Genomic DNA, 57480 nt, shown 5'->3' with positions numbered 1-57480 from the left:
AGAGCAGCCAAGTAACCTTGAACCCCTGTTACCTTGGAATATTAAGCAAGGCTAGGTGTCGTTAGCCATACGCTTACATTTCATCAGTTGAAATGGCAAGGTCGTTAATATCATTTACCGTATGAGAACGTAACGTAGGCTTTCCTTGTGAATCCGCTTTAGCATCATCAAGTGCTGTAGTTAATTCTGAAAATAAATCACGTTTGCTCATTACATCATCTCCTAAAAATTCTTTTTATTGCTTTTTTTTCTTCTGTAAATGGTGAACGCATACAACTCAAAGTGCTTTACTCATAAACAAGCTGTACGGATCTAGCTCATAATCACCAAATGGTTCGCACTCTTTAAAACCAAATTGAGCATAAAGCTTTTGTGCCGGTAAAAATGCCTCTGCGGTGCCGGTCTCTAAACTTAGTGTTTTATAACCACGCAGTGTGGATTGCTCAATAATATGGGTGAGCAACTTAGCAGCTATACCTTGGCGTAAATAGTTGCTTGAAGTGCGCATTGATTTAATTTCGCCATGCGTTGTATTTAGTGCTTTTAAAGCGCCAACACCCGCTAAATTATTATCAATCCATAAGCTATAAAAAGTTATGTCGGGCTGAGTGAGTTTACTTACATCAAGTGCATGCACGCTCTCGACGGGTGAGTGCTTTAGCATATCGTTATGATGCCCTTGTAGTAGCTTTATAACGTGTGGGTTTGAAAGCTCACCTATTCTAATATCCATTTATACCTCATTTAAATTTTAAGCTTTAGGGCTTTAATTAAAACCCTAAAGCAAGTAGCTGTATTTAGGCTGCTAGCTCCCACACTATAAACGCTACTGCAAAACCTACTAAATACACTAGTCCTAACCACGTTAAGCTACGTAATAACACGCTGTGTTTTATTGCTAAATCAAACTAGACATCCACCTTAATTAAACAAACAAAGCTATCTCAATTAAGATAGGTGTTGTCTTAATTTTTTTACCTCGCGAGTAGTAAAAAAAAACCAAAAAACGCGGCATAAAGCCGCGCCTACAAATATAACCCCAATCCTGTAGGCGCGAGTTTACCTCGCGAACATGCTTAATAAAACATACTTAACAACAAAATTTAGGGTGGGTGTTTTGTTGCTGTCTTTTTTATTTTTGTTTTATGAGCGACCTGATAAAAAGCGGATCGTTACCTAAATCAGAGGGCGAGTATTTTTTTGTTCGCACTACTGAATAACTTATTTACACGAGGTTTTCAATTGTGAGTAAGGGTAATATTTATCAAATTGAACTTTTGATTAAAACCGTTATAATTCACGCACTTTTGATTAAAGCTGTTGTAATTCATCCATTATGAAAAATATTTTTATTGTTATTTTACTCATTTTAGCTGGTTTTTTTGGCTACAACTATTTCACTTCCAACTCGACAAAAGTTGTATTAGATAGCGCATCCGAAACTTCAACACAAAAACTTGCTAACAATTGGGATGATATCACTCTTCCAGAAGAAATTGAAAATCATTCAAATATTGAAGCTTGTGATACAACAGAGGTAAACATTTGTTTTGGCTCAGGAAGTATATTTTACAAAGAAACCAAAGATGTGACTGTAGCAAGTTTAGTATCAACTGCAGAAACATCGCGTTACGGTGTCCAGGTTAAAAAAACAGGTGAGCTGTTTGTGTTTTCTATAGAGAATGACATTTCTGACGACGAACTGGATTTTGGTAATATTGCTTGTTACAAATATGAGGGTAGTGAAGAAGGCGTTACCGAAACGCGTGAATTAAAATTAGATATTTACGGTACAAAAGTAACAGGGACAAAGTTAGGTTACTCCCAATCAGTTGAATACAGCGTTGGGTATGAAGGTATTGTTGAAGGAGTACTAAACAGCCTTGGAGGAAATACTGTAAATGCTATCACTACACTTACTATTGCAGATGGAGGGGAAATCCGCCAAGAAGAAATATACATTTTAGGCGAAAACTCAATGACTGAAATGCGATATCGTTTAGTCGATGATTTTAAAAATAGTATTTTACGTATCGATAAGAGTATAAATAAATCCGCAGAAGGTCAGATTTTCCCTATTGAGTATAAATATAACAAAGTAGAGTGCCCGTTATAGGGCTTTGATCTTTAATTAGGCTGCCAACTTCCAAATTATAAAAGCTAAAGCAAAGCCTACTAAATACACTAGCCCTAACCACGTTAAACTACGTAGTAACACGCTATGTTTTATAGCAGGCTCCGATCGCACTAGGCTAAAGTTAAGCCATGCAAATACAGGCGTTGTAACAAATGAAAGCGTCATCGCAAAGGTAAGCATTGGGCCAAGGGCTGATTTAAAAAATAAAATAACCGCCATACCGGCAAGAGCTTGTAGTATTAGCCAAATATTTAAGCTGTGTTTTGATTGCTTAAAGCCAAGTAACTTATGAGATTCGTTGAGCGTGCGGGCATAGCCGTCAAGCACTGTGAGTGTGGTGCCAAACATACATAAAAACGCAATGGCTGATACAAGCGGCCTTGCCCACTCGCCTATTGTTAATGCGTACATATCAATAAGCTGCTTGGCAAACGCGACACCACCGAGTTCTATGCTACTAGTTTGCCCGTATTGCACTAATACGCCTAAGCTAAAAAATACCAAGGCTAAGCCGGCTGTAAGCCAGTAACCTACGTTAAAATCGAACAGACCTTGGCTTTTAGTGACGGTTTGCTGCGCTTGTTTTTCTTTTAGCCATAAAGAGCTTAATGCAGATATTTCGATAGGCGCGGGCATCCAGCCCATTAAAGCCACCATAAAGCTAAGCATGGCAAGTTCATACGGCGAAGGCCCTACATAGTCAGCAGGTGCCATTGGACCGTTACTAAATGCAATAGCAAGGGCAATTAATGTTGCAAGTGTAAGCAGCCCCATAATGCCTTTAGCAACGTTATCGAGCGCTTTAAAGTGCCCAAGTAGTAATATAACTAAACACACACCCAACAACATCCAGCAAAGTAAGGTTACTTCAATAACAATAGGTAGAGCGTAATGCAGTAAGCTTGCGGTAAGCAGTAATACGCCGGCGGTATTAACAACGGCGGCTACAATGTTTAAACCAATAAAGCTATAAAAGTAAAACGGACCTTTACTTTTATATCCCTCTACTAGGCTATTTTTAGTAGCGAGAGTGTATTCCATACCAAAGCGAAAAAACGGGTACTTTAAAACATTAACAACGAGGATAAGCCAAAATAATTGCCAGCCAAATATTGCCCCAGCTTGTGTAGAGGCAACTAAGTGAGAACCTCCAATAGCGGCTGTTGCCATGAGAATCCCAGGGCCAAGCGCGTTCAGGCTTGATTTCCATTTCGATACTGCTTGGTTCATTTACTGCTCAAAAATAGTGTGTGTGTGAGCCTCTAACTTACAGAAATTACAGGCAATAAAAAAGAGCCAGGCGGCTCTTTTTTACAATACTTTGTGACTAATTTTTATTTAAGATCCATCTCTTGGATGATCTCGTGTGCAATTTCAGGTGTCGTGCTTACAGGCTTTTCGTGTAGGTTAGCTTTTATTTGCCCTTTTCGATGTTTTAGTGCCGCATCGAGTTTTTTAGCTGCGCTTGCAATGGCTGGGTACATAACTTCGTTTTCCCCTTTTACCGATATGCGCGTGCCTTCGTAATTTGTGCTAATTTCAGCTTGGATCTTATGATGCTCTTTAGACAAAATAATATCGAGCGCAATAAGCGATGGGAAATGGCTCTCGATTTTTGAAAATTTTTCGTTGATGTGCTCTCTAATAGAGTCAGTAACTTCAACATGGTGACCAGAAAGATTAATTTTCATAGGGTATCCTTTTATTTGTTACCTACAATTAGTATTGGGGGCTATTTAGATTAACACAAGGAAAAAAGAGAGATATTTGAGGATTATTTACGACTTTTGGTGATTTAAATCATGTGTTGCGCAAAGTTTATGCAAAGCCCATAGTGCATGGGCTTTCAGACGTCTACTTAACTTAAGCTCTGATTGATTAATCTGTGTACGAACAACAGTAATCAGCAAAGTCAGATACTTTTACTTTAAAGCTTACGTTTGCATCTACATTAAACGATTCACCTGCGTTAAATGTTTTCCACTCACTCGCGTCTGGTAATAAAATATCCCATTGGCCAGCTAAAAGCTCCATGCATTCTTTTTGGTTTGTATCAAAAACAAACTCACCCGGTTGCATAAAGCCTAACGTTTTCGCTTCGCCATCACCTAAAATAACGGTACGGCTTGATACTTTTCCGTCAAAATATACATTGGCTTTTTTTACTACACTTACGTTATCGAACTTCGGCATTTTTAGCTCCTGCTATTAATTTAAGATTTTTATTTATAAATTTTATCGCACTACCTTGCCTGATAGGTAAATAGCTTGCAAGAGAAGCGTATTGAAAGTTACTCACTTAAAGTATTCAAAGCAGCCCTTTGGGTAGTATTAAATAAATTAGAAGCTGCCTTCCCACGTGAGCAAACTCTTCGCCTACCACTCAAAGCTAAACTCCCTGTAGACGCTCAGCATGCTGGCGTTTTAAAGCAACGCTTTTACAGTTATTCAAACAAAAAAGCCCGCGCTGTTTTTCACAGTGCGGGCTTTTCAATTACTTACTTTATTTAATCGAATACTATTAAAAAAGCTCGTTTGCTTTGCTTACAATGTTTGCCACTGTAAAACCAAAGTGCTCAAACAGCTCGCCTGCAGGTGCTGACTCACCAAAAGTAGTCATACCTACTACTGCGCCGTTTAGGCCAACGTACTTGTACCAGTAGTCAGCAATACCTGCTTCTACAGCTACGCGACGTGAAACAGATGCCGGTAATACGCTTTCTTTGTATGCTGCGCTTTGATCTTCAAAGGCATCTGTACATGGCATAGATACAACACGTACCTTTTTACCTTGGCTGCGTAGTTCGCTTGCTGAATCTTGTGCTAGTTGCACTTCAGAACCCGTCGCAATAAAGATAATCTCTGGATTGCCATCACAGCTAAGGATGTAACCACCCTTCTTAACATCTGCTAATTGCTGTGCGTCACGCGTTTGTTGTTCAAGACCTTGGCGAGTAAAGATTAACGATGTAGGGCCGTCTTTACGCTCAATAGCTTGTTGCCATGCAATTGCCGACTCAACTTGGTCACATGGACGCCAGTTGTATAAGTTAGGCGTTAAACGCATGCTTGCAATTTGCTCTACTGGTTGGTGAGTTGGACCATCTTCACCTAAACCAATTGAATCGTGCGTGTATACAAAAATGCTTGGTTGCTTCATTAATGCAGCCATACGTACAGCATTTTTTGCGTATTCAACAAACATTAAGAACGTTGCACCGTAAGGAATAAAGCCTTTATGAAGCGCAATACCATTCATAATTGCCGACATACCAAACTCACGTACACCGTAGTAAATGTAGTTACCACTTGCATCATCGCGTGTTAAACCTTTAGAGCCATCCCAAATTGTTAAGTTTGAGCCAGCTAAATCGGCTGAGCCACCCATAAATTCTGGTAATAACGGACCAAACGCATTTAATGCATTTTGTGACGCTTTACGAGACGCAGGGTTTGCAGGGTTTGCTTGTAATTGCTCAATGTACGCTTGAGATTTTTCAGCCCAATCGCCAGGAAGTTCGTTATTAATACGACGCTTATATTCAGCTGCAAGCTCTGGGTATGCTTTTGCGTATGCTGCAAATTTTTCGTCCCAGCTTGATTCAAGCTGCTGACCTTTTTCTTTGCTATCCCATTGTGCGTAAATATCATCAGGAATTTCGAACGCATCGCCAGTCCAACCTAAGAATTCGCGAGATGCTTTAATTTCGTCATCACCTAGTGGAGCACCATGACAATCGTGGCTACCTGATTTGTTAGGTGAACCATAACCAATAATTGTTTTACAACAAATTAGTGAAGGTTTATCGGTAACGCTTTTTGCTTCTGCAATTGCAGCACTTACAGCATCGCTGTCGTGGCCATCAACACCACTAATTACATGCCAACCGTATGCTTTAAAGCGAGCTGGTGTATCATCTGTAAACCAACCTTCTACTTCGCCATCGATTGAGATGCCGTTGTCATCCCAAAATGCAACAAGTTTACCAAGGCCTAATGTGCCTGCAAGTGAACCTGCTTCATGAGAAATACCTTCCATAAGGCAGCCATCGCCCATAAATGCATAGGTAAAGTGATCAACAATATCGTGACCTTCACGGTTAAACTGTGCAGCAAGTGCTTTTTCAGCAATTGCCATACCTACGGCATTTGTGATCCCTTGACCTAATGGACCCGTAGTAGTTTCGATTCCTGGTGCATAGCCATATTCAGGGTGACCTGGTGTTTTAGAATGCATTTGACGGAAGTTTTTAATTTCGTCCAGTGGTAAGTCGTAACCACTTAGGTGCAATAGAGAATAGATAAGCATTGAACCGTGGCCGTTTGAAAGAATAAATCTGTCACGGTCAGCCCACTCTGGATTCGTTGGGTTATGTTTTAGATAATCGCGCCATAATACTTCTGCGATATCAGCCATGCCCATAGGGGCTCCAGGGTGACCAGATTTGGCCTTTTGTACTGCGTCCATTGACAAGACGCGAATAGCATTTGCAAGTTCTTTGCGAGATGGCATGAATTCTCCTACCTTTATGTGTATTTGCGCGGGTATTTATGTGTTTGTTTATGCACCCAAGTAACTTGGGTTTGTTTATACCGACCATTCTTACTTATTGTGGGGGCGGTGTGCAATTAAAAACCCTATAAAAGTGAGGCATTATGAATATTTTTTAAGACCAAAAAGTTATTAGTAATTTTATTTAGACGTCTAGGCGTAAAAACACTATGCAAGGTGTTTTGTTTTCGATAAAATACGCCCCTTAATTTTTTAGCGCTAATACCGACGTTTGTGAAGCGCAATATTTGTGAGCAGAATTACAATGGCAAAACATTTATTTACTTCTGAATCAGTTTCTGAAGGTCATCCGGATAAAATCGCCGATCAAATCTCTGATGCGGTACTTGATGCTATCCTAGAGCAAGACTCTCATGCCCGTGTTGCATGCGAAACTTACGTAAAAACCGGTATGGTTATGGTTGGTGGTGAAATCACTACTAGCGCATGGGTTGATATCGAAGAAATTACACGTAAAACAATTCGTGACATTGGCTACACAAATTCAGACATGGGCTTTGATGCCGATTCATGTGCTATTTTAAACACTATTGGTAAACAGTCTCCAGACATTAACCAAGGTGTTGACCGTACTAGCCCAGAAGAACAAGGTGCTGGCGACCAAGGCTTAATGTTTGGTTACGCATGTAACGAAACAGAAGTATTAATGCCTGCTCCAATTACTTACTCACACCGTTTAGTTCAGCGCCAAGCTGAGGTTCGTAAAAGCGGCGAGCTTAACTGGTTACGTCCAGATGCAAAATCTCAAGTTACTTTTGCATACGAAAACGGCAAACCAGTAGGTATTGATGCTGTAGTACTTTCTACTCAGCACAGCGAAGATATTTCACAAAAAGATTTAGTAGAAGCGGTGATGGAAACAATCATCAAGCCGGTACTTCCTGCAGAGCTTATCACAAGTGCAACTAAGTTTTTCATTAACCCAACAGGTCGCTTTGTAATTGGCGGACCAATGGGCGATTGTGGTTTAACAGGTCGTAAAATCATTGTAGATACATACGGTGGTATGGCTCGTCACGGTGGTGGTGCTTTCTCTGGTAAAGATCCATCAAAAGTTGACCGTAGTGCTGCATACGCTGCACGTTACGTAGCTAAAAATGTAGTGGCTGCTGGCCTAGCTGATAAGTGTGAGCTACAAGTTTCTTACGCTATTGGTGTTGCAGAGCCTACTTCTATCAGCGTTGAAACGTTTGGTACAAGCAAGCTAGAAGAAAGCCGTTTAATTGAGCTTATTCGTGAACACTTTGACCTACGCCCTTACGGCTTAATTCAAATGCTTGATTTAGAGCGCCCTATCTACCTTCCTACAGCGGCTTACGGCCACTTTGGTCGTGAAGAGTTCCCATGGGAACGTACAGATAAAGCAGACGCACTTCGCGCAGCTGCTGGCCTTTGATTGGCTAAGTAAATATAAAAAAAGCGCCAATTGGCGCTTTTTTTATATGTAAACTAATTGAGTAAAAGCAGCTTTAAAAGCTACTTTTAAATCTATTAATCCATTCCTTTAGTAAGTAACTGCCACGCTGTAGCCATATACTTATTATAAGCTTGCTCTGTTGCTACATCAATTGGTTCAAAAGGCTGCGGCTTAAGCGGTACTAAGTTAATCCGATCCTCTGGTTCAACTTTTTGATACTCATACATTGACGAAAAATCACCACGCCAAAGCTGTTCTGGTTTACGCACAGTTTGAAAACCAAATACAGTACGATCTTTAAGTTGATTTAATAGCGACTGGCCCATGCTATAAAATGTCGTATTTTGCGGTGCTATTAAGTTTAATAATGTAGGTGCAATATCCATATGGCTCGCTAATTGACCGCTCGATACCCAGTTTGGATTTACACCTTTACCATAAATAACAAGCGGTACATGTGTTAGTTCATATAGATCAGGGCGATGATGTAAATAACGGCGACTATAGTGATCACCTGTAATTACAAATAATGCATCTGGGTAGCGCTGCTCCATTTTACGAACAAATTGACCAAGCATTTTATCGGCATACCATAAATGCCCTAATACGTAAGGGTCTAATAAGTCATCATCTAAAGCTTGAATTTCCTTTGGATAGTCAGCAACTGATTTTAAAGGATACCCATACTTATCTAAATCTAAGTTAAATGGCCCGTGGTAACTCCCACTCATGATTAAGTTAAAACTTTTTTCATCTGTTTTAGTATCGACTAAATCAAATAACTGACCATCATCAATTCCCCACACACCAGCACTTCCTTTACCTCCAGTGTCTGCAGCCGAAAATACTTTATCAGCTCCTTGTGAAAGCACATATTCGCCTATATTTTGCCATGACAGCAAGCCGCCATAATAAAATCGACTTTGATAACCTAGTTGCTCAAGTTGATTAAATATTGATAACTTACTCGCTGGTTTTTGTGGTCCAATACGGCTCATGTTAACGCCCGAAAACGCTATACCAGACATAAGGCTAGATAGCGAATTCATAGTACTGCTTGCTGCAGGTAATACATTATTTAAATATATACCTTTACTAGCTAAATTACGTAGTTCATTAGTTAAATTGAGCGATGTATATTTTTGCTGTAACGGCCAAGCATCATAACTTTCCATAACAATAAAAAACACTTGTGAAGGTGCCGCTAACATTGGCGCACTGGTTTTTTTCTCAAGCGTCGCTAAAGGGTTATCTATGTCAGATGCATTTTTTCGTAAGTAAGGATTGTGCCCATTTAAACCAAAACTTTGTAAATCATTATAATCTTTAATGGCATATATAAAGCTTCGAAACGGATTTATTACAAGATTATTTACAAAAGCATCTGTCGTTACTGCTGACCATTTTCGAGAAGCAGGACGAGTTTCAAATGATCCTCTTATTGCACAGACAAATAAAACAATAATCAATGCAACTAAAATTGTACGCTTTAATATATTAGTGGTGAAAAGATGATTGATAGCACTATAGCTTTTCCTATCAACTAGTTTATTTATTTTAAATGCTATCGCTAATAAAATAACTAAACTAAGTAGGCTACCCCACGGTTTATATTGCTCGATTACAGTTAATGCAATAGCTTGTTGATCGTCATTTAGCCCTTCAAACATAAAAAAGTTAAACTGGCTTCCATATTCAGCAATGTAAGTAATACTCGTTATACATAATATTATTGCTGTAATGAAAAATATTCGACTTGTATATATACGTACTTTTCTAACCCATTGTCCTAAACGCAGAGGCTGTAAAATACAGTTTAAAATAAAAACAATACTAAAGCAGACTCCCGTCGCGGCAGAATCAAATGCTAGACCCGCTTTTAATGTCGCGATTATTGAATCAATATCTAGTTCGGAAGTAATACGATCACTAAAATGAATTAAAAAGAAAATCCGAAAGCCCATAAAAAGTAGTACACCAGCAAACCAAAGAGTGGCGATACGTCCGCTTTCTTTTACAAATTCTAGCCAGCGACTAGATGGAAGTGTGTGTGTTTAGCAAAATCCTGTACCTAATATATTATACCCCTAGGAAAACAATTTTACTTGTTTAAGCTATTTCAACAAGAAAATAGCTGTAATCACTTGTAATTAAAGAGAAAATTTTACATATAAAATATTCCATTCACATTTAATTGCAAGTAATGGAATATTCTATTGAAATACTAATCAACTTTTTTGTAAGTAATCTTTTGGGAAATAGATACGTTTAACAATTTTATTTTACATAGAGATACATTTATAAAGGGGTTCGGTTTATACTCGCTTCATTATAAAGCTTTAGGGATAGTTAAATGGCCGATAACTTTCGCGTTATATTTGCAGGACTTGCCGATAGCGTTGACATAAAAACAGCATGTACAAATTTAGCTGCAAAATTAAAAACGTCAGACGAAAAAGTAGCTCTTTTTTTTAAAGGTAAGCCACTGTTTGCGCCATGTAATAAAGACAAAGCATTAAAACAAGCTAAGTTACTAGCAAGCTTAGGCATTAAAAGTAAGCTTCAAGCTGTTTCAAACATCATTCAAAATGGCTCAAACCCTGCTGCAAATAACAACCAACGTGATGAACGTATTTTTGATGCACTCGATTACATCACTAGCAGCTTAATTCGCCTTGAAGAAAAACTAGACGAGTTAGAGCAACGCCTTCCTGAAGCTCAATTAAAAACACCAGACGAAAATATTGACGAATGGCAAGATGACGACCTAATGCTAGATGATGATCTAGCAACACCTAAAAAACGTAGCAACTTACTTTTGTACTCACTAATTGCTACTGCCACAACGTTGCTAATAGTGTTGGCTATTTTTTTAGTTTTTCCTGATTTATTCTCTTTTTAGTAGCGGTTTAATAATTTAATGAGCAATAAGCGCGCACAAATAAGAACTGATATTCGTGAAATTCGTAATAACTTGTCAAATAATCAGCAAATAATTGCTGCTCAATCGCTAAAAATGAATTTTATTCAACATCTAAAAAGCGAAGAAACAACGAATTCAAAGCATATTGCCATTTATTTAAGTAATGATGGAGAGCTAGACACCTCTTTGTTAATTAAAGAATTATGGAGTTTAAACCATGCTATTTACCTACCTATAATACACCCATTTAATGGCGCTAATTTACTATTTCAGCGCTATGAGAAAAACTCACCCATGAGAGCAAATCGCTATGGTATCTTGGAGCCTAAGCTGAACTGCTCTCAAATATGCCCATTACCAGCGCTTGATTACCTCCTTATGCCATTAGTTGCATTTGACAAACAAGGTAATCGCCTAGGAATGGGAGGTGGGTTTTACGACAGAACATTGGCACGTTTACATGAACAAAATTGGCAAAAACCACAACTAATTGGCCTTGCACATGAATGCCAAAAAGTTGAAACTTTACCAATAGAATCGTGGGATGTACCACTTAAAACCATTATCACCCCAGATAAAACATACTGTTGGTAACATTTAAATTTAGTTACTAACCGCATATTTCTGACATATATGAGCACATAGCAATGACACAAGACGAATTAAAAAAAGCAGCTGCTTGGGCAGCACTCGAGTTTGTAAAAGAAAACACCATTGTAGGCGTAGGTACAGGCTCTACCGTTAACCATTTTATTGATGCTCTTGGCTCAGTAAAAGACACTATTGTAGGCGCGGTATCTAGCTCAGAAGCTTCAACTGCGCGCCTACAAGCGTTAGGTATTGAAGTATTTGAGCTTAATAATGTTGCTGCTTTAGATGTATACGTTGATGGCGCTGACGAAATAAACGCTCAGAACGAAATGATTAAAGGTGGCGGTGCAGCCCTTACTCGCGAAAAAATAGTAGCCGCTGTAGCTAAACAATTTGTGTGCATTGTAGATGACACCAAATTAGTAGATACATTAGGCGATTTTCCGCTTCCGGTAGAAGTTATTCCGATGGCGCGCAGCTACGTTGCACGAGAATTATTAAAGCTTGGTGGTGACCCTGTTTATCGCCAAGGTGTAGTTACCGATAACGGTAACGTTATATTAGATGTATTTAACTTAAAAATTACCAATGCTAAACAACTTGAAGCACAAATAAATTCAATTGTTGGCGTAGTTACCAACGGCCTATTTGCGATGCGTGGTGCTGATAAAGTGATTATCGGCACTAAAAATGGGCCACAAATTAAATAGGATGAGGTTATGAGTAAGGTATCGTTAGCAAAAGACAAAATTAAAATTCTCTTGCTTGAAGGTGTTCACCAAAGCGCTGTTGAGACGCTAAAACGTAACGGTTACAGCAATATCGACTACGTTAAAACATCCTTACCTGAGGACGAGTTAAAAGAACGCATTAAAGATGTTCACTTTGTAGGACTTCGTTCTCGTACTCATATTAACCAAGCCGTATTAGACTCAGCTGAAAAACTAGTTGCTGTGGGTTGTTTTTGTATTGGTACAAACCAAGTTGATTTAGATGCAGCACGCGAACGTGGTATTGCTGTATTTAACGCACCATTTTCTAATACTCGTTCAGTTGCTGAACTTGTACTTGGTGAAATCCTACTTTTATTACGCGGTATTCCAGAACGTAATGCAGCGGCTCATCGTGGTGGCTGGTTAAAAACAGCAAATGGTTCGTTTGAAGCACGTGGTAAAACTTTAGGTATTATTGGCTACGGTCACATTGGTACTCAGCTAGGTATTATGGCTGAAAACATCGGTATGAACGTTGAATATTACGATATCGAAGATAAGTTATCACTGGGTAATGCAAAGCAAGTGCATAACCTAACCCAGCTGTTACAACGCTCTGATATTATTAGCCTACACGTACCAGAAACACCGCAAACTAAAAATCTTATTGGCAGTGCTGAGCTTGCTGTTATGAAGCAGGGATCTATTTTGATCAATGCTTCACGCGGAACTGTTGTTGATATTGATGCACTTGCAGAAGCACTAACAGAGAAAAAACTAAGTGGTGCAGCAATCGATGTGTTCCCTACGGAGCCAAAATCTAACGATGAAGAATTTGTATCGCCACTGCGTCAATTCGACAATGTTATTTTAACGCCGCACATTGGTGGCTCAACACAAGAAGCACAAGAAAACATTGGTATTGAAGTAGCGGGTAAACTGGCTAAATATTCAGATAATGGCTCAACTATTACCGCGGTTAACTTCCCTGAAGTATCGCTGCCTGAGCTTGCTAATCGTAGCCGTTTATTACACGTACACCACAACCGCCCTGGTGTACTAACGCAAATTAACCAAGCGTTTGCACAGCACGGTATTAATATTGCTGCGCAATACCTACAAACAGACGCATCTATTGGTTATGTAGTTATTGATGTAGATACAGATCAATCTGAAGTAGCACTTAAAGAGCTAAGCGCTGTTGAGGGTACAATTAGAGCACGTATTTTACATTAATAAATACTTTTGATATTAAAAAGGGTCCTTATGGACCCTTTTTTGTGTTTAGATTACATATACTTTCTTAAGTATTTTTTGAATACCGGATCTGTTGCAGCCAACTCTTTTTGCTCAGCCAATATCTCTTTTAAAATAGCGCCTGAGGTAAGCGGGTTTGCAAGTACCACTCTAAATACAACTGTAGGTTGATTGTCGTATTTAGAAGGCGTTAAACGAGTACGTGATACAAATGAGCGACCAGACTCTCGCTGACGTTTTTGCATACTGGCAGTAAAACGATTCAGAGAGGCAAAAATATCTAACCGAGTTGCAGCATCTGCATCGGCTATTGCTTGTTTAATTTGCTTAGGTACATAACGATACGTTAATAAGCACAATTCAGGTTCTGAAATAAGCTCAAAGTCTTCATCAGCTTTAATTAAATCAGCAAAGTAATGTGCTTTTTTGATGCTTCGATCAATCAGCATTTCGTAACCTTTACGACCAATAACACGTAAGCAAGCATGTACTAACATTGCCATGCCAGGTCGGCTGCCTTCAAGTGTGTGGCTACCTAAGTCTTTTGAACCTTTACGTAATATGTACTCAGCGTGATGCTCTATTGCATCGGTTGCTGCAGGGTCTTTAAATAAAACTAAGCCCGCTCCCATTGGTACATACATTTGTTTATGTGCATCGATGGTAATTGAATCTGCTCGCTCAATCCCTTTTAGTAAAGGACGATGCGTGTTCGATAAAAGCGTTGCTCCGCCCCATGCCGCATCTACATGAAAATGACAGTTAATGTCTTGTGCTAAGTCGGCCATTTCATCAAGTGGGTCAATATTGCCGGTTTCGGTTGTACCCGCGACCCCAATAATTGCCATTACTTTAATACCTTGCGATTCAAGCTCACTCGCTTTTTCGCGCATTGCTTTTACATCTACTTTATTATTTTCGCAGGTTTTAATACCAATTAAGTTATCGCGACCAATGCCGAGTAAATCAACCGATTTACCTAATGAATAGTGTCCGCGTTCTGATATTAATACGGCTAAACCTTTATAGCCATAATGCAGCATACCGGCAATTAGACCTTGTGCACCAATCCCCCTAAAATCGCCATCGGGCTTTAATAAGCGGTTTCGCGCAATCCAAAGCGCAGTAATATTGGCAACCGTACCACCAGAGCAAAATGCACCTAATGAGGTTTTAGCACTGTGCATCCATTTAGAATAAAACGAATCTTCTTGCCCGTACGCTAAATGATGCATCATTCCAAGCACTTGACGCTCAAGAGGCGTAAATGCTTTAGATGTTTCTATTTTTACTAAATTTTGATTCAGTCCTACCATCAATTTTGACAGCGGTAGTAAAAAATGTGGCAAGGCAGAGGTCATGTGTCCAATAAAGCTAGGCGCAGCTGTATGCACAGAATGAGCAACAAGTTGCTCCATTATGTCTTGGGCATAAGCAGATACAAACGTTGGATCTTCTGGGATCACTGCCGATTGAAAATCTTTTTCGATCTCATGTAATGGTTTTTCAATTGCCGCTATATTTTCGTTTAAGAAACCTGCTAAATTACTCGAAATTTCAAGCTCGATTTTGCTTAAAGTTGAGTCTGGCGCTTCAGGTACAGTAAATATACGCTTAAGGCTTTCTTTAGAGGCGACGGCACAACGCTTTTGATCCATCTCAATACCTAGTGTGTGTAGCTAAAACACGTGCTTACTCATTAAAAACGCCTAATTAATAGGATATTTAGAGCAATCGTGTTTCTTTAAAAATTGCGCTAACTTTACTGCAATATAACTAAAATGTCTCGCTTAAACCTACAAAAGCAATCAAAGCGATGACAAAAAAATGATAATTTAATTAAAATTCGACTAAACATAATTATTTATTGGGCATTTACTTATTTTGGGTATAATAAATTTGATAACAAAAAAGGGACACATATGCCAGAAGGAAGAGTAAAGGTTAGTTGGATAGTGGCAGGCTTTAGCTTGTTTTTAATAAGCTTGCTTACCTACGTTTACTACACTTACCAAACCACGCGTGCCGAAATAATGCAGTCGGTTGATAATCGCTTACTTAACGCCGCCACCAGCGTTAAACATATTTTAGGTGAGGATTATTTAAGTGCTGTTAATCAAGGCGATAATATAAGCTTTTCTTACTATCAAAATAAAAGTAAGCAACTGTCTGAGTTTGCTCAAGCACTTGATATTGCCTACGTATATTCAATGATTTTAAAAGACGGTAAGGTTCTTTTTAGCTCATCAAGCTACACGCAAGACGATCAAAATAATGGCAAAGTAACACAATTTTTAGATCTCTATCCTGAAGCCACTGATGCCAACCTAAGTGCTTTTTATTCTACAGAGCCTGTATTTGAAATATCGAGCGATCAGTGGGGTCATTTTAAAACTATTTTTATTCCTTACGTTGACCCAAATAACGGCAATACCTATTTAACGGGCGCCGATATAACTATTTACAACTTAAACCAACAACTTAAAGAAAGCGTATCGAAGGCTGCTGCAATGGCTAGTTTCTTCTTTTTTATAGCGATACTGGTTGCCGCCATATACATTTATTTACTAAAGCGCTCTTTAGCAACTGACTCAAGTACTGGCTTTTCAAATCATATCGCGCTTGAATACTACATAAAAAAAAGTAATGACCATCACATGCAATTAGCCGTTATTTGGGTTAATGAAATAGAAGATATAAACAGCTTTTATGGTACTGAAGTGGGCGATAAAGTAATGAAAAACTTACTTACTCACTTTAAGCTTAGAAGCTCTGCACATTGCTATATATACAGACTAGCAACCAACAAAATAGTATTGCTCGCGCCTAAAGAAATGGGTAATGACGAATTTACTGACCTAGTAAAAACTTATAACTTTAATACGCCAGTGTTAACCGACCCTTTTATTTATATAACCCTTTGTGCAGGTATTGCCAGTGGTAATAAATCGCTATTACTCGAAAATGCGCATATAGCGGCCCTACAGGCTAAGCAAGGTAGACACAACGTCGTTAACTACTCAAAAGCACTACACGATGTAAAAACACAATATCAATATAATGTAGAAATGGCTAAAGAAGTACGCGAAGCGTTTGATAACAACCGTATTGTGCCTTACTTTCAACCTATTATTGATACTAATACTAATAAAGTTGTTCAGTACGAATGTTTAGCTCGAATGGTAACAGCGCAAGGGGAAGTGTTAAAACCTGATGCATTTCTAAATGTTGTTACCCGCTCAAGAATGGACGGCTTACTTACTCGTACTATATTTTCACAATGTGTTAGCCGCTTTAGAAAAACCGATATTTGCTGGAGCTTAAATATAACAGCACAAGATATGCTCGATCCTAATTTGAGCGAGTTTATTGCTGATGAACTAAAGCGTTACCCGCACCCAAGCAACATCACGTTAGAGCTTTTAGAAACCCAAGCTATTGCCAACTTTTCTGAAGTAAAAGCATTTATTGGTATGGTTAAAACAAAAGGCGTTAAGGTTATTATTGATGACTTTGGTAGTGGTTACTCAAATATATCAAATGTACTTAAGCTAGAAGTAGATGGTATTAAACTTGATGGCGCGCTAATAAAGCAAATAGTGAATGACAAAGACATTTACTTGTTTATTGAACACATAGCCAGTTTTGCTAATCAGCTTGGTTTGCAACTAATGGCCGAGTCGGTAGAAAACGCGACCATAGTAACCGCGCTTAAAAAAGCGAATGTGGTACTAATGCAAGGCAACTATTTTGCCCACCCAGTACCACATGTTAATACGGTTATAGAAGAAGAATTAGCACTTTGACTTACTTTAACTAGGTAGGTTAATAACGAGTCGGTGGCTTTGCTGGCCACTGGCCCAGTATTTACGCTCAAAAGGCGTTATTGCGTCGTCTGACTCATAAAGAGTTACATCGCAAGGGTTTCCAGTTAATTCAAGCGCCCTTGCGAACTCTTTCACGTAAATATCCCAATTGCTGCGCACTTCTAATTGCCCACCTAATTTAACGATAAACGGAAAAATAGCAGCTCCATGCCAGCGCCTACGAATATGCTTAGATTTAGGCCACGGGTTTGGATACAACAAATAATGGTGCGTAGGTTGCCAATTAGCAGCTACCGCTAAACGCCAAAAGTCATTTAAGTCTGCTTGCACTAAGATGTACTGACCACTGTCGGTTTGCTTATATTCAACATCGTGCTTATCTAATCGGTGCGACGATTTATCAATACCAATTATAAGTGCATCTGGGTGGCGCTTAGCTAAGTTAGCTGAGCTTTCACCTACGCCACAACACGAGTCTAAAATAAGCGGGCCACTAAAGGCTTGTACTTTAGCATTAACCTCGTCAAATGCGGCTTGGGTGTGTGCTGCAATTGGCTTTTTAAATTCAGCATCTAAGTGCTTATTTACTATTTCATCAAGCTTTTCGTGAATACCCGCTTGATTAGATACAATACTACGTGAATTTGCATCACTCATTAGTGTCTTAGCCCCACACCTTTTTTAATCAATGTAAGCGCTAATGTAAATAACGCTGTTATAAATACTAAAATAACCCCAAGAGCCACGCTTAAATCAACATCCGACACGCCTAAAAAGCCATAACGGAACGCGTTAACCATATAAATAATTGGGTTTACTTGTGATACATTTTGCCAAAATTCAGGCAATAGGGTAATCGAATAAAATACACCACCTAAATAAGTTAATGGCGTTAAAATGAAGGTGGGGATAATGCTTATATCGTCAAAGCTATTTGCATAAATCGCATTAATCAGACCACCTAAAGCAAATACAGCGGAAGTTAAAATAACTGTCGCCATTATTACAAAAATATTATGTATTTGAATATCTACAAACAACAACGATACACAAGTAACAATAAAGCCCACCATAATGCCACGTGTCATGCCGCCACCCATATAACCCAGTACAATTATGTAGTTAGGTACAGGTGCAACTAAAAGCTCTTCAATGCTTTTTTGAAACTTTGTTGAGTAAAAACTAGAGGCTACATTGGAGTAGGAGTTAGTAATAACCGACATCATTATAAGGCCAGGTACAATAAACTCCATATAACTAAAGCCACCCATATCGCCAATTCGTGAACCAATTAAGTTACCAAAAATAACAAAATATAAGCTCATCGTAATTGCTGGCGGTACTAAGGTTTGCACCCAAATACGTAAGAAACGAATGCACTCTTTGATCCATAAACTTTTTAAGGCTACGCCATATTTAAACATTTATTCGCCCCGCCCTTGCTCTAATAATCCTACAAATAATTCTTCTAGTCTGTTTGCTTTATTTCGCATACTCAACACTGTATTACCTTGAGTTGTTAATGCGCTAAATACCGCGTTTAAGCCCTGTGATTTAGCTACTTCGACTTCAATAGTATGATCGTCCGCCATGGTAAATTTGTAGCCATCAAGCGTTACAGGGTTTGCTGGCATTTTTAAATCTAAAATAAAGGTTTCTTTATCAAGCTTTGCAAGCAAAGCTTTAATCGTGGTGTTTTCAACAATTCGACCAGAATCAATAATAGCGATGTTTTTACACAGCAGCTCTGCTTCTTCAAGATAATGCGTGGTTAAAATAATGGTAACGCCTTGCTCATTTATTTGGCGTAAAAAATCCCACATTGAACGACGAAGCTCTATGTCTACACCTGCCGTTGGCTCATCAAGTATAAGCAATTTTGGTTCGTGCATAAGGGCACGCGCAATCATTAATCGGCGTTTCATACCGCCTGAAAGCGTACGCGCTTGTTTGTCTTTTTTCTCAAGTAAGCCAAGCTGCGCTAAGTATTTATCAGCACGTTTATGCGCTTCACCACGCGGTACACCATAATAACCAGCTTGATTAACAAGTATTTGGCTGAGCGTTTCAAACTGACTAAAGTTAAACTCTTGTGGCACTAGGCCTAAATGCGCTTTTGCAGCTTCTAAATCAGTATCAATATCGCAACCGAATACTTCTACTTTGCCTTTTGTTTTATTAACAAGCGACGAAATAACACCAATCGTGGTTGATTTACCGGCTCCGTTTGGGCCAAGCAAAGCGAAAAAGTCACCTTCATGAACTTGTAAATCAACGCCCTTAATAGCCTCAACACCATTTTTATAAACCTTGGTAAGGCCTTCTATATTTAAAGCAATATTTTGCTTATTCATTACTTACCCTCACCATAACCCCAACGTTTTGTTAGGTTATGTTCAATGTTTAAATGATCTAAAATTCTCGCCACCATAAAATCAACTAAGTCTTCAATACTTTGTGGCTTATGATAAAAACCAGGGGCTGCTGGCATAATTGTCACCCCTAAACGAGATAACTTAAGCATGTTTTCTAAATGAATTTCGTTAAACGGTGTTTCGCGCGGTACTAAAATTAACTGTCCGCGTTCTTTAATTACCACATCAGCAGCGCGCTCTAATAAGTTATCTGACGCCCCTACTGCAATTGCAGAAACCGACCCTGCACTGCATGGACACACCACCATTTTTTTAGGTGCCGCAGAGCCCGAAGCCACAGGGCTAAACCAGTTATCTTTACCGTATACTTTTAGCTGCTCAGGTTTGGCATTAAACAGCGTACTTAACTGCTCTGTGGCTTTGTCTTCATTGCCAGAGAGCTTAATGTTTGATTCTGTATCAAGCACCACTCGCGCTGCACTTGAGATTAGTACGTAAACTTGAAATTGCTGCTCTAGTAATACTTCAAGTAACCTTAAACCATAAGGTGCACCTGATGCACCGCTAAAAGCGAGCGTAATTCTATCTTTAAATTGCACACTATTCTCCGCTGTATTTATCAGCTAAACCATCAACAAGGTGTTGATGAAGGCCATTAAAACCGCCATTGCTCATAATTAAAATATGTTGATTAGGCTTAATATTTTCAAGCACTGTATCAATAATTGTTTGTGTGCTGCTAAAGCACTGCATGCCAGCTTTATCTGCTTGCTCTTTTAGCGACCAATTTAGATTCTCTGGTTCAAAAAGTAGTACGTCGTCAGCATCGCGCAGTGAATCTAATAATGTATATTGGTGCACACCCATTTTCATGGTGTTTGAGCGCGGCTCTAAAATAGCGATAATTTTTTCATCGCCTACTTTTGCGCGCAGTCCTGCAAGCGTAGTTTTAATTGCTGTTGGGTGATGCGCAAAATCGTCATACACCTTAATATTATTTATATCAGCCTTTAGCTCCATACGCCTTTTAGGGCTAATAAATTCTCCTAAGGCATCAATACTATGATCAACAGCTATACCCACATGACGCGCTGCTGCGATAGTCATAATTGCATTTTTAACGTTATGCTCGCCTATTGCTTGCCAGCAAACAGTGCCCTGCTTTTCGTTATTTAAAAGTACATTAAACTCACTACCATCGGCTTTTATTAATTCATAGCTCCAATCATCGCCTAGCGTTTCGCTTTCGCTCCAAAGCCCTTGTGCTATTACGTCATTAAGCGCTACGTCTTGCTTAGGCCAAATTACCTTGCCGCTTTGAGGTAATGTACGCATTAAGTGATGAAATTGTTTTTTTATTGCGTTCAAATCTTCGAAAATATCAGCGTGATCGAATTCAAGATTATTTAAAATAAGTGTACGTGGAAGGTAATGGACAAACTTACTGCGCTTATCAAAAAAAGCAGTGTCGTATTCATCGGCTTCAATAACAAAAAATGGCGTTTCACCCACTTTTGCCGATACACCAAAATTTTGGACTATGCCGCCAATTAAAAACCCTGGTTTTAAACCTGCATACTCTAAAACCCACGCAAGCATACTTGCTGTGGTTGTTTTTCCATGCGTACCCGCTACAGCAAGTACCCACGATTTTTGTAATAAATTATGTTTAAGCCATTCAGGGCCTGAGGTGTAAGGCAGACCTTTATCAAGCACATATTCAACACACGGGTTACCACGGCTCATTGCATTACCGACAACTACCATATCTGGTTTTGGCTCTAATTGAGATACGTCGTAGCCTTGAGTCAGTTCAATGCCAAGCTCTTCAAGTTGCGTACTCATTGGTGGGTAAACGTTTTGATCAGAACCCGTTACTTTATGACCTAATGATTTAGCAATGGCTGCAATACCACCCATAAACGTGCCACAAATGCCCAAAATATGTATATGCATATACTTTCCTTAAATCGTATGCTCACTTTACAGCTATGCAAAGTTTAATGGCGCTATAATGCCAAAATTCGTGCTTAGTTACTATGTACGTCTGCACAATTCACTCGTGCCAAAAACACGTTAATTAGTTTTTTAAACGCTAAAAATCAAAAAATAGGCACGTTCACCTACCCTGTATTGCTTTTAATCAATTATTATCAATGTTATAAACCAGCTTGCTGTATAACTTTAAAACTTAAAAAGGACTTAATATGAAAAAACTATTCTTTATAGCCTGTATTTTACTTAGTCAAAAAAGCTTTGCTTTGGAATTTGCTAAGTACCCAATAGAATTAAGTTCGGGCGAAGGCGTTAATGTTGTTATTGCCCCAACAACAGATAAAAAACAAGCTTTAGTAAAAGTAACAGGCATAAACCATGATATTGATGGGATTGTATTTTTAACCGATTTAAAACCTCATGGTAGTAATAAAGCTTACAAATATACTTACGATGGTACACAAAGAAGTTTAGTAAGTGTTGAGGAAGGCTACCGCTGTTGCTCTTACAATCTTTATATTCCAGACACTCGTGATGGAATTTACTTATCAAAAAAAGAAGAGTCAAACCCTGCCATTGTTGAAGACTTAAAAGCGCAATACGATCAACAATTAAATAAAGGTACTCAAGCTAAACTAGCGAAGTTTAATCGTGAAAAGCATTTAGGGTATCAACAAAAAAATATAGCTGCCGCTAATAGCGAAATAGATAAGCAATGCGGATTAAAAATAAATACCAATGTTGATTGGGAAAGCATTGATGATGAAAACCTAAAAGAATATCCAGTGGGTTCATTTTGTGCACAAGTTGCAAACGAAATGGCATACATGTGCGAAAAAGACCAAAGTTTTAAAAACGACATAGCTCAGTTCAATGCTATCGAATGTAAATTTACTAATGAGCTAAAACTACGTAAAAATGGTAATACACTTATATTTAAAACAGCGCCAAAAGCCGCTAACCAACGCCGATTTATTGAAGCTTATTTATTAAATTTATAAGCTGAGTTTAAAACCAAAAAAAGCACCTAAAGGTGCTTTTTTTGGTTTTACTAATTAAGTTTGTTTATAGCGTTAAAAATACAATCAAACCGACACCTAGTAATAAACGATATATTACAAATGGCAACATACCCATTCGCTCTATTACTTTTAAAAACATAAATATACATGCATAAGCCGATAAGAACGATAGCACCACACCAAGCAATAATGTATTCCAATCAACTACATGGTCACCCAGTGCAAGCTCTGCAATATAATAAAGCCCCATCATAGAAATAATCGGAATCGCTAGTAAAAACGAAAAACGCGCTGCGCTTTGCTTATTCATACCCAACATTAAACCAGCGGTCATCGTGATACCTGATCGAGAAGTACCCGGGATCATTGCAACAGCTTGTGCGAAACCAATGATAAGTGCCGTTTTCCAATTGAGCTGATAAATAGTTTTAATTTGTTTCCCTTTTGCATCCGCGTACCAAAGCAACAAACCAAATACAATGGTGGTAGTAGCAATTACCCAAGCGCTTCGCAAATATAACTCAATAAAGTCTTTTAAAAGTAAACCTAAAATAGCGGCAGGCACTGTACCTAGTATAATCCACCAGCCTAATTTACTGTCATCGGTAGTGCCTTGCTTACCAAAAGATTTAAACCATGCGCTTAGTATATCTACTACTTCTTTACGAAAATAAATAACAACGGCTATTAAAGTACCAACATGTACTGCTACGTCAAACGCAAGCCCTTGATCTTGCCAGCCTAAAATTTGCGATGGGAGAATTAAATGCGCAGAACTCGATATTGGTAAAAACTCAGTAAATCCCTGTATGAGGGCTAAAATAATTATTTCGATAATACTCATAGGTTAGAAAACTCCACCTTCCATAGCTTTTGTTGAGGGTTATTATATTCATTCCATAACTGCGCAATCGTTTGCTTAGCTACAGGATGATAAAAATCTGGGGCAACCTCACTCAGAGGTTGTAATACAAATGCATTTTTAGTTATTTCATCACGTGGTAATTGCGCTGGGGAATCGCAAGTTACATCATCATAAAACAGTAAATCTAAATCGAGCGTTCGTGGACTAAATTTTTTGTCGTTCGCTGTACGCCCATTATCACGCTCTATTTGTTTTAATAAAGCGCATACATCAGCAAGCGACATATCAGTTGTAGCGCCAACTACTGAATTATAAAAATTATTGCCAGCAAACCCAACTGCTTCACTTTCAAAAACAGACGAGTGCACAATGTGCTCAAAGTGCTGCTTAAGTGCAATTAATGCACATTGTATATAATGCGCTTTATTTATATTTGACCCTAGGCTGATATAAATTTGAGCCATTTAGTCAGTTGCCTTAACACGTGTAATTTCAACACCCACAGTTTGTGCTTGTGCTACTGCTGCTGGTTTACTTACTCTTATAGTAACTTGTGGCGTATTAAACTCGCTTAAAATAATCTCAGCCAACTGCTCAACCAAAGTCTCTAGCAACTCAACAGGTTTTGCAGTGCAGTGCTTAATAACGCGTTCGCTTACTTTTGAGTAATCCAGTGCTAAATTAATATCGTCATTTTCGGCTGCAGGCTTAATATCACTAAGCATTTCAATATCAAAATAAAGGCTCTGTTTACTTTCTTTTTCAAAGTCGTACACTCCAATAATAGTGTCGACGTGTAATTGAGATATAAAAACCTTATCCATTGATACTCCAAATAACAACAAACGACTAAGCAACTATACAAAGCATCAATAAAATTAATACTGTATATGGTTTAGCCAGTGTTTAAATATGTGAAAATAACTTCTACAATAGCAAAATAACCAAACTAGCTATTAAATAGCCTGTTAATAATTTTCACGATAAATTTTGCTGCCAATAATAGCTTAAAAGTACTATCAATTGGTATAGCAATTAAAAAATAAGGAAGCGTGTGTTAGCCACTTTAATGTTTGTTTTAGCTTATTTACTTGGGTCGATTTCGTCGGCTATTTTAGTGTCGCGGTTGTTCAAACTCCCTGACCCTCGTAATAGTGGTTCTAACAACCCAGGGGCTACAAATGTTTATAGATTAGGCGGAGCATTTCCGGCTTGCTTGGTTTTAGTGTTTGATATTTTAAAAGGCACTATTCCAGTATGGGGAGCTTATTTTTTAGAAGTTGAACCTTTAGAGCTTGGTTTAGTCGCTGTAGCAGCTTGCTTAGGCCATATGTACCCACTGTTTTTTAGCTTCAAAGGCGGTAAAGCCGTAGCAACGGCATTTGGCTCATTATTACCTATTGGCTTATCATTGGCTGGTTTACTTGTTTGTACATGGCTGGTTATAGTGGCTATAACACGCTATTCATCACTTGCGGCGCTTGTGGCAGTCTCTTTAGCACCTTTATATACATGGCTGATAAAACCACTTTATACTCTTCCCGTTACTTTTATTACGTTGTTAGTTATATTTCGTCACCGTACTAATATTATTAGATTATTTAGTGGGGAAGAACCAAAAGTAGGCGCTAAAAAAGCACCCACTGATGAAAACGAAAACAGTTAATGTAAGAGTAATACCAATTTTATTAAAAACATAATCATTCTAGCGTATTAAATAACTCACTAGCTACGTTAAAAATTATTTATATAGAACAACTATGTATCATAATTTTAGCCTTGTTATTGAGCTATTTTCTTATCGCTATAATAGATCACTAATTTAATTCAATTGGTATAATTAAATAGGCTCAAGGCTATCTATTGGCCAGCGAGGTTTTGTTTTCATATCAAGACTTGCAAACTGACCTGCTTTTAAACGTTGCATTCCTGCATAAGCAATCATTGCACCGTTGTCGGTACAAAATTCAGTACGCGGATAAAAAACGTCGCCTTTCATACCTTTCATTACGCGTTCAAGCTGCAGTCGAAGCTGTGTATTTGCACTTACGCCACCGGCGATTACTAAACGCTTAATACCTGTTTGTTTAAGCGCTCGCTTGCACTTAATAACCAGCGTATCAATAACCGCTGTTTGAAATGCATGCGCTATATCAGCTTTAGTTTGATCGTCGTCGTCATTTTCACGAATAGTGATTGATGCTGCAGTTTTTAAACCACTAAAACTAAAATCAAGACCTGGTTTGTCGGTCATCGGGCGAGGAAAAATAAAGCGCTTCGCAACGCCTTGTTCGGCCATTTTAGCTAAGCGCGGACCACCTGGGTAATCAAGACCAAGTAACTTAGCCGTTTTATCAAAGGCTTCGCCTGCGGCATCATCAACTGACTCACCTAGTACTTCGTATTGGCCAATACCCGCTACTTTAACCATCATGGTATGACCGCCCGATACAAGTAGTGCTATAAACGGAAACTCAGGAATATTTTCTTCAAGCATAGGAGCAAGTAAATGTCCTTCCATATGATGAACTGCAACAGCAGGAATATCCCAACCATACGCTAACGAGCGACCAATAGAAGTACCTACCAATAATGCACCAACTAAACCTGGGCCTGCGGTATAAGCAATGCCATCTAAATCTTCGGGGCCACAACCCGCTTGTGCAAATGCAGCATCAATAAGTGGCAGCGTTTTACGAACATGATCGCGCGATGCAAGCTCTGGCACTACACCGCCATAATCAGCATGTACTTTTACTTGACTGTATAATTGATGAGCTAACAAGCCTTTTTCGTCATCGTATATTGCAATGCCCGTTTCATCACATGACGATTCAATGCCTAAAATTCGCACTGTACTTCTCCTGCCTTTTAAATTTTTACTTTGCTACTTTTATAACGTAAGGCCAATATTTGTTTGGCCATCTTCTAGGGCAAACTTTTTAAGTGCCTTCACGCTATCAGAGGTAATACGCCCCATATTTTCTACAAAATCAATTAGCTCACCTAATACTTCAATTTCGTATTGCATTAATGGATGCTCTCTAACTGCAGTGTTATCTGCAACCTCGCCCTCAACCGTCATTTGATATTCAATAAAGCGCGCTACGGTTGCTTGAGATATTTTGCTAACACTAATGAACTCTTGCTCATCTTGCGCCATTAAACCGTGCATTAAGCTAAGTAAAGACGTTGCAGCATCAATAGCAGGGTAAGTACCAAACATATCAAAATCAGCAAGCTCAGGAACATTAGGTTCTATTTTTTCAACTTGTTTTTCGAGATCTATTTTACTCTTAGGCAGTAATATTTTTTCCCAACAAACATTAAGCGAACTACGTAATAAGGTTTCGTCACCAAACCCCGTTGCTTCGCTAAATAAACCGTAATTTGGCAGCATTCGCTCTATTAAAGCACTCGCTAAAACGGCTTTCTGTAAATAGTTAAGCTCTCTAATACGCTGAAAATTATTTGCTTTAGTCATTCTTTAACGTCTCACACGACCAACAAAAATCGAATGTTGATCCATTATGCTCATTACAGTTAGGGCATACCCAATCTGGAGCGGATTGTTTTACTTGTTGATAGTTTACCAATATTTGTCGCGCATGGCGCTCTTTTATCGCATAAACCTGCACACTAACTTGTGTTTGATCAAATGGAATTTCTCCCATTGCGCCTTGGAGCATCTCACCTTTTATTTTGCATTCAATGCCACTGGTTTGTATTAAACCTTTAATAATATTAGCTTCAAGGGTATTTTCGGCTTTATAAATTGTAACCCATTGAAAGGAGCTATCTGTTGAGTTTTTATTATTAATATTTTGCAATATTCACCTCATTTATTTTGTGTTAACAATATCCTGCGCTAGATTACTAGCATGCTGCACTTTTAAGGAATAAACATGACACTTACAACCCCGGGCCTACTTTTCCCGGCCATATCGCTGCTATTACTAGCCTATACAAACCGATTTTTAGTTTTAGCGCAATTAATTAGGGAGTTAAATACGCGCGAGGGTGAATCTATTCGCCCTGTTGTAGTGGCTCAAATCACTAATTTACGTAAACGCATTAAGCTAATTAGAACAATGCAAGTATACGGAGTCGCCTCTTTTCTACTGTGTACATTTTCAATGTTTGCTTTATTTATTGAATTTAATACCACGGGCATTATTTTATTTGGTGTTAGTTTAGCTTGTTTAAGTCTATCGTTATTAACGTCTTTATTTGAAATACATATTTCCTGCGATGCAATTGAAATAGAACTGCAAAGCATTGAAAACAAACCATTAAGCAATAGGATTAGTCGGAATTTTGTGAAATAAATTTGTATTTATCGCCTCCCTATTATTTGTCACAATAATCTTATATGTATGCCCCATTTTGGGACATACTTTTTTATTATTTAGAACAATCAGACTCCAATTAACCTATTGACTAAGAATAACTTTATGAAAATAGTCAATTGCAAAAATGTCGATAAAGAGCAATAAACAACTAGTCTTCAATTAAAAAAGTAATACTATTTGGTCGCTTTTTTCTTTAATTAATACTAAAAGGGGGGTATCCTGCTGGAAACACGTATGAACTAGCAAATATATTTCAATATAAAATTTTACTAAACTTTAGAATAAAAATTAATATATTTGATGTCCGCTGTATCTGCGACTTACTTATAAAAAAGGACTATAAAGTGAGATTTGAACAATTAGAGCAATTTGTAGCACTTGGAGTGTTACGTCACTTTAGACAAGCAGCTGAACAAACCCAAATCAGTACTTCAGCGCTAACGCGCAGCATTCAAACACTTGAAAATGAAATGGGATATGAGTTAGTAAAACGCTCAACACGTTCAGTTAAATTAACGCCAGAAGGCGAACTTTTTCTTGAATATGCTAAAACGACTCTATCGGAGCTTGAGCTAACGAAAAAACGGATTTTTCAATTAGTAAACGGTAATGCTAACGAAAAGCTGGTTATTGGCTATACCAATAAGGCAAGCAGCATAGTACCTATTTCTTGTGGGCAGTTTTTAGCTCAATATCCACATATAAAAATTGAAATGCAATTACAAGATCAGCAAGAGCTAACACGTAAACTCCAACAAGGAGAAATAGACATAAGTGTATACTCTCAAGCGATTAATAGTATTGGCAGTGATATTCACTTACCTGATCAGCTTGTATTATTTGTTTCAAAAAATCACCCTCTTGCACATAAAAACGATATAAGTAAGCAAAACCTTGATAGCTATCCTATGTTTGGCTGCTTCTCTCAATCGAAACAAGTGCAAACCATGCTTAATGAAGCAATTGATTCTTTAAATAAATCATCAAGCATTAAAGTAGGCAGTATTGAGCAGGTAATGGCTGGCGTAGTTAAATCAGATCACTTTGCTATTGCAAGCATTGAACATGCAAACACAATTGCAGAAAACCCTGAACTCGTACAACTAAAAACAAATAAAGATTTAAACCACGAACAACTCGTAGTACAAACAAGCCAGCAAACCTCTATTACTGAACATGTAGAGCATTTACTATCGCTTATAAAAAAAGCGGGAGCTGCATTTAACTAACCCTTCTTTTTGAAAAAGTGCGGCGTAATAAACAGTAGCTTTAAATCGCTTTTCAGCTACACTGTCGCACCTTTTTTAAACAGCTGATGTGGATGAACACACTTTTTGGTCCTGATGTCTATTTAGATGATATAGAACGCCAAGGATACACCGTAATTCATAACGCGCTTATTGCCGATTTAGTTAACGATTTAGTTGCAGACTGCCACCGTATAAACCCCCACTTTAGCCTTGCCGGTATTGGTCGATTAAATAACTTACAAATAGATAAAACTATTCGTACTGACAAAACTTATTGGTTTGATGGCAGTTCTCAAGCACAGCTTACGTATCAAGCAATAATGCAAAGTATAAAAACCACGTTGAATCGTAGCTTTTTTATGGGGCTATTTGATTACGAATGCCATTATGCAAAATATACACAGGGTGATTTTTACAAAAAACACTTAGATGCATTTAAAGGTCGATCTAATCGTGTATTTACAACGGTGCTTTATTTGAATACGCCAGAGCAAGGTGGCGAACTTATTATTTATAAACCTAAAAGTAAAGAAGTAGAAATAACGATTAAACCAACGGCTGGTACATTAGTTATGTTTGAAAGCGAGCGCTTTACTCACGAAGTACTTCCCGCAGTTGATGAGCGCTACTCTATTGCTGGATGGTTTAGAAAAAACGCTTCGATTAGTGGGATTATTGATCCGCCCAGATAGCTCTAAACAGTGCATTTTAACAGCCTTTATTGTGGCTTTTAAAATGCCATTGGGTATGAAAATAATAATCCCATAAAAATAGCCAAACCCACATAATGATTATTTAAAAATGCTTTAAAGCAGGCGTCCCTCTCTCGTTTATGAATAAGCGTTTGTTGATAGGCCAATAAACCAGCTGCAACACTCAAACCTACTCCAAACGCGACACTTAAATGATTACTTATACCAATAAAAGCAACCAATGCTATAAATACAGCGTTAAGTAAAAATATAATGTGACGGTCGTATTTACCAAATAAAATAGCGGTTGATTTTACCCCTATTTTTAAATCGTCATCCCTATCAACCATGGCATACATCGTATCGTAGGCGACTGTCCAACAAATATTAGCTATAAATAATAGCCATGCTTGCGATGGTAAACCATTAATTGAAGCCATATACGCCATTGGAATAGCCCAACCAAATGCAGCTCCTAAAACAACTTGAGGTAATTGTGTATAGCGCTTCATAAAGGGATAACAAAAGGCTAAAGCCAAAGCCCCGAAAGAAAGTAAAATAGTATTAACGCTCAGCATTAATACTAAAATAAATGCTATAACAATTAGCAGTAAAAATAGGCTAAGTGCTTCACCGCTGCAAACCTGCCCTGAAGCAAGCGGTCGCTGAGCAGTACGCTTTACTGAGCCATCTATTTTCCTATCTGCAAAGTCATTAATTACGCACCCTGCGCTTCGCATAACAACCACACCTAATGTAAATACGATAAAGTTGAGTAAGCTAGGCATTCCGCTATTAGCAAGCCACAAAGCCCAATATGTTGGCCAAAGTAATAACAAGGTACCTATAGGCTTATCTATACGCATTAGCTGTATGTAGTAAGGAATATGTTTTGGCTTTAAAGTAGCTAATCTCATGAGTACAAATACGCCCCGGGTAAAAATACTTCACACACTAAAAACTTATAATCTCGTAGCGAAAACACACTTCGACGACCTAGTAAGTTTTGTTTAGATAAATTTAATTGAGACACCAACTGCTGCAATGAATGCTCGCTGTTAAAACATGCTACTTCTATATCAGTGCGCACTAATTGAGGGTCTTGAAAAATAACATCACCAAGAGGTCGCTCTCCCATGTTAAGCAGAGGATTATACGATTTATCTTGTCGTTTATTGTCGGGTAGCCAACTTTGTGCATAGACCATTGGCTTATCATCACATAACAAAATCACTTCTCTATTTAGTGCCGATACGGCTGTGCAACTAAGTAATTTTTGTTGCTCAACCGATAAATCAAACGTTTGCTCACTAAGTACTTTTACAGAGAATTTTTGCGATCGACTTTTTAATTTAGCCGTTAATGAATGAGGCTCAAATAGCCAATCACGCTCAGTCGCTGTTAAGCCACTTACTTGTGAAGTATGTTGCCAGTTGGCAGACAAAGAAATAGGAAAAGTAGTCACAATTGCTCAATTAAATAAAAACCGGAGCAATAATAACATTGCCAATGCATTTGAAAAAGTGATGATTTACTGCCATAAATAACTAAGATAAATAACTGCTTGGCGCTGTTTATTACACACCATTGGGTATAAACTATTTACAACAGGTTTTTAGAAACGCTTTAAATATGAAAAAAATAGTATACACATGTCTTTTTACATTCTTTGTAAGCGTTATAAGCTTTACAGCTCGAGCTGAATCCACAGTTGGTTATTTTGGTTTTGAGCCAGATATAATTACTAACTATATTGGCCCATCAAGTAAAAAAATGGGCTATGTGCGCGTAACTATAGATTTAATGCTTAATGACACTTCAGATATTGCAATAGTAGAGCACCACACCCCTTTACTGCGCGATGCCTTAGTAGAAATATTTTCAAAAGAGTCTGAAGAGAAAATAAAATCACTTACTGGTCGAGAAGAAATACGTGCAAAGTGCGCCGAAAAACTAAAAAGCCTGTTAAAAGAAGAAACAGGACAAGAGATCATCCGTGAAGTCTTGTTCACTAAATATTTATATCATTAGTATTTAACGGTTAACGTTTTACGTTAAATATTTTAGCGGTATAGGCAAAAGCCATGCCGCTAACTAACCCTCCTAAGTGCGCCCAATTAGCCATACCAACAAACAATACATCTGCAAAACCAAGTACTAGCCAAGTCAACATAAAGCCAATAATTGCGGTACTAACCAGCGCAGGTTTGTTCGGATTTAAAAAGCTATGAATCCAACAAAAACCAAGTAACCCATATACCACACCGCTCAAACCACCAAAGTTGGGACCAACCATTAAATATTGTGCCCAATTACTAATAAGTGCAGTCACTAAAAACAAGCCTATTAAGCTTAGTTTTCCGCATTGTTTTTCAATATTGTCACCAAGCGACATCCACCAAATTAAGTTAAACACTATATGCATCGCGCTAAAATGTACGAGCGCGGGCGTTAACCAACTTAAAGGCTGCGTAGGTTTAAACTGCATCATAGTGTAAATGGTCTCAAAACCACCTAGTAAAAAAGCAAAATAAATTATTACGCTTACAATACTTACGGTTTGATTTAACCAGCTGAGCGCTTTAAAACGGGCTATTAGATTGAGCGATTGCCCTTGATATTTAAGCGGCGATTGCGTGCTGCCTACATCCCAAGATGCTTGTAGGTATTTTTCATGATTAGGGTTTTGTGTAAATTCAGCCCATAACGGCTGAACTTGATGAAAGTCCTCCTCAGTCACGCTAATAATGACATTACTGCCATCTGCCGAGTGTATCTTTGCATCTAAACCTTGGCTTTTTAAATAATCTATAAAGCCTTGTGCGGCGCGCGGGTTATTTAAACTGCCAAGCTCTATCATCGCTCTACTTTCTCGCTGTAAGCTGCTTCCCAAGCGGTAAAACCACCATCCATGCTATAAACATCTTCAAAGCCTTGTTCAACTAAATAGCTAGCGGCGCCTTGAGAACTCATACCGTGGTAGCACACAATTATAATTGGCTGATCGAATTCTTTTTCCATCATAAATTGAGCAATATTACCGTTAGAAAGTGCCTCAGAACCTGGGATATGACCTGCTTGATACGAATTAGGATCGCGAATATCTGCAATTACAACGTCTTCTTTATCTAAAAGCTCTAACGTTTGCGCTATAGAAATATGTTTAAATGCCATTGAAGTCTCTTTAATTAATAGTATAAAAAAGGCGGCTAAAGCCGCCCTTCTTGTAATTTAGGTGGGAGTTAATCCCAGTTTAAAATTACTTTACCTGACTGACCTGAAATCATCATATCAAAGCCAGCTTGGAAGTCATCCACAGAATACTGATGTGTAATGATTGGATTCAAATCAAGACCAGATTGAATCAAGCTTGCCATTTTGTACCACGTTTCGAACATTTCGCGACCGTAAATACCTTTAATCACTAAGCCTTTAAAAATAACTTGGTTCCAGTCAACCGCCATATCTGATGGTGGAATACCTAGCATGGCAATTTTGCCGCCGTGGTTCATGTTATTAAGCATTGAATTAAAAGCACTTGGCACACCTGACATTTCAAGGCCAATATCAAAGCCCTCTGTCATACCTAGCTCTTTCATTACATCTTCAAGCTTTTCGTTGGCCACATTTACAGCGCGTGACGCGCCCATTTTACGCGCTAAATCTAGACGGTATTCGTTTACGTCGGTAATAACAACGTGGCGAGCACCCACATGTTTTGCAACAGCCGCTGCCATAATACCAATTGGACCAGCCCCCGTAATCAATACATCTTCGCCAACTAAGTCGAACGATAATGCGGTATGCACTGCATTGCCAAATGGGTCAAAAATAGAGGCTAATTCGTCAGAAATATTATCTGGAATTTTAAATGCATTAAATGCAGGAATAACTAAATATTCAGCAAATGCACCTTCACGATTTACGCCAACACCTGTTGTATTACGGCATAAATGTACACGCCCTGCACGACAATTTCGACAATGACCACACGTAATATGACCTTCACCCGATACGCGGTCGCCTACTTTAAAGCCACGAACTTCCTGGCCCATATCAACGACTTCACCAACATATTCGTGACCAACAACCATAGGAGTAGGAATCGTTTTACTTGCCCATTCATCCCATTTGTAAATATGTACGTCGGTACCGCAAATAGCTGTTTTACGAATTTTAATCAGTAAGTCGTTATGACCCACTTCTGGCTTTGGTGCATCTGTCATCCAAATGCCCGGTTCTGCTTTTAATTTAGATAATGCTTTCATAATCCACACTCAACTAAAAAACCGAAGCGAGGCTTCGGTTTAAAATAAAATTAAATAACGCCCATTTCTTTACCAATACGGGTAAATGCATCAATAGCAATATCAAGTTGCTCAATGCTATGCGCCGCTGAAATTTGTGTACGAATACGAGCTTGCCCTTTTGGTACTACTGGGAATGAAAAACCGGTGACGTAAATACCTTCAGCAAGTAGCTTATCAGCCATTAACGAGGCTACTTTTGCATCGCCTAGCATTACGGGGATGATTGCATGATCTTTACCTGCACACGTAAAACCAGCAGCTTCCATTTGCTCACGGAAATATTTAGCATTTGACCAAAGTTTAGCGCGAAGCTCGCCGCCATCCTCTAGCATTTCAAGTACTTTAATTGATGCCGTAACAATTGAAGGGGCTAATGAGTTTGAGAACAAATAAGGGCGTGAACGTTGGCGTAACCATTCAACAATTTCTTTTTTACCCGATGTATAGCCACCTGAAGCGCCGCCTAGCGCTTTACCTAAAGTACCGGTAATAATATCTACACGGTCTAATACATTACAGTACTCTGGTGTACCTTTACCGTTTTCACCAACAAAGCCGACTGCATGAGAGTCATCAACCATAACAAGTGCATCGTATTTATCGGCTAAGTCGCACACCGCTTCTAAATTACAGATAACGCCGTCCATAGAGAACACGCCATCGGTCGCTATTAACTTCGTTTTAGCACCTGCTTCATCGGCTGCAATAAGTTGCTTTTCAAGATCTGCCATATCGTTATTTGCATAACGAAAACGCTTAGCTTTACATAAACGTACGCCATCAATAATTGATGCATGGTTTAGAGAATCAGAAATAATAGCGTCTTCTGCGCCTAAAATGGTTTCAAATAAGCCTGTGTTTGCATCAAAACATGAAGAATATAAAATTGTATCTTCTGTTTCTAAAAATTCACTGATTTTTTGCTCTAACGTTTTATGGATATCTTGCGTGCCACAAATAAAACGAACAGACGCAACACCAAAACCATGGTTCTTTAAACCGTTTTGCGCCGCTTCAATTAGCTCTGGGCTATTAGCTAAACCTAAGTAGTTATTAGCACAAAAGTTGATTACTTTACCTGATGCAACTTCAATTTGAGCTTGCTGTTGGGACTTAATAATACGTTCGCTTTTATACAAACCTTCGGTTTTTACGTCTTCAATTTGCTGTTGTAGCTGGCTAAAAAAAGCAGATGCTCTCATCTGTGATCTCCATTTATTTGAACGGGTAAACAACCACATTTAAATGGCAGTTTATTATGTGGGGTATTGTAAAAGTTTAATGGGAAAAATGCACGGTTTGTAGTTCGTCCTAAACGCCATAAACTGGAAGGAATTCCTGCCAGTTTACAATCTAATTTGTTTAGTTTATTTATGTATTTAAAAGTGCGGGTAAATTACTTATAGAATCGATAATTAAATCAGCCTCTTGTTTTGCACTTTCGTCAAAACTTTGCCCTGAGCGAACTAAAACACGGGTAGTGATCCCTGCTTTTTTCGCAGCCTGCATATCACTGAGTTTGTCACCCACCATAATGCTGCAAGCTGGGTCGATGTTATGCTCTTGTATGCCTTGTAATAACATACCTGGTGCCGGCTTTCTGCAATCGCATTGTTTTAAATATTCTGGTAGCGCTTTTTTAGGGTGGTGAGGGCAAAAGTACACATCGGTAACTTCAATACCGTGCGCACTAAATTGAGCTTTCATCCATTGCGTTAGTGCTAAAAAATCAGCTTCGGTGTAATAACCTCGCCCAATACCAGATTGGTTAGTGACGATTATGATTTTATAGCCTGCATCATAAAACGTTTTGCAGGTATTAAAAACACCGTCAATAAATTCAAACTTTTCGCTTTGATAAACATAACCATGATCAACATTTACCACGCCATCTCGATCTAAAAAAAGCGCTTTATTTTTTTGTTGCTCATTCATTACAAAGACTCTTTTAGTACAACATGATCAAACATCGCTTTTACATCATCAACCGTAATTTGGCTCATTAAATCATTGCCTTTAACGCGCGTACCCCACGGCACTTGCTCAGCCGTTTTACCAGTTTGCTTAAGCAAGTTTTGATGATAAACCTCTACCACATAGTCTTGGTATAAATAAGGGCCTGTTCGTGCAGGGTTTGAATGTGCATATAAACCAATAACCGGCGTACCAACCGTTACCGCCATATGTGCAGGGCCTGTATCGGGCGCGAGCACTAAGCTGCCACGCTTTAACACGCACAACAATTCTTTGAGTTTCGTTTTACCCACCAAGTTTAAAATAGGCGTGTTGCTGTGCTCTATAATGCTATTTGCTAGGTTAATTTCAAGATCAGTTGGGCCGCCCGTCAATACTACCTTAAAGCCTTGTTCATTAGCGTAATCAGCCAGTGCCGCGTAACGCTCAGGTAACCAATTACGCTGTGCTTTACTTGCTGCCGGCGATATTACAAATAGTTTATTCGTTAAATACTCAGGCGTGAGCAATTCGTCAGCAACCGTTTGGTCTTGCTGTGTATATGGCATGTTCCAGCTGGGTTTATAATCAGCAACACCAATGGCTTTAGCAAAACCTTTAAAGCCTTCAAGAACGTGCGCCTGGGTTTGTGGGTCTATGCGTTTATGAATAAACAAACTGTGCAATTCTTTTGAGCGCGCCCAATCGAATCCTATTTTTACTTTTGCAGGAATACAACGCGCTACAAACCCAGCTCTTAGTGCAACTTGCATGTTAAGCAGCACATCAAACTGTTGGTCTTTAAAACGCTGTTTTAAGCTTTTAAGTGCTGCTTTACCTTGTTTTTTATCAAATACCACCAGCTCAACACCCGGTAAATCGGCAAGTAGCATGGCTTCTATTTTACCAATAACCCACGTAATTTTTGCATTAGGATGTGCTTTTTGAATGGCTTGTACTGCACTCACACCATGACATACGTCACCAATGGCTGAGAGTCTTAATATACAAATAGATGAATAGTTAGGAGCTTGAGTCACACATTCCCTTAGGTATTAAATACAAAAGCCGATCTTAAATTATAATCACGCTATTGCAAGCACTTATCCTGAGCTTTAAAACGCGCTAATATAGACACATTATTTAGCAATTACACAGAGCTATGTTTAAACAACACGTACAAGGCAACCACACTGTATTAAGCCACCCTAAATACACAAACCAAATTACGTTAGATTGGTTTGATGCAAATTATTGGCAACAACAAAATAAAATTGTGGGCGCTAAAAAAGGCAGAGCAACTGCGTGGTTTTTTAAACAAGATAATTTAACAGCCGTACTTAGGCATTATTGGCGCGGTGGCTTAGTGGGTAAATTGCTAAGCGATCAATATTTATATCCAGGGCTTGAACAAACCCGTGTTTATAAAGAATTTAGCTTAATGAGTAAACTTATAGAGCTTGGTTTAAACGTACCAGCTCCTATAGCAGCTAAAATAACCCGCAGCGGGTTAATTTATCGTGGTGATATTATTACCGAGGCCGTTACAGGCGCTAAAAGTGTACTTGATATATTAATTGAACGCCCATTGACCGAAGGTGAGTTGGAGCGCATTGCTAAAACAATCGCACTATTTCATTCCAAAGGTGTATACCACGCTGATTTAAACATTAATAATATTTTGTTTGATGATACTGGTGATGTGTATATTATCGACTTTGATAGAGGTGAAATAAGAGCGCCTAACCCACAATGGCAACAAAGTAATATGGCACGTCTTAAGCGCTCATTTTTAAAAGAGCAAGGTCGAAACGAGTCATTCCATTGGCAAGCGAGTGACTGGCAGACTCTACACAGTAACTACCTTAAAGCGCCAGCTAATGTATAGCCAGTGCTAAATACTGCAGAACAACTTGCTCTGCTTGTACTTGTTTTAAAATTTCAGCGTTTTCTACATTTGGCTTATCTGCTAGCACCTGCTTAACGGCATTGGCTAATGTCTCACTTTGTTGAACGGGTACTAAGTATTTACTTAGCTCGCCTGTTAAAATCTCGCTTGGTCCAAATGTACAATTAGTGCTAACCACCGGAGTACCCACGGCTAAAGCCTCTATTAATACCGTTGGAAGTCCTTCAAAATCAGAACTCAATAATAATGCTTCAGCATGCTTAATCCAGTTATACGGGCTTTGTTGAAATCCTGGTACTACTAACTGTTTTTCTATGCCATATTGCTGTGCAAGCTTTAACGCTTTTGCGGGTTTATTACATAAAAGGACTAACTTGTATTTTTTATCGAGCTTTGCAAATGCTGAAAATAATATATCGTGACGCTTTTGTTTGGCGAGTCTTCCTACATGAATTAAGTAAGGCTCATTGGGAATATTGTTATTTTTCTCATTTGCTTGTTGTTTTATCTTTTCAAAATCGAACGGATTATAAATAGTTCTAATTGCACTTGGGTTAATTAAACCCCCTTGTATTATTTCTTTTTCAACACCCATTGAGACACAAACAAGTGATTTCCCATTGAGGTTTTGCTTACTTTTTTTAAGATATAAATAAGAAAATGGACCTAACTTTTTTTGGCGAGCAAGTTCTGCATTAACGGAGTTATGAATTACAAAATGAACATTTTTAACATTACTTTTTGAGAGTAAATTATTACTTCTGTCGAGGTTTGAAAGCACTAAATCAATATGACCTACTTCACTTTGTTTTTTTTCAAACCAAGCTTCCAAGGCTAAAACATTCTTTTTACGCTGCCAAAATCTATCTGCTTTTGATGCCCTATGTTCGAATAAGCTCTCCACGTTAAGTACTTTAGGTATATTATATTCAATAGAGTTAGCTAGGGACAAAATAGTGATTCTGTGCTGTAACTTGGCCATTTCCTCAGCAAGGGTAAGCATTACTTTTTCAGCACCACCACCCTCGAGTGAATCAATTACAATCACTATATTCATTAGCGATCCCCTATAAGCATATTTTTTATGCCATTAGTGATCACATCGAAGCTATGTGTATTATCAAGTTGGCTATATTGAGCAACGAATTCATTATAGAAAGGCTCGCTAATAACCTGAGCTATTTTCGTAGTGATTTCATCAACATCAAGATTTGCTTTTATGACAACACCTGTATTAACACAATAATCCAAGCGTGTATTCTGATCTTTTGAGATAGCACATGCCACAACGGGGGTTTGAACTGCAATTGCTTGCAATAAAGTATCTCCACCGCTAAGTAATGCGATTTTAGCTTGGCTCATTAATGCCAAAAAATCAGTACTTTGCAGACTTGCTAAACAAGTAACTTCATCACTTTCAGGAATGGCTTTCTTATAATTGGGACCAAACACAACAACTGCTTTTAAACCAGTGTGCTTAGTAATTTTAAGCGCGGCTTTAAAATAAACATCAGCGCAATTAAGGTGATTTAATACATGCCCACCTGAGCCAGCATTTACAATAAAATAGCCTTCCGATACTAAGTTATAGCGATTTAAAACATCACGTTTTTGCGCGCAAGAGGCAAATGTAACAAAAGGACCTACATTTCGAGGATGTGCCAAGGGAAACATGTCTAACTTCGTACTTTCAGCCCATGTAAGTGGCTCAATACAATAATCAGGCTGTACAACCCAATGTGTATCAATTAAATTAATTCTGTTAAGTTTTAAGCCTTTAGCACGTTTTTTTGCATGCTGAGAAATGAATATAACTTTAGCGCCTACCTTTTTAGCCGCCTTCATATGCCCTGCACGTCCTGCACAATCAAAAACAACGACATCAGGTTTAAATTGCTCTATAAAGTCGCAAACAAAATCAAGCTCTTTAGTCGCTGAGTGTTCGAGCAGTGTAGCTTTAAAAGGGCAAGTTTTAGCATAAGTAGTATGCTTATTTAATATAAAATGAATATCGAGAGAATCAGCAACTTCTGCCTGTAAACTTTGAGCCAACAACAACGAGCGCATATACTCACCAATGCCTTCTGGTGATGATACTGGAATAAATAAAAGTCGTTTGTTGCTCATTGCATTCTCAATGTCCTATTTGAGCTCCAGTATATCAATCAGATACTTATTACGATAGCTAGGTTACATTTTAATATATTAAATTAGCTCTATAAATTTGATTATTTACTGCAATAACAAGCTTAGGTTGATAAACTTAGCCGCAATCTTAATCACAAGGATCTGAACTTTGCGAAACAGAATTTTTCTACTTTCTACTCTTTTTTGCGCTATGAGCGCATCAGTTAATGCTGAGCCATGGGTAAAACCCGATGATTATGGTCTAAGAGCTGATATTCAACAATTAGCTGATGCCGGTGTTATTTTAGCTCCTGTAACCACCTATCCGCTTATGTGGAAAAGTTTTATAAGCGATGTTGAAAGCATGCCGCTGGAGCAATTATCTCCAAGTTTACAGGATGCTTTATTACGCGTTAAACACCGGTATAAATCCGAGAACAGTAGTTCGCATAGCGTTCAATTTTCAGCATTTGCAGCAACAGATCCTATTGTAGCAACGAGCTTTGGTGCAACTGATACTCAAGAAACCGAGCTTTCTGCTGCTTATTCCTATTTAGGTGATAACTTTGCGGCTAAAATAGCTGTAAATTATAGAAAAGATGGTAAAAAATGTTTAGTTGATGGGAAAACGACTGACGATATAGTTACCGATGTGCAAGCTTTAACTGATTGTAACGACACCTCATTTGATGACAGCTACTTAGCATATCGTTTAGGTAACTGGATTTTTAGAGCGGGTGCTGTTGAACAATTCTGGGGCCCAGGTGTTGATAACAGCTTAATTATGTCTGGTAATGCAAAACCTTTACCTGCGCTTAGTGTTACTCGAGAAAAAAGTACCGCTTTTGAAACACCATGGTTAAGTTGGATCGGCCAATGGGGCTTTACTGCACAAATGGCAAAGCTTGAATCAACGCGTGTTGTTCCTGATGCATTACTGTGGAGTACTCGTGTTAATTTTCGTCCTATTCAACAATTAGAAATTGCACTTAGTTGGTCTGCACAATGGGCTGGCGATGGGCAACCTAGTTCTGCAGGTGATTTTATTGATTTGATTACTGGAAAAACAGAATGTGTAGATGCAACTACAAACTGTGATTTATCAAATAGTGGATTAGAGTCCAAAATAGGTAATCAATTAGCTGGACTTGACATTCGTTGGTCTGACACATTATTAGGGCAACCATATGCGATCTACGCCAGTACTATTGGAGAAGACGCAAGCTCACAATTTAAACCATCAGATAGAGCTTATTTATTTGGTTTACAAACTACACAGCGCATATACGACCAAAACGTATTATTAAATATAGAATACACAGATACAGGAGTTGCATGTAAGACTTTTACTGAATCTGAAAACTGTTACTATGAACATTTAGATGGCAATTATAAATCAGGCTATCGCTACTACGGTCGTACAATCGGTTCAACTTACGATAATGATACGCAATCCGTAGTTTTAACATTACTTGGCCAACTTTCTAACGGGGATGACTGGCAAGTGAAGTTACGCAATGTTGATTATAATAGCGATAACAGCGATCTTTACCCAAATAATCCTGACTTAGGAAATACAATTACTAAAACAGGGTTTAACTCTAAACAGCTAGAAGTACGTTACAGAATGCTTTCTATGGGCGGCCGCGTCACTTTAGGTGCTTTTGCATCAAACAATGATGACGTAGATAATGATACATCGGCATTTGCCAAATATGAATACAACTTTTAATACGTTACTTTAATAAAGTAACGTATTAAAAATAAAAAGGGATGAAAACACTGTTTTCATCCCTTTTCTGTTTAATAAGTTAAATCTGTAGCTACTGTTTAATTTTACTAATTACTTTTGATGTTGAACACCCATCTAAAAACTCAAGCACTTCAACTTTTCCGCCATGGCGAAGTACATGTTCAGCACCCGCTATTTGTTCTACGGTGTAGTCGCCACCCTTAACTAAAATATCAGGGCTTATTTGCTCAATTAATTTAGCGGGAGTATCGTTTTCATCTAGACTGCCAAACGGAATAACCCAATCAACTGATGAAAGTGCACTAAGTACCATTGCACGCTCATCTAGTGGGTTAATAGGACGATCTGCCCCTTTTAAACGCGTAATAGATTCATCATTATTTAATCCAACAACCAACCTATCGCCTCGTGCTTTAGCTTGCGCTAAATAACGTACATGCCCAGCATGTAAAATATCAAAGCAGCCATTAGTGAATACAATGGTTTCGCCATTTTGTTTTGCAAATTCAATATGTTGAAGTACATCATCAAATGGAGTTTGATAATGCTCACCAGTAGTATGTAAATACTGTCCAAGCTTACGACTTAATTCTTCTGGCGAAACCGTAGCTGCTCCAAATTTACTAACCGCTATACCTGCCGCTAAATTAGCAATCTCTACAGCGTCTTTAGGTTCCATGCCCGCGCCAAGCATTACCGCCAGTGTTGCTATAACAGTATCGCCAGCGCCAGTAACATCGCTTACTTCAAGTTCCTGCGCTGCAAAGTCAAACTTTTCATCTGCGTTAATAAGCGACATACCTTGCTCAGAACGCGTAAGTAACATTGCCTTAATACCATTTTTGCTAATTAAATCACGCGCACTTGCGGCTAAAGCTTCTTCTGAATCGGTTTGACCACCCGCTAACTTGAACTCATGTAAGTTAGGTGTAATGTAATCAGCACCTTCATATAAATGTAAGTCTGGCGATTTAGGGTCGATTAAAACTGTTTTACCCGCACTTTTAGCAAGACTTACCATCTCTTTAATTAAACTCAAAGATCCTTTGCTGTAATCAGAGAACACAATAAAGTCGTATTCATCTAGCACAAGCTCTAAACGGTTTAATAAAAGTTGGCTGTGTTGCTCAGTAAATGTTTCTTCTAAATCTAGACGAACGAGTTGTTGATGACGACTAATAACGCGCATTTTTGAAATAGTTGGCAAATCACACACGCTGACTAGCTGTGAGCTAATATTTTCACCTTTTAGAATTGTTTCTAAAATTTGTCCGCTTTCATCTTCACCAATTAAACCGAGCAAGCCGACTTTTGCATCTAACCGCGCTATATTTTTTGCAACGTTAGCTGCTCCGCCCGCTTTGTCTTCGAATTTACTTACTTTAACAACAGGTACTGGCGCTTCTGGCGAAATACGTCCTGTATCGCCATACCAATAACGATCTAGCATTACGTCGCCAACAACCAATATTCGTGCTGCCGATAAATTTTTTAATAACGATAAATCCATTACTGCTGCTCCGCAACAACCATATCCATGGCTTCACATAACCAGTGACCGATAAACATGTGAGCTTCTTGGATACGTGCTGTTTCGTCATTTTTTATAATAATAGGTAACTTAGCAATATCTTTTACTTTACCGCCATCACGCCCAGTTAATGCCACTGTAAAAGCGCCTAGTTTATTTGCAGCTTCTAATGCTAAATTAATATTATTACTAGTACCTGATGTAGTTAAACCAATTACTAAGTCTTCTGGTTTACATAGCGCTTGAACTTGACGTTCAAACACCGTATCAAAATGATAATCGTTGCTGTGTGCGGTTAAAATAGAGGTGTCGGTGGTCAGTGCCATTGAGGCAAGCGGACCACGCTCTAATTTGTAACGCACTACAAATTCTGCCGCTAAATGCTGAGCATCTGCTGCACTACCACCGTTACCAAACCAAACAATCTTGCCACCAGCTTGTAATGCACTGTGACACGCTTCTAACAGTTGCATAGATTCTTGATGATAAGCTTCCATCGTTTCAAATAATGCTTGATGACGGTTTAATGTTTCAACGTAGCTAGCTGCCACTGAATCGATAATTGACATGAAAAATTCCTCTAGGAACTGAAATAGCAGGGAAAAATTAAATCCATTATTCCATAATTTTATTTAATTGTGTGCATTTTATCGGGTTATAACTGAACCCAGACCATATTTTATTGCGAGTATGTTTAGAAAACAGCTATTTCACGGTAAACTAACGCCACTTCCCTTTAAGAAAGATCAGTATGGCACGCATTTTTTACTCTCTAGCATTAATTTTTATTAGCCCACTGATTGTATTTTATCTCTATATTTTACGAGGTAAAAAAAACCAAGGCTATCGTGCACACTTTAAAGAGCGCTTTGGGTTTGCCAGTAAGTCTTTATTTACGACTAAAACCAAACCTTTAGTTTTTCATTGTGCGTCTGTTGGTGAGGTACTTGCCGCAACGCCACTTATTAAAGCGCTTCAAAAAACGCATCCAAATTTAAATATTCTTATAACCTGTAATACTCCAACAGGCAGAGAGCAAATACTAAACCAGTTTAAAAATACTGTAGCGTGTAGCTACTTACCAATCGATTTTCCGTTTGCGACAGCCCGATTTTTAAAACGTATAAAGCCACAAGCAATATGTATTTTAGAAACCGAGCTATGGCCAAATTTAATGGCGATAAGTCACAAAAAAAATATACCGGTACTTGTTATCAATGCAAGACTCTCTGAAAAGTCGCAGCAGGGTTATCAAAAGGTCGCTAAATTAACGCATATTATTATGCGCTCAATTACAGTACTTGCGAGCCATAACAAAGCAGATGCTGAACGCTTTATAGAGCTTGGTCTTGATAAGTCAAAAAGCCATGTAACAGGTTCGATAAAATTTGATATAACACCGAGTGACGAGCAATTAGCCAAGGTACTCAACCTTAAACAGCTTTATAGTCGCAATGAACATAGCTGTCATGAAGGTATCAGTAATGAACACAACAATGGCGAACGTTTTGTATGGGTTGCAGGCTCAACACATCCTGTAGAACATGAATTAGTATTGATAGCTCACCAACAGTTACTAAAAAAACAACCTAATGCATTACTTATAATTGCTCCGCGCCACCCAGAGCAATTTGATAAAGTAGCTGATCTTTTAACGCAAAGCCCACTTAGTTTTGGTCGCCGCAGCCAAAATAACTATAGCAATGAGCAAGTTCTCCTTGCTGATACGCTTGGTGAACTACAGTGTTTGTATGGCGCTGCAAATGTGAGCTTTATTGGCGGCAGCTTAATACCTAGAGGTGGGCATAATCCATTAGAATCAGCTGCATTTTCGGTGGGCGTAATAACGGGTCCGCATACATACAATTTTGATCATGTTTACCCTGAACTTATAAAGCTTAAAGGCGCTGTAGTGGTTGATAACAACGACGAGCTTGCAAAGCAGCTTATAACGTTTAGCCAAAATACAAAAGCATGCCAAACCTTAGGTATTAAAGCTGCTCAATGCGTTGCTAAAAACCAAGGTGCAATACAAAAAACACTTAACATTATTAATCAATATTTAGAGCCAAAATCGTGACCAATATAGCCATAAGCCAAACCCGCGAATGGGTATCATCTGTTATTGTTAAATATAACTTTTGCCCGTTTGCACGCAAAGAAGTAGAAAATAACTGTATTCATTACATCGTAAGCCCAGCAACGAGCATGGATGACGCCGTAATGGATATGCTTGAGCAATGTGTTGAACTTGACCGCGAACCAGAGCGCGAAACGACGCTTATCATGTTTGATAACGGCTTTAATGACTTTGAAGATTATTTAGACTTGGTCGATTTAGCTAATGCGCTGTTAGTCGCACAAGGGTTTGAAGGCAAGTATCAAATTGCTAACTTTCACCCTGATTACGTATTTGCCGATAGCGATGAAACTGATGCTGCAAACTACACAAATAGAGCGCCTTTTCCTACCCTGCATTTAATTCGCGAAGCAAGTATGAGCGAAGCGCTTGATAATTATAACGAGCCCGAATCTATTCCAGAGCATAATATAAACCTAGCAAGGCGTAAGGGTATTGATTTTTGGCAGCAGTTACTCGAAGGCTGTAAAAAACCGAGCGCTTAAAGGCTCGGTTTTATTTTTGGTTTATGTTTAAAAAGACAATGACTTAGCCTTATTTTTTAACCCAATTACCATTTACTTCAACATAATGACCGCTTTGCGTTTTTTCAATTGTTTTGGCAGCGGCGAGTGCCTCTACTTGTGAAAGTGACAAATTATTCTTTTTAGCCAGCTTTAAGTACTGCGCTTTACGCTTTGTATTTATGTCATCAACAACCGCTTTTGCTTCTGCATTTTGTACAACAAGCCCTAAATAACCAGAGCTATCCTCACCGACTAAACCTTGGTTTTTAGCGTCATCAAGGCTAATAGCCCACACAGAGAACGACATACATACAGCACTAACTAACGTAATAATATTTAATTTTTTCTTCGTATTCATGTTTTAGCTCCTTAAAATAACTCACTGTCGTCACTAAATAAACTGTCGAGTTCTCTATCTACTTTTACGCGAATTTCGTGATCAACTTTCACATTTAAATTAATTGTAATAGGCTCTTTTGCAGACACCTCAACACGGTGCGTGCAGGCACTTAGTACGCTAATAGCACCCAGCGCGAGCAGTACTTTTATCGATAACGACTGTCTCATTATTAGTTTCCTTTTTGTGAGTATTGTTGCTCAACTTTTTGTGTAATTTCGTCACTTAAACGCAGTGCGCGTAAAAGTGTAAATACGTTTTCTTCATGATTGTAGTTAAAGTTAACTTGCTGCTGCTCTGCCTTATTATAACCTTGTAAATTAACACCGAGTTTTAACCAGCCATCATTTTTTAGTGCAACACTACTATTTAGCTTTTGAATATCTAGATTTGTTAATAATCCTAACACAGGTTGCAACTCTTGCTGTTGCTGCATCACCGAATCAAACGCTGCGTTATTAGTAATTTTTAAATTACCTGTGCCTTGGCTAAATAAACTGCCATCAATTATTTCAATTTCGCCACTATTAAAGTGGACTGGCAACGCGCCGGCTAAGCGTCCCGTTAATACAATGCCCGACTTATCATCGAGTGTAACGAGTTTACTCGCATCAATATTTTCAAACTTAACATTAGCAACTTGGTTTGGCTGACCTAATGTATAGGTATCTAACGAAAACTCGCCGCCAAATACATCGCCCGTTATATCGTTTACTAGAGCGCTATTATCGTTAACTTGCCACTGCCCTTTAATATTTTTTACAACAGCACCGGCTCTAAATTCATTTAAATTAAAGGTAGTTGGTTTTACATTAAGCTTACCTGAATTATATTGCCCGCTAAATACGCTATTCAAATCACTCGCAAGGTAATCATTATAAAGTGCACCTATGTGAGTAACCCCTATATTGAATGAAGCGTTTTGCAAGTTTACATCACCACTAATATAGCCATTAAATTTACCCTTAGTTAGTTGCGCAAGTGGTTCGAATTGACTAATAAACGTATTTAACGGCAACACACTTTGCTCAGGAATAATCACTTCAAACGGATGAGCTTGCGCCGATACATGATGATTTATCACTAACTCGACATCGTTTATAAATGCGTGATGACTGGCTTTTAGTGCACGGCTTTGTAGCCCATTAGACTCTACTTTTATATTATTAAGTTTTATGTCAGGGCTATTAACAGCCTTTATATTCGTTTTTGCTGTTAACTCGGCAAATAACTCGCCCACGCCTAAATTAGCATTTGCTGTTAATGTGTTACTTATATCCGTTGCTTTAAATTCTTTATATTGTGCGCTTTTAAATTGATGCGTTAATGTTACTTCTGCGTTTAACTGCTTATCCATTTTTGCAGTTAAATCACCTTGGTATTGCACTGCGCTTATATCAAATGCATCTACACTATTGAGCGTTAATTTAGCATTTATAAGCCCAACTGGTTTTGAGTCAATAAACTCACTTAAATCAAAGCGACCACTAAGGCTAAGCCCATTCGCTGTTGCAGGAACAAATTCAGGCAAGCTTTCAAGCGCAACCGTGTAATTGCCTTTAATCGCAGTGCCCACTAACTGAGCATTAACGCTGAAATTATTTATATCGGGTGTGCTTATTTGAGCTGATAAATTTGTCTGTACGCTTTCAAGTGGCGATTTAATATTAAGTGCTGTATCTGTCATTAAAATATCAAATTGCTTATCGCCCTCACTCACCAAATTAATTGCAGGTAAGCTCAGCTCACTCCCCTCTAAGCGAATTGATTGAGGGAGTTTAAGTTGCCAATTTAAAGGAACTTGATTGCTCACAAAGCCTGCGTATTCACTCGGTGGTATTAACTCAGTACAGCTTGGTGTTAAATTAATTTTATTATTAAGCAGATTGGTATCAAGCATTAACGCTTGGCTATTTAAATTAAAATGAGTTGCCAACTTGCCCGTAGTTAATACGTTAACCTGGCACTGCTCATAAGTATGAGCAAACTGGACACTAATATCGCCATTTAATTCAAGCTCAACGCCATCAAAACTAAACTGTTGTTGAGTATTAAAATTAACGCCAGCTATTAAGGTATTTTTAGTGTTTATAACTTGCTTTAAAAGAGTGTCATTAATTATAAACTGACCACTTACTTTATCAGCAGTCAAAATCGCACTCGCGTTTATATCACCAGTGACATTAAACTGATCTAGTGTGGGTTCCAATATACTTATTTTTAGTGGCTTATTGAGCTGATCACTTTTTACTGCAAGCTGTTTAATGCTGATTAATGGACGGGTTGAAGGAAGCGCTAAATCGAGATCTTTAGCAAGTTGATTAGTATTATCGCTTTTAGGGAAAGGATTAACCGTTAGCACAGCATTTTTAATATCTATACGTTTTGTATTTGCAGTAATACCAGTAAGTTGTAATTGTTGATTTTGATAATTCAAACACACTTTATCAGCATGAATATTTAGTTCAGACGTAATTGAAAAGTCGAGACAACTTAATGTAATACCTGCTTTTTTAAGCTCAGGCGCTATAGCCCACTGTAATAAAGGTAAACGAAATACATAACCAAGCAGCAAGATACTTAGCAATATAGCCCCAACAATTAAACCAACTCGCTTAAACATACTATCCTTAAATGCTTTGTGCTTTTAGCTAAAACTATACTAATCAAAAAAGGCTGCACAATGCAGCCTTTTTTATTTTACAGCTAGATTATGAATCTAACTTGTATAAACGCAAATGTAATTAACCTACATTTTTACGAGCATTACGGAACATACGCATCCACGGGCTATCCTCGATCCATTCATCAGGATGCCAAGAGTTGGCAACGCTTCTGAATACACGTTCTGGATGCGGCATCATTACAGTGGCGCGACCATCAGTAGACGTGATACCTGTAATACCTTCTGGAGAACCATTCGGGTTAGCTGGGTACTGCGTTGTAGGGTTACCATAGTTATCTACAAACTTAACCGCTACAGTGCCGCTATTAAGCGCCGCTTTAGTAGCTGCATCGTTTGCAAACTCAGCATGACCTTCACCATGAGAAACCGCAATTGGCATACGTGAGCCAGCCATTCCGTTAAAGAACACAGATGGATTCTCTTGTATTTCAACTAAACTAAAGCGAGCTTCAAAACGCTCTGATTTATTAGTTACAAAACGCGGCCAGTGCTCAGTGCCAGGGATCAACTCTTTTAACGTTGATAACATTTGGCAACCGTTACATACACCTAAGCTAAAGGTATCTTCACGATGGAAGAAGTTTTGGAACTGATCGCGTGCCATGTCGTTAAACAAAATAGACTTAGCCCAACCTTCACCCGCACCAAGTACATCACCGTATGAGAAACCACCACATGCCACTAAACCTTTAAACTGCTCTAGTGTTAAACGACCTTCTAAAATGTCGCTCATGTGTACATCAACGGCTGCAAAACCTGCGCGATTAAACGCTGCCGCCATTTCTAGGTGAGAGTTAACACCTTGCTCACGTAAAATAGCCATTTGCGGTTTAGCACCGGTTGCAATGTATGGCGCTGCTATGTCTTCGTTTAAATCAAAGTTTAGTTTTACATTTAAGCCTGGATCTTTTGCATCAAATTTTGCATCAAACTCTTGCTTAGCACACTCGGGGTTATCACGACGCGCTTGCATTTGATACGTTGTTTCAGCCCAAATAGTACGAAGCTCAGTACGCGTATGATTAAGTACCGTGTTTTCGCCACGGTTAAATATAATCGTATCGTCGCTATTAAGTGTACCGATGTTGTGAGTAATTGCTGCAATACCATGTTGTTCAAACACCGCATTTACTGCCTCTAAATCACTATTTGCAACTTGAATTACTGCACCTAGCTCTTCGTTATAAAGCGCTTCAATGTCCGAACCTGTTAAACCTGCTAAATCAACCGTTACACCGGTATGACCCGTAAACGCCATTTCAGCAACCGTGGTAAATAAACCACCGTCTGAACGGTCATGATAAGCAAGTAACTTACTATCAGCCACTAGCGCTTGCATTGCGTTATAAAAGCCTTTTAATAACTCAGGGCTATCAACATCAGGTGTTACATCACCCAATTGCTTATAAACTTGTGCAAGGCTTGATGCGCCCATGCGGTTTTTACCCGCACCTAAATCAACTAATATAAGCGATGTATCGCCTTTATCTGTGCGCAGTTGTGGAGTTACTGTTTTACGTACGTCGTCAACACGACCAAACGCAGTTATAACCAATGAAAGCGGCGATGTTACTGACTTCTCTTGTGAGTCACCTTCATCTTTCCATGTCGTTTTCATCGACATAGAATCTTTCCCCACTGGAATAGTTAAACCAAGCGCAGGACAAAGCTCTTCCCCTACGGCTTTAACTGCTTCATATAAACCAGCATCTTCACCTGGGTGACCCGCTGCTGCCATCCAGTTTGCCGATAACTTAATGTTTTCAAGGCTACCGATGTTTGCACAGGCAATATTAGTTAACGACTCAGCTACCGCTAAACGAGCAGATGCACCGTAATTAAGTAATGCTGCAGGAGTACGCTCACCGAGTGACATAGCTTCACCGTGGTAAGTATCATACGTTGCCGCAGTTACTGCACAGTTAGCAACAGGTACTTGCCAAGGACCGACCATTTGATCGCGCGCTACTAACCCCGTAACTGAGCGATCGCCGATTGTTATTAGGAATGTTTTTTCTGCAATGGCTGGTAAACGCATTAAGCGCTGCGCTGCATCTGCTGCATTTATTAATGTAGTATCAAGCGCTTTACCAACAACTTGCTTTGATGTTACATCGCGGTGCATTTTAGGTGCTTTACCTAATAATACGTCCAGCGGTAAATCAACAGGGTTATTTTCAAAATGGCTGTCTGATACTGTTAAGTGAGGTTCAGCGGTTGCTTCACCAATAACAGCGTACTGGGCACGTTCACGCTTACAAATAGCTTCAAAGCGGTCAAAGTCCTCTACGCCAACAGCGAGTACATAACGTTCTTGTGATTCATTACACCAAATTTCGTGTGGTGCCATGCCTGGTTCATCGTTAGGGATGCTACGTAATTGGAACTTACCACCACGTCCACCATCGTTAACAAGCTCAGGAAACGCATTTGATAAACCGCCAGCACCTACATCATGAATAAACGCAATTGGGTTTTCATCACCTAGCTGCCAACATTTATCGATAACTTCTTGGCAACGACGTTCCATTTCTGGGTTTTCGCGTTGTACTGAAGCAAAATCTAAATCTTCGTTTGACTGGCCTGAAGCCATACTTGATGCAGCACCACCGCCTAAACCAATGTTCATTGCAGGCCCACCTAGCGCAATTAATTTAGCGCCTACAGGAATATCACCTTTTTGAACATGATCAGAGCGAATATTACCTAAACCACCGGCAAGCATAATTGGCTTGTGGTAACCACGTACTTCTTCGCCATTATGGCTTGTTACTTTTTCTTCGTAAGTACGGAAGTAACCTAATAAGTTAGGACGACCAAACTCATTATTAAATGCAGCGCCACCCAGTGGACCTTCTGTCATAATATCAAGCGCATTAACAATGCGACCTGGCTTACCAAAATCGCTTTCCCATGGTTGCTCGTAACCTGGAATACGTAAGTTTGATACCGTAAAGCCAACTAAACCAGCTTTTGGCTTAGAGCCACGACCAGTTGCGCCTTCATCGCGAATCTCACCACCAGAACCTGTAGCGGCACCAGAGAATGGCGCAATAGCTGTTGGGTGGTTATGCGTTTCAACTTTCATTAGTATTTCAATGTCTTCTTGATGATACGCATATTCACCTTGCGCATTTGGGAAGAAGCGACCCGCTTTTGAGCCTTTCATTACTGCCGCGTTATCTTTATACGCCGACAATACATTTTCAGGATTTAACTCAAAAGTATTTTTAATCATTTTAAACAGCGATTTTGGCTGCTCTTTTCCATCGATTGTCCAGTCGGCATTAAATATTTTATGGCGACAATGCTCTGAGTTTGCCTGTGCAAACATAAACAATTCGATATCGTTAGGATTACGGCCTAACTTTATAAAGTTTTCGACTAAGTAGTCTATTTCGTCATCAGCAAGGGCAAAACCTTGCTCAACATTTGCTATAGCTAATGCTTCACGTCCACCACCTAAAATATCAACAGACGACATTTGGCGTGGCGCATCATTACGAAATAATTGAGCAGCATCTTCAAATTGGTTGTGTGTTGCTTCAGTCATACGGTCGTGCAGTAACGCAGTTACTTGCGCTAGTTGCTCTGCGTTTAAGTCACCTTCAACATAATAAGCAATACCGCGCTCAACGCGATGAACCTGTTTTAAACCACAGTTGTGGGCAATATCGGTTGCTTTAGATGCCCAAGGCGAAATGGTTCCTGGGCGAGGTGTAACAAGTACAAGTTTGCCAGCTGGGGTATGCTCAGCAATAGTTGGACCGTAAGTTAATAGCTTTTCAAGCTTGGTTTGCTCATCAACACTTAAAGACGATGTTAAATCGGCAAAATGAGCATACTCTGCGTATACGTTAGTGACAGGAAGTTGCGATTGTTGGCAACGCGCTAAAATTTTATTAACTCTGAACTCTGACAGTGCTGGTGCACCACGAAGGATCAACATAGGTAATTTCATCCGGGGTTAGGGATTGAACGATATTTTAGGCACTCATTATAGTCCAATTAGCGTTCAGATTTAACTCCAAATTGCGCTTTTCATAAAATTAACTTTTTAGCTTTATTTATAGCCTCTTTTGGTTAATAAAATAAAAGGTAAAGTGACGCGATGGCTTAGTTTTGCTATAACGGTGGCTGGCGAGCTTAAGGGGCACTCAATGTTCAAAGAAAAACTAATAATTATCATTACTTTAGTTATGCTGTTATGTGCATGCGATATGCAAGAGCAGCCAACTCAACTCGCCCAAATAAAAGAGCAAAATAAAATACGCGTTGGTACGCTTGCCAGCGCCAGTAACTATTATCAAGCGGTACAAGGCGAGCAAGGTTTTGAATACGAGTTATCTCAAGCTTTTGCCGAATATTTAGGTGTAGAGCTTGAAATAGTCCCCTTCTTTAACTTATCTGACATGTTTGAACGCCTTGAAAGCGGTGATTTAGACTTAATAGCCTCAGGACTTACCTATAATAAAACCCGTGCAGAGCAATACCGCTTTGGGCCAACTTACAGAACAATCAGCCAAAAATTAGTTTATAAGCAAGGTCGCGTTCGTCCTCGAGAGTTTGACGATTTAGACGGTAACTTTACTGTTATAGCTAAAAGTAGCCACTCGCTTACTCTACAAAAAATGAAGAAGAACAATCCAGACCTTACCTGGATAGAGAGCGAAGAGTTTGATGAAGAAGAATTACTTCAAGCGGTTATTGATGGCGAGATAGATTACACCCTAGCCGATACACATACATTATCGTTGTTTCGCCGTTATCACCCCAATTTAAGCATCGGTTTTTCAGTTAGCCATAACGACCCTATTGCATGGATACTCAACAAATCTAAAGACGACTCTTTATATGCGTTATTGGTGCCATTTTTTGGTGACGTTAAGCAAAGTAACCAGCTCTACGTACTCGAAGAAAAGTATTTTGGTCACGTGCGCCAATTTAATTATGTAAATACCCTTGCTTATATAGAAGCAATTAAAGAAACGCTCCCAACATATAGCCCATGGTTTAAACAGTATTCAGGAAGCTTGGATTGGCGTTTATTAGCCGCACTCAGTTATCAAGAGTCGATGTGGAACCCTCGTGCTAAATCACCGACTGGCGTACGAGGCATCATGATGCTAACTCGCAGCACAGCCAAACAAGTAGGTGTTACTAACCGGTTAGAACCGGAGCAAAACATTCGTGGCGGCGCTAAATACTTAAGCAAGCTTATTAAACGCATTCCTGACCGTATCCCGCAGCCCGACCGTACATGGCTTGCTCTGGCCGGATATAATGTAGGTTGGGGACATGTTAACGACGCACGTATAATTACCGAGCAACAAGGTGCAAGCCCTGATAAGTGGGCTGATGTAAAAAAACGCTTACCACTATTAATTAAAAAACGCTATTACCGTAAAACTCGTTACGGTTATGCTCGTGGGGATGTGGCAGTTAAGTATGTAGATAATATACGCCGTTATTACGATGCACTTGTTTGGCTAGATGAAAATGATGCTATTGCTGCAGAACCTGAGCCAGAAACAATTACAGAGCTGAGCACTGATACTGATACAGAGCCAAAACTAAACGAAAAAAATGAAGTAAAGAATGCGGTAAAAAATGAGGCAGATGAAGCTTCAACACAAAAACAACAACCTATAATTGAGCCCAAACAATCGAGTGAAAATAATAACTAAGATTAATATAGGTATCCGTTTTTAGAGCATGTCGTTAAGCAAAATTTAAGTAAATTAAATATCTGTTTACTTGTCATCAAATGATCACTAATGTGTGTTAATTGTATATCATTATTTTATAAGATATACCCTGTGCCTTTCTCACTCTTGCATTAGGAGAAAATATGCTAAAACGTAGACGCACACAAAAATTAAAACGTAATGTAATATACTCAACAGCTACGCGCCGTCGTGTTATGTTACGTAAGCTTCATAAAAAAATCATCTGGCGTCGCAGAATGTTTGCTATGCAGCAAATGGCTGAGTCAGAAGTAGAGCCAATAGCCAGTTAACTTAGCAAGCCTTATTTACTTGATCATCACGAGCAGCTTTTTTAGCTGCTTTAATTTGCGCCCTTCTTCGTTTAAAAAAATCCGAAATAGTATCACCGCACTGCTGTGCCAAAACACCACCACACACCTCTACTTGATGATTTAGCCTTGGTTCTTGCAATAAGTTCATAATTGAACCTGCCGACCCTGTTTTCGCATCGAGCGCACCAAATACTAAACGCTTAATTCTGCTGTGAACCAACAAACCCGCACACATAGAGCACGGCTCAAGCGTTACATACAGCGTACAATCAATTAGACGATAGTTGTTAAGTAGCTTTCCTGCTTCTCGAACTGCAATCATTTCAGCATGTGCAGATGGATCGTTATCGGTAATTGAACGATTATACCCGACTGAAATAAGCTCGTTATCTTTTACTACAATCGCTCCAACCGGAATTTCATCAAGTAGCTCTGCTTGCTTTGCATACAAAAGCGCTTGTTCCATCCAGTAGGAGTCATCAAATGGTTCGTTCATTATTTCTACTTTAATAACTTTTTATGCTGTAATTATACCTAGTTACCACTCTAAAGTGCGCCATTCATTACTTTATTGCAAAAATAAAACACTATTTACCTGTTTGTCATGGCTCAGTAGTGCTGATTTACGTTATAATCGCACGCTTTTTTTATTTAGCTCACAACACGGGTAGCAAATGAAATTTCCTGGACGCCGCAGGCATAAACATTATTTTCCAGTGGAAGCCAAAGATCCACTTACCAATCAACTTAACGCAACAGAGCGATTACAACGTAGTTATATTACGGGTATCGATCAGATCGTTGTTGATATAGAGGCAAAAGTTGATCAAGCTTTCCTTGACGAATTTCAACTACGTAGGGGTATGTCGCAAGTTATTGATAGCGACACAACAAACGCCTTATACGATCGTTTAAAATTAAACGATATGGTTGATTTTGAGTTTGCCGGTGGAACCATTGGTAACACTATGCACAACTACTCTGTACTTGCAGATGATCGCTCAGTTTTATTAGGCGTAATGAGCGAAAATATAAAAATAGGTAGCTACGCTTACCGTTTTTTATGTAATACCTCAAGCCGTGTAGACTTAAACTACCTTCAACCAGTTGATGGGCCTGTAGGCCGTTGTTTTACATTAATTGATGAAACAGGTGAGCGTACTTTTGCAATAAGTGCAGGCCTAATGAATCACTTACGTCCTGAATCTATCGATAAAGACCTTATTGAAAATTCATCAGCGTTAGTGATCAGTGCCTATCTTATGCGTACTCAAGGTAGCGAAACAATGACTGAAGCCACCATGCAAGCTGTTAAATACGCTAATGATGCAGGTGTGCCAGTAGTACTTACACTTGGTACTAAGTTCTTAATTGAACAAGACCCTACCTGGTGGGCAAGCTTCGTTGAAAAGCATGTTGATATTCTTGCTATGAACGAAGAAGAAGGTTTAGCGATTACGGGTTTTGAAGATCCTCTTTTAGCTGCTGATAAAGCACTTGATTGGGTAGATTTAGTTATTTGCACCGCTGGCGAAAAAGGCTTGTTTATGGCTGGCTACGTTGACGAAAGTTTAAAGCGTGAAACCGAATATCCGTTATTACCAGGTGCAATACCTGATTTTAACCGTTACGAATTTTCACGTGCTATGCGCAAAGATGAATGTGATGAACCTATCAGAGCATATAGTCATACGGCCCCATTTATGGGTGGACCTGATTCAATCAAAAACACCAATGGTGCAGGTGATTGTGCATTAGCAGCTGTGCTTCATGATTTATCAGCGAATGTTTATCATAAACTTAATGTGGCAAACTCAGCTAAGCATCAACAACAAGCTATTACTTATTCGTCACTATCGCAAATTAGTAAATATGCTAACCGAGCCAGTTATGAAGTATTAGTTCAGCATTCTCCACGTTTATCTCGAGGCTTACCTGAACGCGAAGATTGTTTAGAGCAGGTTTATTGGGAACAATAAATTATAAAGGGAGCAATTACTGCTAATGCCGTTCACTTAAGGTGAGCGGCTTTTTTATTTCTAGCGTACCGCTGCGGTCTTGGCTTGACTGAGCGAGGAAAACTTCGCTCCCTTCGAGGCTCTAGAATGAGGCTTTCTGCCATCGTATAAAAGTATTTTA

General features: G+C 38.8%; 57 protein-coding genes. 21 read left to right on the top strand and 36 right to left on the bottom strand.

What is annotated here, in order from left to right; all coding sequences use genetic code 11:
• Positions 1–73 precede the first annotated feature (73 nt).
• Together I6F53_RS12715 and I6F53_RS12710 are read right to left on the bottom strand one after the other, a co-directional pair.
• Positions 74–211 carry a hypothetical protein gene (locus tag I6F53_RS12715; RefSeq protein ID WP_231616592.1) on the bottom strand — a complete coding sequence of 46 codons (138 nt, stop codon included), beginning with the start codon at positions 209–211 and terminating at the stop codon, positions 74–76.
• Positions 212–277: 66 nt separating this feature from the next.
• Entirely contained in the window at positions 278–733 is a 456-nt protein-coding gene (locus tag I6F53_RS12710; RefSeq protein WP_197239771.1) for a GNAT family N-acetyltransferase, read from the bottom strand.
• Between the two features lie 603 nt (positions 734–1336).
• Here I6F53_RS12710 and I6F53_RS12705 point away from each other — a divergent pair.
• On the top strand, positions 1337–2116 hold the full coding sequence (locus tag I6F53_RS12705; RefSeq protein WP_197239770.1) for a hypothetical protein: 780 nt from the start codon (positions 1337–1339) through the stop codon (positions 2114–2116).
• 15 nt (positions 2117–2131) lie between these two features.
• Here I6F53_RS12705 and I6F53_RS12700 read toward each other — a convergent pair whose 3' ends face one another.
• The 3 genes from I6F53_RS12700 to ppnP all read right to left on the bottom strand — a co-directional run bounded on the left by I6F53_RS12700 (position 2132) and on the right by ppnP (position 4330).
• A complete protein-coding gene (locus tag I6F53_RS12700; RefSeq protein ID WP_197239773.1) occupies positions 2132–3307 on the bottom strand; it encodes an NRAMP family divalent metal transporter in 1176 nt (391 codons plus the stop codon).
• Between the two features lie 164 nt (positions 3308–3471).
• Positions 3472–3828, bottom strand: coding sequence for a ribosome hibernation-promoting factor, HPF/YfiA family (gene hpf, locus I6F53_RS12695; protein WP_007376058.1), 357 nt, complete (start codon positions 3826–3828; stop codon positions 3472–3474).
• 187 nt (positions 3829–4015) lie between these two features.
• The gene (gene ppnP, locus I6F53_RS12690) at positions 4016–4330 is read right to left on the bottom strand and encodes a pyrimidine/purine nucleoside phosphorylase (protein ID WP_165736236.1); all 315 of its coding nucleotides are present in this window, start codon (positions 4328–4330) and stop codon (positions 4016–4018) included.
• A 75-nt stretch (positions 4331–4405) separates the two neighbouring features.
• Here ppnP and I6F53_RS12685 point away from each other — a divergent pair, with 75 nt between their 5' ends.
• Positions 4406–4648, top strand: coding sequence for a hypothetical protein (locus I6F53_RS12685; protein ID WP_197239769.1), 243 nt, complete (start codon positions 4406–4408; stop codon positions 4646–4648).
• A gap of 10 nt (positions 4649–4658) precedes the next feature.
• On the opposite strand, the gene tkt is transcribed toward I6F53_RS12685, so the two are convergent.
• Positions 4659–6650, bottom strand: a complete 1992-nt coding sequence (gene tkt / locus I6F53_RS12680) for a transketolase (protein ID WP_197239768.1) — start codon at positions 6648–6650, stop codon at positions 4659–4661.
• 304 nt (positions 6651–6954) lie between these two features.
• Here tkt and metK point away from each other — a divergent pair, with 304 nt between their 5' ends.
• The gene (metK, locus tag I6F53_RS12675) at positions 6955–8106 is read left to right on the top strand and encodes a methionine adenosyltransferase (RefSeq protein WP_166420951.1); all 1152 of its coding nucleotides are present in this window, start codon (positions 6955–6957) and stop codon (positions 8104–8106) included.
• A 95-nt stretch (positions 8107–8201) separates the two neighbouring features.
• Here metK and I6F53_RS12670 read toward each other — a convergent pair whose 3' ends face one another.
• Positions 8202–10091 (bottom strand): LTA synthase family protein, encoded by a 1890-nt coding sequence (locus I6F53_RS12670; RefSeq protein ID WP_231616591.1) that lies wholly within the window; start codon positions 10089–10091, stop codon positions 8202–8204.
• Positions 10092–10480: 389 nt separating this feature from the next.
• Between I6F53_RS12670 and I6F53_RS12665 the strand changes: the two genes are divergently transcribed.
• The 4 genes from I6F53_RS12665 to serA are packed head-to-tail and all read left to right on the top strand — an operon-like array spanning position 10481 to position 13590.
• A complete protein-coding gene (locus tag I6F53_RS12665) occupies positions 10481–11029 on the top strand; it encodes a hypothetical protein (protein ID WP_197239766.1) in 549 nt (182 codons plus the stop codon).
• Between the two features lie 18 nt (positions 11030–11047).
• A complete protein-coding gene (locus tag I6F53_RS12660; RefSeq protein ID WP_197239765.1) occupies positions 11048–11644 on the top strand; it encodes a 5-formyltetrahydrofolate cyclo-ligase in 597 nt (198 codons plus the stop codon).
• A gap of 53 nt (positions 11645–11697) precedes the next feature.
• A complete protein-coding gene (rpiA, locus tag I6F53_RS12655; RefSeq protein WP_024600598.1) occupies positions 11698–12351 on the top strand; it encodes a ribose-5-phosphate isomerase RpiA in 654 nt (217 codons plus the stop codon).
• A gap of 9 nt (positions 12352–12360) precedes the next feature.
• On the top strand, positions 12361–13590 hold the full coding sequence (gene serA / locus I6F53_RS12650; protein WP_166420954.1) for a phosphoglycerate dehydrogenase: 1230 nt from the start codon (positions 12361–12363) through the stop codon (positions 13588–13590).
• A gap of 53 nt (positions 13591–13643) precedes the next feature.
• Here serA and panP read toward each other — a convergent pair whose 3' ends face one another.
• Positions 13644–15269, bottom strand: coding sequence for a pyridoxal-dependent aspartate 1-decarboxylase PanP (panP, locus tag I6F53_RS12645; RefSeq protein ID WP_197239763.1), 1626 nt, complete (start codon positions 15267–15269; stop codon positions 13644–13646).
• A 264-nt stretch (positions 15270–15533) separates the two neighbouring features.
• Here panP and I6F53_RS12640 point away from each other — a divergent pair, with 264 nt between their 5' ends.
• Entirely contained in the window at positions 15534–17417 is a 1884-nt protein-coding gene (locus I6F53_RS12640; protein WP_197239761.1) for a bifunctional diguanylate cyclase/phosphodiesterase, read from the top strand.
• Between the two features lie 6 nt (positions 17418–17423).
• On the opposite strand, the gene trmB is transcribed toward I6F53_RS12640, so the two are convergent.
• The 5 genes from trmB to mpl are packed head-to-tail and all read right to left on the bottom strand — an operon-like array spanning position 17424 to position 21769.
• Positions 17424–18095, bottom strand: a complete 672-nt coding sequence (trmB, locus tag I6F53_RS12635) for a tRNA (guanine(46)-N(7))-methyltransferase TrmB (RefSeq protein ID WP_197239760.1) — start codon at positions 18093–18095, stop codon at positions 17424–17426.
• On the bottom strand, positions 18095–18862 hold the full coding sequence (locus I6F53_RS12630; RefSeq protein ID WP_165739646.1) for an ABC transporter permease: 768 nt from the start codon (positions 18860–18862) through the stop codon (positions 18095–18097). Before I6F53_RS12630 ends, trmB begins: the two co-directional genes overlap by 1 nt.
• The gene (locus I6F53_RS12625) at positions 18863–19792 is read right to left on the bottom strand and encodes an ABC transporter ATP-binding protein (RefSeq protein ID WP_197180540.1); all 930 of its coding nucleotides are present in this window, start codon (positions 19790–19792) and stop codon (positions 18863–18865) included. It lies immediately after the preceding gene.
• Positions 19792–20412 carry a flavin prenyltransferase UbiX gene (locus tag I6F53_RS12620; protein ID WP_002961027.1) on the bottom strand — a complete coding sequence of 207 codons (621 nt, stop codon included), beginning with the start codon at positions 20410–20412 and terminating at the stop codon, positions 19792–19794. Before I6F53_RS12620 ends, I6F53_RS12625 begins: the two co-directional genes overlap by 1 nt.
• A gap of 1 nt (position 20413) precedes the next feature.
• Positions 20414–21769 carry a UDP-N-acetylmuramate:L-alanyl-gamma-D-glutamyl-meso-diaminopimelate ligase gene (gene mpl / locus I6F53_RS12615; protein ID WP_197239758.1) on the bottom strand — a complete coding sequence of 452 codons (1356 nt, stop codon included), beginning with the start codon at positions 21767–21769 and terminating at the stop codon, positions 20414–20416.
• A 251-nt stretch (positions 21770–22020) separates the two neighbouring features.
• Between mpl and I6F53_RS12610 the strand changes: the two genes are divergently transcribed.
• Positions 22021–22809, top strand: a complete 789-nt coding sequence (locus tag I6F53_RS12610; protein ID WP_007584744.1) for a hypothetical protein — start codon at positions 22021–22023, stop codon at positions 22807–22809.
• A gap of 64 nt (positions 22810–22873) precedes the next feature.
• Here I6F53_RS12610 and I6F53_RS12605 read toward each other — a convergent pair whose 3' ends face one another.
• Genes I6F53_RS12605 through folB form a run of 3 tightly spaced genes read right to left on the bottom strand, consistent with a single transcriptional unit; the run spans position 22874 to position 24519 of the window.
• Positions 22874–23674, bottom strand: a complete 801-nt coding sequence (locus I6F53_RS12605) for an undecaprenyl-diphosphate phosphatase (protein ID WP_197239757.1) — start codon at positions 23672–23674, stop codon at positions 22874–22876.
• Positions 23671–24159: a 2-amino-4-hydroxy-6-hydroxymethyldihydropteridine diphosphokinase gene (gene folK / locus I6F53_RS12600; RefSeq protein ID WP_007584740.1), complete on the bottom strand. Its 489-nt coding sequence runs from the start codon at positions 24157–24159 to the stop codon at positions 23671–23673. The genes I6F53_RS12605 and folK overlap by 4 nt, the downstream gene beginning before the upstream one ends.
• The gene (folB, locus tag I6F53_RS12595; protein ID WP_007584738.1) at positions 24160–24519 is read right to left on the bottom strand and encodes a dihydroneopterin aldolase; all 360 of its coding nucleotides are present in this window, start codon (positions 24517–24519) and stop codon (positions 24160–24162) included.
• A 230-nt stretch (positions 24520–24749) separates the two neighbouring features.
• Here folB and plsY point away from each other — a divergent pair, with 230 nt between their 5' ends.
• A complete protein-coding gene (plsY, locus tag I6F53_RS12590; RefSeq protein WP_165729397.1) occupies positions 24750–25361 on the top strand; it encodes a glycerol-3-phosphate 1-O-acyltransferase PlsY in 612 nt (203 codons plus the stop codon).
• 174 nt (positions 25362–25535) lie between these two features.
• Here the strand turns inward: plsY and tsaD are convergent, their stop codons facing one another.
• Genes tsaD through I6F53_RS12575 form a run of 3 tightly spaced genes read right to left on the bottom strand, consistent with a single transcriptional unit; the run spans position 25536 to position 27525 of the window.
• Positions 25536–26549, bottom strand: a complete 1014-nt coding sequence (tsaD, locus tag I6F53_RS12585; protein WP_165729396.1) for a tRNA (adenosine(37)-N6)-threonylcarbamoyltransferase complex transferase subunit TsaD — start codon at positions 26547–26549, stop codon at positions 25536–25538.
• A gap of 39 nt (positions 26550–26588) precedes the next feature.
• Complete coding sequence (locus I6F53_RS12580; RefSeq protein ID WP_182755236.1) at positions 26589–27179, bottom strand: YjaG family protein; 591 nt, start codon at positions 27177–27179, stop codon at positions 26589–26591.
• Positions 27172–27525, bottom strand: coding sequence for a putative signal transducing protein (locus tag I6F53_RS12575; protein WP_149594119.1), 354 nt, complete (start codon positions 27523–27525; stop codon positions 27172–27174). Before I6F53_RS12575 ends, I6F53_RS12580 begins: the two co-directional genes overlap by 8 nt.
• Before the next feature lie 75 nt (positions 27526–27600).
• On the opposite strand from I6F53_RS12575, the gene I6F53_RS12570 reads away from it, so the two are divergent.
• The 3 genes from I6F53_RS12570 to I6F53_RS12560 all read left to right on the top strand — a co-directional run bounded on the left by I6F53_RS12570 (position 27601) and on the right by I6F53_RS12560 (position 29989).
• Positions 27601–28023, top strand: coding sequence for a DUF2721 domain-containing protein (locus I6F53_RS12570; protein WP_010554403.1), 423 nt, complete (start codon positions 27601–27603; stop codon positions 28021–28023).
• A gap of 368 nt (positions 28024–28391) precedes the next feature.
• Positions 28392–29276 (top strand): LysR substrate-binding domain-containing protein, encoded by an 885-nt coding sequence (locus I6F53_RS12565; RefSeq protein ID WP_197180552.1) that lies wholly within the window; start codon positions 28392–28394, stop codon positions 29274–29276.
• Positions 29277–29368: 92 nt separating this feature from the next.
• A complete protein-coding gene (locus I6F53_RS12560; protein ID WP_197239756.1) occupies positions 29369–29989 on the top strand; it encodes a 2OG-Fe(II) oxygenase in 621 nt (206 codons plus the stop codon).
• A gap of 38 nt (positions 29990–30027) precedes the next feature.
• Here the strand turns inward: I6F53_RS12560 and ubiA are convergent, their stop codons facing one another.
• Both ubiA and I6F53_RS12550 read right to left on the bottom strand, forming a co-directional pair.
• Complete coding sequence (gene ubiA, locus I6F53_RS12555; protein ID WP_197239755.1) at positions 30028–30906, bottom strand: 4-hydroxybenzoate octaprenyltransferase; 879 nt, start codon at positions 30904–30906, stop codon at positions 30028–30030.
• Positions 30903–31454, bottom strand: coding sequence for a chorismate--pyruvate lyase family protein (locus I6F53_RS12550; RefSeq protein ID WP_197239754.1), 552 nt, complete (start codon positions 31452–31454; stop codon positions 30903–30905). Before I6F53_RS12550 ends, ubiA begins: the two co-directional genes overlap by 4 nt.
• A gap of 167 nt (positions 31455–31621) precedes the next feature.
• On the opposite strand from I6F53_RS12550, the gene I6F53_RS12545 reads away from it, so the two are divergent.
• Complete coding sequence (locus tag I6F53_RS12545) at positions 31622–32020, top strand: flagellar basal body-associated protein FliL (protein ID WP_197239753.1); 399 nt, start codon at positions 31622–31624, stop codon at positions 32018–32020.
• Between the two features lie 10 nt (positions 32021–32030).
• On the opposite strand, the gene glpG is transcribed toward I6F53_RS12545, so the two are convergent.
• The 6 genes from glpG to I6F53_RS12515 form a co-directional block, all read right to left on the bottom strand.
• The gene (gene glpG, locus I6F53_RS12540; protein WP_197239752.1) at positions 32031–32849 is read right to left on the bottom strand and encodes a rhomboid family intramembrane serine protease GlpG; all 819 of its coding nucleotides are present in this window, start codon (positions 32847–32849) and stop codon (positions 32031–32033) included.
• Positions 32846–33163: a thiosulfate sulfurtransferase GlpE gene (glpE, locus tag I6F53_RS12535; RefSeq protein WP_077537084.1), complete on the bottom strand. Its 318-nt coding sequence runs from the start codon at positions 33161–33163 to the stop codon at positions 32846–32848. The genes glpG and glpE overlap by 4 nt, the downstream gene beginning before the upstream one ends.
• Before the next feature lie 68 nt (positions 33164–33231).
• A complete protein-coding gene (gene tdh, locus I6F53_RS12530; protein ID WP_002961053.1) occupies positions 33232–34257 on the bottom strand; it encodes an L-threonine 3-dehydrogenase in 1026 nt (341 codons plus the stop codon).
• A gap of 50 nt (positions 34258–34307) precedes the next feature.
• Positions 34308–35501 carry a glycine C-acetyltransferase gene (locus I6F53_RS12525; RefSeq protein ID WP_197239751.1) on the bottom strand — a complete coding sequence of 398 codons (1194 nt, stop codon included), beginning with the start codon at positions 35499–35501 and terminating at the stop codon, positions 34308–34310.
• Between the two features lie 169 nt (positions 35502–35670).
• The gene (gmhB, locus tag I6F53_RS12520; RefSeq protein WP_197239750.1) at positions 35671–36234 is read right to left on the bottom strand and encodes a D-glycero-beta-D-manno-heptose 1,7-bisphosphate 7-phosphatase; all 564 of its coding nucleotides are present in this window, start codon (positions 36232–36234) and stop codon (positions 35671–35673) included.
• Positions 36234–37292: a glycosyltransferase family 9 protein gene (locus tag I6F53_RS12515; RefSeq protein WP_197239749.1), complete on the bottom strand. Its 1059-nt coding sequence runs from the start codon at positions 37290–37292 to the stop codon at positions 36234–36236. The genes gmhB and I6F53_RS12515 overlap by 1 nt, the downstream gene beginning before the upstream one ends.
• Positions 37293–37414: 122 nt before the next feature.
• Here I6F53_RS12515 and I6F53_RS12510 point away from each other — a divergent pair, with 122 nt between their 5' ends.
• Positions 37415–38140, top strand: a complete 726-nt coding sequence (locus I6F53_RS12510; RefSeq protein WP_197239748.1) for a 3-deoxy-D-manno-octulosonic acid kinase — start codon at positions 37415–37417, stop codon at positions 38138–38140.
• Here the strand turns inward: I6F53_RS12510 and I6F53_RS12505 are convergent.
• The gene (locus tag I6F53_RS12505) at positions 38130–39218 is read right to left on the bottom strand and encodes a glycosyltransferase (RefSeq protein WP_197239746.1); all 1089 of its coding nucleotides are present in this window, start codon (positions 39216–39218) and stop codon (positions 38130–38132) included. The genes I6F53_RS12510 and I6F53_RS12505 overlap by 11 nt on opposite strands.
• The gene (locus tag I6F53_RS12500; RefSeq protein ID WP_197239745.1) at positions 39218–40288 is read right to left on the bottom strand and encodes a glycosyltransferase family 1 protein; all 1071 of its coding nucleotides are present in this window, start codon (positions 40286–40288) and stop codon (positions 39218–39220) included. The genes I6F53_RS12505 and I6F53_RS12500 overlap by 1 nt, the downstream gene beginning before the upstream one ends.
• Positions 40289–40499: 211 nt before the next feature.
• Here I6F53_RS12500 and I6F53_RS12495 point away from each other — a divergent pair, with 211 nt between their 5' ends.
• Positions 40500–42020 (top strand): capsule assembly Wzi family protein, encoded by a 1521-nt coding sequence (locus tag I6F53_RS12495; protein ID WP_197239772.1) that lies wholly within the window; start codon positions 40500–40502, stop codon positions 42018–42020.
• 91 nt (positions 42021–42111) lie between these two features.
• On the opposite strand, the gene hldE is transcribed toward I6F53_RS12495, so the two are convergent.
• Together hldE and I6F53_RS12485 are read right to left on the bottom strand one after the other, a co-directional pair.
• Positions 42112–43551, bottom strand: coding sequence for a bifunctional D-glycero-beta-D-manno-heptose-7-phosphate kinase/D-glycero-beta-D-manno-heptose 1-phosphate adenylyltransferase HldE (gene hldE, locus I6F53_RS12490; RefSeq protein WP_197239744.1), 1440 nt, complete (start codon positions 43549–43551; stop codon positions 42112–42114).
• Entirely contained in the window at positions 43551–44141 is a 591-nt protein-coding gene (locus I6F53_RS12485; RefSeq protein ID WP_024611243.1) for an SIS domain-containing protein, read from the bottom strand. The genes hldE and I6F53_RS12485 overlap by 1 nt, the downstream gene beginning before the upstream one ends.
• 182 nt (positions 44142–44323) lie before the next feature.
• On the opposite strand from I6F53_RS12485, the gene waaA reads away from it, so the two are divergent.
• Both waaA and I6F53_RS12475 read left to right on the top strand, forming a co-directional pair.
• Positions 44324–45652 carry a lipid IV(A) 3-deoxy-D-manno-octulosonic acid transferase gene (gene waaA / locus I6F53_RS12480; RefSeq protein ID WP_197239742.1) on the top strand — a complete coding sequence of 443 codons (1329 nt, stop codon included), beginning with the start codon at positions 44324–44326 and terminating at the stop codon, positions 45650–45652.
• Positions 45649–46197: a DUF1415 domain-containing protein gene (locus I6F53_RS12475; RefSeq protein WP_197239740.1), complete on the top strand. Its 549-nt coding sequence runs from the start codon at positions 45649–45651 to the stop codon at positions 46195–46197. The genes waaA and I6F53_RS12475 overlap by 4 nt, the downstream gene beginning before the upstream one ends.
• Positions 46198–46246: 49 nt before the next feature.
• Here the strand turns inward: I6F53_RS12475 and I6F53_RS12470 are convergent, their stop codons facing one another.
• The 4 genes from I6F53_RS12470 to purL form a co-directional block, all read right to left on the bottom strand.
• Complete coding sequence (locus tag I6F53_RS12470) at positions 46247–46576, bottom strand: YdbL family protein (protein WP_197239739.1); 330 nt, start codon at positions 46574–46576, stop codon at positions 46247–46249.
• A gap of 11 nt (positions 46577–46587) precedes the next feature.
• The gene (locus I6F53_RS12465; RefSeq protein ID WP_197239737.1) at positions 46588–46785 is read right to left on the bottom strand and encodes a YnbE family lipoprotein; all 198 of its coding nucleotides are present in this window, start codon (positions 46783–46785) and stop codon (positions 46588–46590) included.
• A 2-nt stretch (positions 46786–46787) separates the two neighbouring features.
• The gene (locus tag I6F53_RS12460) at positions 46788–49238 is read right to left on the bottom strand and encodes an intermembrane phospholipid transport protein YdbH family protein (RefSeq protein ID WP_197239736.1); all 2451 of its coding nucleotides are present in this window, start codon (positions 49236–49238) and stop codon (positions 46788–46790) included.
• Positions 49239–49359: 121 nt separating this feature from the next.
• Positions 49360–53250 carry a phosphoribosylformylglycinamidine synthase gene (purL, locus tag I6F53_RS12455; RefSeq protein WP_197239734.1) on the bottom strand — a complete coding sequence of 1297 codons (3891 nt, stop codon included), beginning with the start codon at positions 53248–53250 and terminating at the stop codon, positions 49360–49362.
• A 211-nt stretch (positions 53251–53461) separates the two neighbouring features.
• Between purL and mltF the strand changes: the two genes are divergently transcribed.
• Both mltF and I6F53_RS12445 read left to right on the top strand, forming a co-directional pair.
• Positions 53462–54988, top strand: a complete 1527-nt coding sequence (gene mltF, locus I6F53_RS12450; protein WP_197239733.1) for a membrane-bound lytic murein transglycosylase MltF — start codon at positions 53462–53464, stop codon at positions 54986–54988.
• A gap of 164 nt (positions 54989–55152) precedes the next feature.
• A complete protein-coding gene (locus tag I6F53_RS12445; RefSeq protein ID WP_197180586.1) occupies positions 55153–55320 on the top strand; it encodes a hypothetical protein in 168 nt (55 codons plus the stop codon).
• 1 nt (position 55321) lies between these two features.
• Here the strand turns inward: I6F53_RS12445 and tadA are convergent, their stop codons facing one another.
• Positions 55322–55837, bottom strand: a complete 516-nt coding sequence (gene tadA, locus I6F53_RS12440; protein ID WP_197239732.1) for a tRNA adenosine(34) deaminase TadA — start codon at positions 55835–55837, stop codon at positions 55322–55324.
• A 178-nt stretch (positions 55838–56015) separates the two neighbouring features.
• Here tadA and I6F53_RS12435 point away from each other — a divergent pair, with 178 nt between their 5' ends.
• Entirely contained in the window at positions 56016–57320 is a 1305-nt protein-coding gene (locus tag I6F53_RS12435; protein WP_166420981.1) for an inosine/guanosine kinase, read from the top strand.
• Positions 57321–57480: the final 160 nt, after the last annotated feature.

The sequence above is a fragment of the Pseudoalteromonas sp. SWN29 genome (assembly GCF_015864465.1).
Taxonomy (GTDB): Bacteria; Pseudomonadota; Gammaproteobacteria; order Enterobacterales; family Alteromonadaceae; genus Pseudoalteromonas.
Note: the sequence above shows the minus strand (reverse complement) of the source record. Positions and strands in the feature narration are given on the sequence as shown.

Bases quoted from the DNA above. Each gene is read 5' to 3' on its own strand.
- metK (WP_166420951.1), top strand. From the start codon at position 6,955: ATGGCAAAACATTTATTTACTTCTGAATCAGTTTCTGAAGGTCATCCG.
- I6F53_RS12625 (WP_197180540.1), bottom strand. From the start codon at position 19,792: ATGAATAAGCAAAATATTGCTTTAAATATAGAAGGCCTTACCAAGGTT.
- I6F53_RS12605 (WP_197239757.1), bottom strand. From the start codon at position 23,674: ATGAGTATTATCGAAATAATTATTTTAGCCCTCATACAGGGATTTACT.
- glpE (WP_077537084.1), bottom strand. From the start codon at position 33,163: ATGGCATTTAAACATATTTCTATAGCGCAAACGTTAGAGCTTTTAGAT.
- I6F53_RS12525 (WP_197239751.1), bottom strand. From the start codon at position 35,501: ATGAGAGCATCTGCTTTTTTTAGCCAGCTACAACAGCAAATTGAAGAC.
- gmhB (WP_197239750.1), bottom strand. From the start codon at position 36,234: ATGAATGAGCAACAAAAAAATAAAGCGCTTTTTTTAGATCGAGATGGC.
- I6F53_RS12560 (WP_197239756.1), top strand. From the start codon at position 29,369: ATGAACACACTTTTTGGTCCTGATGTCTATTTAGATGATATAGAACGC.
- ppnP (WP_165736236.1), bottom strand. From the start codon at position 4,330: ATGCCGAAGTTCGATAACGTAAGTGTAGTAAAAAAAGCCAATGTATAT.
- I6F53_RS12510 (WP_197239748.1), top strand. From the start codon at position 37,415: ATGTTTAAACAACACGTACAAGGCAACCACACTGTATTAAGCCACCCT.
- tdh (WP_002961053.1), bottom strand. From the start codon at position 34,257: ATGAAAGCATTATCTAAATTAAAAGCAGAACCGGGCATTTGGATGACA.
- I6F53_RS12665 (WP_197239766.1), top strand. From the start codon at position 10,481: ATGGCCGATAACTTTCGCGTTATATTTGCAGGACTTGCCGATAGCGTT.
- I6F53_RS12710 (WP_197239771.1), bottom strand. From the start codon at position 733: ATGGATATTAGAATAGGTGAGCTTTCAAACCCACACGTTATAAAGCTA.
- hldE (WP_197239744.1), bottom strand. From the start codon at position 43,551: ATGGATTTATCGTTATTAAAAAATTTATCGGCAGCACGAATATTGGTT.
- mltF (WP_197239733.1), top strand. From the start codon at position 53,462: ATGTTCAAAGAAAAACTAATAATTATCATTACTTTAGTTATGCTGTTA.
- I6F53_RS12505 (WP_197239746.1), bottom strand. From the start codon at position 39,218: ATGAATATAGTGATTGTAATTGATTCACTCGAGGGTGGTGGTGCTGAA.
- ubiA (WP_197239755.1), bottom strand. From the start codon at position 30,906: ATGAGATTAGCTACTTTAAAGCCAAAACATATTCCTTACTACATACAG.
- I6F53_RS12465 (WP_197239737.1), bottom strand. From the start codon at position 46,785: ATGAGACAGTCGTTATCGATAAAAGTACTGCTCGCGCTGGGTGCTATT.
- panP (WP_197239763.1), bottom strand. From the start codon at position 15,269: ATGGATCAAAAGCGTTGTGCCGTCGCCTCTAAAGAAAGCCTTAAGCGT.
- I6F53_RS12485 (WP_024611243.1), bottom strand. From the start codon at position 44,141: ATGTCAATTATCGATTCAGTGGCAGCTAGCTACGTTGAAACATTAAAC.
- waaA (WP_197239742.1), top strand. From the start codon at position 44,324: ATGGCACGCATTTTTTACTCTCTAGCATTAATTTTTATTAGCCCACTG.
- I6F53_RS12700 (WP_197239773.1), bottom strand. From the start codon at position 3,307: ATGGCAACAGCCGCTATTGGAGGTTCTCACTTAGTTGCCTCTACACAA.
- glpG (WP_197239752.1), bottom strand. From the start codon at position 32,849: ATGATAGAGCTTGGCAGTTTAAATAACCCGCGCGCCGCACAAGGCTTT.
- I6F53_RS12660 (WP_197239765.1), top strand. From the start codon at position 11,048: ATGAGCAATAAGCGCGCACAAATAAGAACTGATATTCGTGAAATTCGT.
- I6F53_RS12670 (WP_231616591.1), bottom strand. From the start codon at position 10,091: ATGGGCTTTCGGATTTTCTTTTTAATTCATTTTAGTGATCGTATTACT.
- I6F53_RS12610 (WP_007584744.1), top strand. From the start codon at position 22,021: ATGAAAAAACTATTCTTTATAGCCTGTATTTTACTTAGTCAAAAAAGC.
- I6F53_RS12570 (WP_010554403.1), top strand. From the start codon at position 27,601: ATGACACTTACAACCCCGGGCCTACTTTTCCCGGCCATATCGCTGCTA.
- rpiA (WP_024600598.1), top strand. From the start codon at position 11,698: ATGACACAAGACGAATTAAAAAAAGCAGCTGCTTGGGCAGCACTCGAG.
- folB (WP_007584738.1), bottom strand. From the start codon at position 24,519: ATGGATAAGGTTTTTATATCTCAATTACACGTCGACACTATTATTGGA.
- hpf (WP_007376058.1), bottom strand. From the start codon at position 3,828: ATGAAAATTAATCTTTCTGGTCACCATGTTGAAGTTACTGACTCTATT.
- I6F53_RS12445 (WP_197180586.1), top strand. From the start codon at position 55,153: ATGCTAAAACGTAGACGCACACAAAAATTAAAACGTAATGTAATATAC.
- I6F53_RS12500 (WP_197239745.1), bottom strand. From the start codon at position 40,288: ATGAGCAACAAACGACTTTTATTTATTCCAGTATCATCACCAGAAGGC.
- folK (WP_007584740.1), bottom strand. From the start codon at position 24,159: ATGGCTCAAATTTATATCAGCCTAGGGTCAAATATAAATAAAGCGCAT.
- purL (WP_197239734.1), bottom strand. From the start codon at position 53,250: ATGTTGATCCTTCGTGGTGCACCAGCACTGTCAGAGTTCAGAGTTAAT.
- I6F53_RS12495 (WP_197239772.1), top strand. From the start codon at position 40,500: ATGAGCGCATCAGTTAATGCTGAGCCATGGGTAAAACCCGATGATTAT.
- mpl (WP_197239758.1), bottom strand. From the start codon at position 21,769: ATGCATATACATATTTTGGGCATTTGTGGCACGTTTATGGGTGGTATT.
- serA (WP_166420954.1), top strand. From the start codon at position 12,361: ATGAGTAAGGTATCGTTAGCAAAAGACAAAATTAAAATTCTCTTGCTT.
- tkt (WP_197239768.1), bottom strand. From the start codon at position 6,650: ATGCCATCTCGCAAAGAACTTGCAAATGCTATTCGCGTCTTGTCAATG.
- tadA (WP_197239732.1), bottom strand. From the start codon at position 55,837: ATGAACGAACCATTTGATGACTCCTACTGGATGGAACAAGCGCTTTTG.
- I6F53_RS12640 (WP_197239761.1), top strand. From the start codon at position 15,534: ATGCCAGAAGGAAGAGTAAAGGTTAGTTGGATAGTGGCAGGCTTTAGC.
- I6F53_RS12470 (WP_197239739.1), bottom strand. From the start codon at position 46,576: ATGAATACGAAGAAAAAATTAAATATTATTACGTTAGTTAGTGCTGTA.
- I6F53_RS12580 (WP_182755236.1), bottom strand. From the start codon at position 27,179: ATGACTAAAGCAAATAATTTTCAGCGTATTAGAGAGCTTAACTATTTA.
- I6F53_RS12460 (WP_197239736.1), bottom strand. From the start codon at position 49,238: ATGTTTAAGCGAGTTGGTTTAATTGTTGGGGCTATATTGCTAAGTATC.
- I6F53_RS12705 (WP_197239770.1), top strand. From the start codon at position 1,337: ATGAAAAATATTTTTATTGTTATTTTACTCATTTTAGCTGGTTTTTTT.
- trmB (WP_197239760.1), bottom strand. From the start codon at position 18,095: ATGAGTGATGCAAATTCACGTAGTATTGTATCTAATCAAGCGGGTATT.
- I6F53_RS12715 (WP_231616592.1), bottom strand. From the start codon at position 211: ATGAGCAAACGTGATTTATTTTCAGAATTAACTACAGCACTTGATGAT.
- I6F53_RS12545 (WP_197239753.1), top strand. From the start codon at position 31,622: ATGAAAAAAATAGTATACACATGTCTTTTTACATTCTTTGTAAGCGTT.
- I6F53_RS12435 (WP_166420981.1), top strand. From the start codon at position 56,016: ATGAAATTTCCTGGACGCCGCAGGCATAAACATTATTTTCCAGTGGAA.
- I6F53_RS12630 (WP_165739646.1), bottom strand. From the start codon at position 18,862: ATGTTTAAATATGGCGTAGCCTTAAAAAGTTTATGGATCAAAGAGTGC.